General features: G+C 37.6%; 58 protein-coding genes, 1 tRNA gene and 2 pseudogenes (1 of these 61 running past the window's edge). 22 read left to right on the top strand and 39 right to left on the bottom strand.

The window, feature by feature from the left end:
• The 7 genes and pseudogenes from WYK_RS09910 to WYK_RS09880 all read left to right on the top strand — a co-directional run.
• Window positions 1-470, top strand: partial view of a DUF2157 domain-containing protein gene (locus tag WYK_RS09910; RefSeq protein ID WP_040374336.1) — the 3' end only. 583 nt of this gene lie to the left of the window's left edge; only the last 470 of its 1,053 coding nucleotides appear in the window; its start codon lies off the left edge, out of view; it ends in the stop codon at window positions 468-470.
• Complete coding sequence (locus tag WYK_RS23300) at window positions 467-1,003, top strand: GDYXXLXY domain-containing protein (RefSeq protein WP_051387420.1); 537 nt, start codon at window positions 467-469, stop codon at window positions 1,001-1,003. Before WYK_RS09910 ends, WYK_RS23300 begins: the two co-directional genes overlap by 4 nt.
• Before the next feature lie 289 nt (window positions 1,004-1,292).
• Window positions 1,293-2,333, top strand: a complete 1,041-nt coding sequence (locus tag WYK_RS09900) for an acyltransferase family protein (RefSeq protein ID WP_040374335.1) — start codon at window positions 1,293-1,295, stop codon at window positions 2,331-2,333.
• 146 nt (window positions 2,334-2,479) lie between these two features.
• Entirely contained in the window at window positions 2,480-3,169 is a 690-nt protein-coding gene (locus tag WYK_RS09895) for a response regulator transcription factor (protein WP_040374334.1), read from the top strand.
• Window positions 3,166-4,170, top strand: a complete 1,005-nt coding sequence (locus WYK_RS09890) for a sensor histidine kinase (protein ID WP_040374333.1) — start codon at window positions 3,166-3,168, stop codon at window positions 4,168-4,170. Before WYK_RS09895 ends, WYK_RS09890 begins: the two co-directional genes overlap by 4 nt.
• A gap of 100 nt (window positions 4,171-4,270) precedes the next feature.
• A complete protein-coding gene (locus WYK_RS09885) occupies window positions 4,271-5,032 on the top strand; it encodes an ABC transporter ATP-binding protein (protein WP_040374332.1) in 762 nt (253 codons plus the stop codon).
• Window positions 5,022-6,972 (top strand): annotated as a pseudogene (locus tag WYK_RS09880) (FtsX-like permease family protein). Before WYK_RS09885 ends, WYK_RS09880 begins: the two are co-directional and overlap by 11 nt.
• 38 nt (window positions 6,973-7,010) lie before the next feature.
• Here WYK_RS09880 and WYK_RS09875 read toward each other — a convergent pair.
• From WYK_RS09875 to fdhA, 3 genes are all read right to left on the bottom strand, one after another.
• Entirely contained in the window at window positions 7,011-7,952 is a 942-nt protein-coding gene (locus WYK_RS09875; protein ID WP_040374331.1) for a hypothetical protein, read from the bottom strand.
• Between the two features lie 80 nt (window positions 7,953-8,032).
• Entirely contained in the window at window positions 8,033-9,082 is a 1,050-nt protein-coding gene (locus WYK_RS09870; protein ID WP_040374330.1) for an NAD(P)/FAD-dependent oxidoreductase, read from the bottom strand.
• Window positions 9,083-9,387: 305 nt separating this feature from the next.
• Window positions 9,388-10,602, bottom strand: a complete 1,215-nt coding sequence (gene fdhA / locus WYK_RS09865; protein ID WP_040374329.1) for a formaldehyde dehydrogenase, glutathione-independent — start codon at window positions 10,600-10,602, stop codon at window positions 9,388-9,390.
• A gap of 229 nt (window positions 10,603-10,831) precedes the next feature.
• On the opposite strand from fdhA, the gene WYK_RS09860 reads away from it, so the two are divergent.
• The gene (locus WYK_RS09860) at window positions 10,832-12,601 is read left to right on the top strand and encodes a sigma-54-dependent Fis family transcriptional regulator (RefSeq protein WP_040374328.1); all 1,770 of its coding nucleotides are present in this window, start codon (window positions 10,832-10,834) and stop codon (window positions 12,599-12,601) included.
• A gap of 146 nt (window positions 12,602-12,747) precedes the next feature.
• Here the strand turns inward: WYK_RS09860 and WYK_RS09855 are convergent, their stop codons facing one another.
• From WYK_RS09855 to WYK_RS09825, 7 genes are all read right to left on the bottom strand, one after another.
• Complete coding sequence (locus WYK_RS09855) at window positions 12,748-13,635, bottom strand: ROK family protein (protein WP_040374327.1); 888 nt, start codon at window positions 13,633-13,635, stop codon at window positions 12,748-12,750.
• A gap of 91 nt (window positions 13,636-13,726) precedes the next feature.
• Window positions 13,727-15,166, bottom strand: coding sequence for a glycoside hydrolase family 1 protein (locus tag WYK_RS09850; RefSeq protein ID WP_040374326.1), 1,440 nt, complete (start codon window positions 15,164-15,166; stop codon window positions 13,727-13,729).
• Between the two features lie 34 nt (window positions 15,167-15,200).
• On the bottom strand, window positions 15,201-16,754 hold the full coding sequence (locus WYK_RS09845; RefSeq protein ID WP_040374325.1) for a response regulator transcription factor: 1,554 nt from the start codon (window positions 16,752-16,754) through the stop codon (window positions 15,201-15,203).
• Window positions 16,744-18,495 carry a cache domain-containing sensor histidine kinase gene (locus WYK_RS09840; RefSeq protein ID WP_051387419.1) on the bottom strand — a complete coding sequence of 584 codons (1,752 nt, stop codon included), beginning with the start codon at window positions 18,493-18,495 and terminating at the stop codon, window positions 16,744-16,746. The genes WYK_RS09845 and WYK_RS09840 overlap by 11 nt, the downstream gene beginning before the upstream one ends.
• A 45-nt stretch (window positions 18,496-18,540) precedes the next feature.
• Window positions 18,541-19,422, bottom strand: a complete 882-nt coding sequence (locus tag WYK_RS09835) for a carbohydrate ABC transporter permease (RefSeq protein WP_040374324.1) — start codon at window positions 19,420-19,422, stop codon at window positions 18,541-18,543.
• 15 nt (window positions 19,423-19,437) lie between these two features.
• Entirely contained in the window at window positions 19,438-20,313 is an 876-nt protein-coding gene (locus tag WYK_RS09830; RefSeq protein WP_040374323.1) for a carbohydrate ABC transporter permease, read from the bottom strand.
• Between the two features lie 56 nt (window positions 20,314-20,369).
• Entirely contained in the window at window positions 20,370-21,650 is a 1,281-nt protein-coding gene (locus WYK_RS09825) for an extracellular solute-binding protein (protein WP_235782479.1), read from the bottom strand.
• 354 nt (window positions 21,651-22,004) lie between these two features.
• Between WYK_RS09825 and WYK_RS23295 the strand changes: the two genes are divergently transcribed.
• A complete protein-coding gene (locus tag WYK_RS23295; RefSeq protein WP_051387418.1) occupies window positions 22,005-23,537 on the top strand; it encodes a S8 family serine peptidase in 1,533 nt (510 codons plus the stop codon).
• Window positions 23,538-23,593: 56 nt separating this feature from the next.
• Here WYK_RS23295 and WYK_RS09815 read toward each other — a convergent pair whose 3' ends face one another.
• Both WYK_RS09815 and WYK_RS26315 read right to left on the bottom strand, forming a co-directional pair.
• Window positions 23,594-24,109, bottom strand: coding sequence for a hypothetical protein (locus WYK_RS09815; protein ID WP_040374321.1), 516 nt, complete (start codon window positions 24,107-24,109; stop codon window positions 23,594-23,596).
• 230 nt (window positions 24,110-24,339) lie between these two features.
• Window positions 24,340-24,441 (bottom strand): annotated as a pseudogene (locus WYK_RS26315) (YjcZ family sporulation protein); the annotation flags it as partial.
• Between the two features lie 464 nt (window positions 24,442-24,905).
• On the opposite strand from WYK_RS26315, the gene WYK_RS09810 reads away from it, so the two are divergent.
• Complete coding sequence (locus WYK_RS09810) at window positions 24,906-25,862, top strand: L-lactate dehydrogenase (RefSeq protein WP_040374320.1); 957 nt, start codon at window positions 24,906-24,908, stop codon at window positions 25,860-25,862.
• A 52-nt stretch (window positions 25,863-25,914) separates the two neighbouring features.
• On the opposite strand, the gene WYK_RS09805 is transcribed toward WYK_RS09810, so the two are convergent.
• Window positions 25,915-27,015: a CaiB/BaiF CoA transferase family protein gene (locus WYK_RS09805; protein WP_235782478.1), complete on the bottom strand. Its 1,101-nt coding sequence runs from the start codon at window positions 27,013-27,015 to the stop codon at window positions 25,915-25,917.
• 317 nt (window positions 27,016-27,332) lie between these two features.
• On the opposite strand from WYK_RS09805, the gene WYK_RS09800 reads away from it, so the two are divergent.
• On the top strand, window positions 27,333-27,716 hold the full coding sequence (locus WYK_RS09800) for an SET domain-containing protein (protein WP_040374319.1): 384 nt from the start codon (window positions 27,333-27,335) through the stop codon (window positions 27,714-27,716).
• Window positions 27,717-27,796: 80 nt separating this feature from the next.
• Here the strand turns inward: WYK_RS09800 and WYK_RS09795 are convergent, their stop codons facing one another.
• The 5 genes from WYK_RS09795 to WYK_RS09780 form a co-directional block, all read right to left on the bottom strand.
• Window positions 27,797-28,237: a peptidylprolyl isomerase gene (locus tag WYK_RS09795; RefSeq protein WP_040374318.1), complete on the bottom strand. Its 441-nt coding sequence runs from the start codon at window positions 28,235-28,237 to the stop codon at window positions 27,797-27,799.
• A gap of 106 nt (window positions 28,238-28,343) precedes the next feature.
• Complete coding sequence (locus tag WYK_RS09790; RefSeq protein WP_040374317.1) at window positions 28,344-28,607, bottom strand: DUF1292 domain-containing protein; 264 nt, start codon at window positions 28,605-28,607, stop codon at window positions 28,344-28,346.
• A 275-nt stretch (window positions 28,608-28,882) separates the two neighbouring features.
• A tRNA-Lys gene (locus WYK_RS09785) sits at window positions 28,883-28,955 on the bottom strand.
• Window positions 28,956-29,249: 294 nt separating this feature from the next.
• A complete protein-coding gene (locus WYK_RS23935; protein WP_081704844.1) occupies window positions 29,250-29,402 on the bottom strand; it encodes a YpzG family protein in 153 nt (50 codons plus the stop codon).
• 154 nt (window positions 29,403-29,556) lie between these two features.
• Window positions 29,557-29,943, bottom strand: a complete 387-nt coding sequence (locus WYK_RS09780) for a nucleotide excision repair endonuclease (RefSeq protein ID WP_040374316.1) — start codon at window positions 29,941-29,943, stop codon at window positions 29,557-29,559.
• Window positions 29,944-30,121: 178 nt separating this feature from the next.
• Here WYK_RS09780 and WYK_RS09775 point away from each other — a divergent pair, with 178 nt between their 5' ends.
• A complete protein-coding gene (locus WYK_RS09775; RefSeq protein WP_040374315.1) occupies window positions 30,122-30,424 on the top strand; it encodes a type II toxin-antitoxin system HicB family antitoxin in 303 nt (100 codons plus the stop codon).
• 50 nt (window positions 30,425-30,474) lie between these two features.
• Here WYK_RS09775 and WYK_RS09770 read toward each other — a convergent pair whose 3' ends face one another.
• On the bottom strand, window positions 30,475-31,371 hold the full coding sequence (locus WYK_RS09770; RefSeq protein ID WP_040374314.1) for a sensor domain-containing diguanylate cyclase: 897 nt from the start codon (window positions 31,369-31,371) through the stop codon (window positions 30,475-30,477).
• 142 nt (window positions 31,372-31,513) lie between these two features.
• Between WYK_RS09770 and WYK_RS09765 the strand changes: the two genes are divergently transcribed.
• The 4 genes from WYK_RS09765 to WYK_RS09755 all read left to right on the top strand — a co-directional run bounded on the left by WYK_RS09765 (window position 31,514) and on the right by WYK_RS09755 (window position 34,638).
• Window positions 31,514-31,846, top strand: coding sequence for a phage holin family protein (locus WYK_RS09765; protein WP_040374313.1), 333 nt, complete (start codon window positions 31,514-31,516; stop codon window positions 31,844-31,846).
• Window positions 31,847-31,888: 42 nt separating this feature from the next.
• Window positions 31,889-32,044, top strand: a complete 156-nt coding sequence (locus tag WYK_RS25270; protein ID WP_201647605.1) for a hypothetical protein — start codon at window positions 31,889-31,891, stop codon at window positions 32,042-32,044.
• 12 nt (window positions 32,045-32,056) lie between these two features.
• Entirely contained in the window at window positions 32,057-33,058 is a 1,002-nt protein-coding gene (locus tag WYK_RS25265; RefSeq protein ID WP_268870055.1) for an endonuclease, read from the top strand.
• Window positions 33,059-33,267: 209 nt separating this feature from the next.
• Window positions 33,268-34,638 carry an amino acid permease gene (locus WYK_RS09755; RefSeq protein WP_040374312.1) on the top strand — a complete coding sequence of 457 codons (1,371 nt, stop codon included), beginning with the start codon at window positions 33,268-33,270 and terminating at the stop codon, window positions 34,636-34,638.
• A 36-nt stretch (window positions 34,639-34,674) separates the two neighbouring features.
• Here the strand turns inward: WYK_RS09755 and WYK_RS09750 are convergent, their stop codons facing one another.
• A complete protein-coding gene (locus WYK_RS09750) occupies window positions 34,675-35,565 on the bottom strand; it encodes a DUF4349 domain-containing protein (protein ID WP_040374311.1) in 891 nt (296 codons plus the stop codon).
• 123 nt (window positions 35,566-35,688) lie between these two features.
• Between WYK_RS09750 and WYK_RS09745 the strand changes: the two genes are divergently transcribed.
• A complete protein-coding gene (locus WYK_RS09745) occupies window positions 35,689-36,189 on the top strand; it encodes a TspO/MBR family protein (protein ID WP_235782477.1) in 501 nt (166 codons plus the stop codon).
• 41 nt (window positions 36,190-36,230) lie between these two features.
• On the opposite strand, the gene WYK_RS09740 is transcribed toward WYK_RS09745, so the two are convergent.
• From WYK_RS09740 to WYK_RS09720, 5 genes are all read right to left on the bottom strand, one after another.
• A complete protein-coding gene (locus WYK_RS09740; RefSeq protein ID WP_268870054.1) occupies window positions 36,231-38,540 on the bottom strand; it encodes a bifunctional 2',3'-cyclic-nucleotide 2'-phosphodiesterase/3'-nucleotidase in 2,310 nt (769 codons plus the stop codon).
• Between the two features lie 78 nt (window positions 38,541-38,618).
• Window positions 38,619-39,086 carry a DinB family protein gene (locus WYK_RS09735; RefSeq protein WP_040374309.1) on the bottom strand — a complete coding sequence of 156 codons (468 nt, stop codon included), beginning with the start codon at window positions 39,084-39,086 and terminating at the stop codon, window positions 38,619-38,621.
• Between the two features lie 60 nt (window positions 39,087-39,146).
• Window positions 39,147-40,265 carry a DNA polymerase III subunit beta gene (gene dnaN / locus WYK_RS09730; RefSeq protein WP_040374308.1) on the bottom strand — a complete coding sequence of 373 codons (1,119 nt, stop codon included), beginning with the start codon at window positions 40,263-40,265 and terminating at the stop codon, window positions 39,147-39,149.
• A gap of 85 nt (window positions 40,266-40,350) precedes the next feature.
• The gene (locus tag WYK_RS09725) at window positions 40,351-40,701 is read right to left on the bottom strand and encodes a cupin domain-containing protein (RefSeq protein ID WP_040374342.1); all 351 of its coding nucleotides are present in this window, start codon (window positions 40,699-40,701) and stop codon (window positions 40,351-40,353) included.
• Window positions 40,702-40,761: 60 nt separating this feature from the next.
• On the bottom strand, window positions 40,762-41,847 hold the full coding sequence (locus WYK_RS09720; RefSeq protein ID WP_040374307.1) for a CotH kinase family protein: 1,086 nt from the start codon (window positions 41,845-41,847) through the stop codon (window positions 40,762-40,764).
• Window positions 41,848-42,011: 164 nt separating this feature from the next.
• Here WYK_RS09720 and WYK_RS24540 point away from each other — a divergent pair, with 164 nt between their 5' ends.
• Together WYK_RS24540 and WYK_RS09715 are read left to right on the top strand one after the other, a co-directional pair.
• The gene (locus WYK_RS24540) at window positions 42,012-42,374 is read left to right on the top strand and encodes a hypothetical protein (RefSeq protein ID WP_152526449.1); all 363 of its coding nucleotides are present in this window, start codon (window positions 42,012-42,014) and stop codon (window positions 42,372-42,374) included.
• 172 nt (window positions 42,375-42,546) lie between these two features.
• Window positions 42,547-43,083 carry a histidine phosphatase family protein gene (locus WYK_RS09715; RefSeq protein ID WP_040374306.1) on the top strand — a complete coding sequence of 179 codons (537 nt, stop codon included), beginning with the start codon at window positions 42,547-42,549 and terminating at the stop codon, window positions 43,081-43,083.
• 35 nt (window positions 43,084-43,118) lie between these two features.
• Here WYK_RS09715 and WYK_RS09710 read toward each other — a convergent pair whose 3' ends face one another.
• From WYK_RS09710 to WYK_RS23930, 5 genes are all read right to left on the bottom strand, one after another.
• The gene (locus WYK_RS09710; RefSeq protein WP_040374305.1) at window positions 43,119-43,829 is read right to left on the bottom strand and encodes a class I SAM-dependent methyltransferase; all 711 of its coding nucleotides are present in this window, start codon (window positions 43,827-43,829) and stop codon (window positions 43,119-43,121) included.
• On the bottom strand, window positions 43,826-44,062 hold the full coding sequence (locus WYK_RS23290; RefSeq protein WP_051387417.1) for an ATP-binding protein: 237 nt from the start codon (window positions 44,060-44,062) through the stop codon (window positions 43,826-43,828). Before WYK_RS23290 ends, WYK_RS09710 begins: the two co-directional genes overlap by 4 nt.
• A gap of 22 nt (window positions 44,063-44,084) precedes the next feature.
• A complete protein-coding gene (locus WYK_RS09705; RefSeq protein WP_051387416.1) occupies window positions 44,085-44,906 on the bottom strand; it encodes an ArsR/SmtB family transcription factor in 822 nt (273 codons plus the stop codon).
• Window positions 44,907-45,026: 120 nt separating this feature from the next.
• Window positions 45,027-45,854: a GNAT family N-acetyltransferase gene (locus WYK_RS09700; RefSeq protein ID WP_040374304.1), complete on the bottom strand. Its 828-nt coding sequence runs from the start codon at window positions 45,852-45,854 to the stop codon at window positions 45,027-45,029.
• 105 nt (window positions 45,855-45,959) lie between these two features.
• On the bottom strand, window positions 45,960-46,112 hold the full coding sequence (locus tag WYK_RS23930; RefSeq protein WP_081704842.1) for a YvrJ family protein: 153 nt from the start codon (window positions 46,110-46,112) through the stop codon (window positions 45,960-45,962).
• Window positions 46,113-46,270: 158 nt separating this feature from the next.
• Here WYK_RS23930 and WYK_RS09695 point away from each other — a divergent pair, with 158 nt between their 5' ends.
• Window positions 46,271-46,900 (top strand): sigma factor-like helix-turn-helix DNA-binding protein, encoded by a 630-nt coding sequence (locus WYK_RS09695; RefSeq protein WP_040374303.1) that lies wholly within the window; start codon window positions 46,271-46,273, stop codon window positions 46,898-46,900.
• Window positions 46,893-47,117, top strand: coding sequence for a hypothetical protein (locus WYK_RS09690; RefSeq protein ID WP_040374302.1), 225 nt, complete (start codon window positions 46,893-46,895; stop codon window positions 47,115-47,117). The genes WYK_RS09695 and WYK_RS09690 overlap by 8 nt, the downstream gene beginning before the upstream one ends.
• 55 nt (window positions 47,118-47,172) lie before the next feature.
• Here WYK_RS09690 and WYK_RS09685 read toward each other — a convergent pair whose 3' ends face one another.
• From WYK_RS09685 to WYK_RS09670, 4 genes are all read right to left on the bottom strand, one after another.
• On the bottom strand, window positions 47,173-48,120 hold the full coding sequence (locus WYK_RS09685; protein WP_040374301.1) for an alpha/beta hydrolase: 948 nt from the start codon (window positions 48,118-48,120) through the stop codon (window positions 47,173-47,175).
• Between the two features lie 97 nt (window positions 48,121-48,217).
• Window positions 48,218-50,593: a penicillin acylase family protein gene (locus WYK_RS09680; RefSeq protein ID WP_040374300.1), complete on the bottom strand. Its 2,376-nt coding sequence runs from the start codon at window positions 50,591-50,593 to the stop codon at window positions 48,218-48,220.
• A gap of 159 nt (window positions 50,594-50,752) precedes the next feature.
• A complete protein-coding gene (locus tag WYK_RS09675; protein ID WP_040374299.1) occupies window positions 50,753-51,586 on the bottom strand; it encodes an STAS domain-containing protein in 834 nt (277 codons plus the stop codon).
• Between the two features lie 187 nt (window positions 51,587-51,773).
• Window positions 51,774-52,637, bottom strand: coding sequence for an STAS domain-containing protein (locus WYK_RS09670; RefSeq protein WP_040374298.1), 864 nt, complete (start codon window positions 52,635-52,637; stop codon window positions 51,774-51,776).
• A gap of 188 nt (window positions 52,638-52,825) precedes the next feature.
• On the opposite strand from WYK_RS09670, the gene WYK_RS26020 reads away from it, so the two are divergent.
• The gene (locus WYK_RS26020) at window positions 52,826-52,960 is read left to right on the top strand and encodes a hypothetical protein (RefSeq protein WP_268870053.1); all 135 of its coding nucleotides are present in this window, start codon (window positions 52,826-52,828) and stop codon (window positions 52,958-52,960) included.
• A gap of 46 nt (window positions 52,961-53,006) precedes the next feature.
• On the opposite strand, the gene WYK_RS09665 is transcribed toward WYK_RS26020, so the two are convergent.
• The 5 genes from WYK_RS09665 to katA form a co-directional block, all read right to left on the bottom strand.
• The gene (locus WYK_RS09665) at window positions 53,007-54,260 is read right to left on the bottom strand and encodes a methyl-accepting chemotaxis protein (RefSeq protein ID WP_040374297.1); all 1,254 of its coding nucleotides are present in this window, start codon (window positions 54,258-54,260) and stop codon (window positions 53,007-53,009) included.
• A gap of 161 nt (window positions 54,261-54,421) precedes the next feature.
• Window positions 54,422-54,724 (bottom strand): hypothetical protein, encoded by a 303-nt coding sequence (locus WYK_RS09660; RefSeq protein ID WP_040374296.1) that lies wholly within the window; start codon window positions 54,722-54,724, stop codon window positions 54,422-54,424.
• A 134-nt stretch (window positions 54,725-54,858) separates the two neighbouring features.
• Window positions 54,859-55,110 (bottom strand): GlsB/YeaQ/YmgE family stress response membrane protein, encoded by a 252-nt coding sequence (locus WYK_RS09655; RefSeq protein WP_152526447.1) that lies wholly within the window; start codon window positions 55,108-55,110, stop codon window positions 54,859-54,861.
• A gap of 194 nt (window positions 55,111-55,304) precedes the next feature.
• Window positions 55,305-55,634 (bottom strand): hypothetical protein, encoded by a 330-nt coding sequence (locus WYK_RS09650; RefSeq protein ID WP_051387414.1) that lies wholly within the window; start codon window positions 55,632-55,634, stop codon window positions 55,305-55,307.
• A gap of 531 nt (window positions 55,635-56,165) precedes the next feature.
• Window positions 56,166-57,626: a catalase KatA gene (gene katA / locus WYK_RS09645; RefSeq protein WP_040374294.1), complete on the bottom strand. Its 1,461-nt coding sequence runs from the start codon at window positions 57,624-57,626 to the stop codon at window positions 56,166-56,168.
• Window positions 57,627-57,671: the final 45 nt, after the last annotated feature.

Here is a 57,671-nt window from a genome sequence, read left to right as displayed (position 1 = left end):
GATTTTCCTACCCTGTTACCCTTACCTTTTTCATCAATGCCTTATCCATAAACACCTTTGTGTTATTCCTTCTAGAATTTGTTCCAAAATTGTCACCTGACCATTCTGCTACTATCATCTCAGGCATATTGTTTATCATGGGTATTTTTCTCATATACATCCCGCTTCCATTAAGAGCAGAAAGAGTGACTCGTATTCAAGGACATATACTCCATGGTATCACGGCTATTATCTTAACCTTTGACTTTGGTCTCTGGTTTTCTCTCTTCTACTTCATCTTTCTTCTTTACCTCATTCAAAAAGGCAGTTTAACAAGTATTGTGATCATTTGTGCATTGATCTTCAGATATTATCTAAATTCTTTAGAATTCCTGCCCACATCCTTCACCTTTATTATTGGTGGAATCATTCTTTTAGGCTTTGGCTTCTTTTTTGAAAAGCAGCGAAAAAAAAGGGGAGGAAACTATTGAAAAATAATCGTTTTCTTCGACCGCTTATTGTCTTTTCTATACCCGTTTTGATTCTCGTACTTCTAGCCGCCCCTCATGTATGGACGACAGTTACTGGTAATGAGATCCACTTAAAGACCGTTCCAGTCGACCCAACAGATCTATTTCGTGGAAGCTATGTGGATTTACACTATGAAATAGAATCGGTGGATAGCAGTTTGCTCGATGACTCTGCCCGTTCATTACTAATAAACAAGAACAGGGGAGATTACAAAAACGTATATGTTCAGCTGCAGCAAAACAACACCGGCCTTTATGAAGCCGCTTTAGTAACGCTAGAAAAGCCTCACAAAGGAACCTATCTTAAAGGACGTTTACACATACCCTACGATACAACAAATTCATCTCTCCAAATTAAATACGGCTTAGATAATTTTTATGCGGCTTCGGACAAAGCAAAAGAGATGGAAGCAGCGGCGGCTGGTCATGCACCAGTAGCTATGGTAAAAGTTAAAAATGGAAATGCAGTATTAATGACAATTTCTTTTAAATAAAAAGGATTTACTTTTTCGGCTGTCAAGAACTCCTAGACAGTCTTTTTTTCATGATTTTTATACAATAACTATTTTCACTGACAATGATTCCTTAAAGCTCCATAATATTTAGCAGATTCTGCTAGATTCAGACACATCCCCCCCTGTTCTGCCAGACTCTAAACAACATTAGTACTATCATAATCTCTTTTCAGTATGTTTTAATTATTATTGTCTTCCCTTAGAATATCTGTTATTTTAATATATGAATATTTTAAAAAAACACAACAGGAAAGGTCAACTATATCCCGTGATTAAAGAATGGAACCTCCTAAGAGTAATTGCCTGTTTATGTATCGTTTTTTTACACAGTACTACTTTAAATTCAAGACATGCAGGCCATCCGGAAATTGACTATTACGATGTGTTTCGGGCCATAATATGTTTCGCCACACCGACCTTCATCGTCTTATCCGAAATAATCTTGGCTAACCGCTATCCAGATAGATTACCAAATCAATTTTGGCAAAAACGATTAAAGTTTATTTTCCTGCCCTTCGTATCCTTTGCCATTATCGATGCTTTGAATGCTAAATACTTTAACCCTAACGTCTTTCTTGAACTTAAAATCTTCAATAATATTGTAATGGGTACCTTTATAGGGTATTTCATTTTCATTATTTTTCAATTTTATGTTCTACATTATCTAGTTGTACGTTTTAAGCCATCAATGAAGTGGTTACTTCCGGTCAGTCTTCTCACAATGGCTGTTCATTTAAGTTTTATGAAAATGAATATTCCTTTTGTACATGAACATCAAGCGCTTCTAAAATTACCATTCACCGCATGGTTCGGCTACTTTACAATTGCTTATATCATTGGAAAACACTATAAGAAACTACAGCAGGAGTTATTGACCTATAGATGGTTGACACTCATTCTGGCTGCTTTATCTGTACTCTATTTCTATTTTTCATTTGAATCAGGAAATGCACGAATCAATTCATTAAGATTGGATTTATTCCCCGTTGTCTTGTCATTTTCCGCAGTCATTTTGGCCTGGGGACAGCTCATTCCTAATTTCCGTATCATTCAATTCATTAGTAACTATTCTTTTGGAATTTACCTGCTGCACTGGCAAGTACTAAGACACCTCGCTCCCTATACGGTTACATGGTTCAACCATACCAGCACCCGAGTTCTCGCCTTATTTCTCATGGGACTAGTTATAAGTGTAACCATAATTAAATTGATTTCTTTATTACCATTTGGTTCAATGATTGTTGGAAACATAAAAAAATTATCTCCAAAATTAAAACAAACACGTGACACTGCACAAGTTGTTGCATAAAGTATGTACGACCTATACAAAAGAGGACTTCGGTACAATGACCGAGGTCCTCTTTTTTCTAAATTGATGATTCTCATAATTCACACATAGAACAGAAGAAGGTTTTAGGCTATACTTTAGGAAAGCAGTAAACGGTGGTGAATAGTTTGTTTAAACTTTTATTAATTGAAGATGATACAACTCTTTTTAATGAGATTGAAGAACGATTAACGCAATGGTCCTATGAAGTGTTTGGTATACATAATTTTAATAAAGTTCTTCAGGAATTTACCGAGTATAAGCCTGACCTTGTCATTATTGATATTCAGCTGCCCAAGTTCGATGGATTTCATTGGTGTCGGATGATTCGCGCTCATTCCAATGTTCCAATTATCTTTTTATCTTCACGAGATCACCCCACCGATATTGTCATGTCAATGCAGCTGGGGGCAGATGATTTTATCCAGAAACCTTTTCATTTTGATGTGCTTATTGCCAAGATTCAAGCCATTCTTCGTCGTGTTTATAACTACAATACAGATAAAATAGAACTCAAGACGTGGTGCGGTGCTGCCGTGGATTACGAAAGTAATATCGTCACTCTGGGAACGAATTCAATCGAGTTGACGAAAAATGAAATGTTTATCTTAAAAAAATTAATTGATCAAAAAAATAAAATTGTTAGTCGAGATGAATTGATGAACAGTTTATGGGACGATAAACGCTTTGTCAGTGATAACACCCTGACAGTTAATGTTAATCGGTTACGAAAAAAACTAGATGAGATTGACTTAGGCCGTTTTATTGAAACAAAAGTTGGACAAGGTTATATAGCGGTTGAAGAGGCAGAAGGATGATAAGGAAATACTTGCTGGAAAGAGCCAGCTGGATTCTCTTTTTCCTATTTCTCCAGCTTTCTACCCTCTTTGTTACTTATCTTGATTCAGCCATTCCATTAACAGCTGTTCTCTATATTGTTGTTTTAACCACACTTATGTTTTGTCTCTTTCTATATATCCGTTATAAAAAAGAAACACGATTTTATAAAAGCTTGGCAGAACGAGAAGATAATCTAGATCTCACAAATATCCCTGAGCCCGGGAGTCCCTTTGAAAAAATCATCGAAGAAAGTATTAACAATCAATCCGAATTACTGAAAGAATTAGTGACAAAAAGTCAAATAAGTCTAGAACAAGAGAAAGATGACCTGCTGACTTGGATTCATGAAGTGAAGACTCCGTTAACGGCTATGCGTTTAATGATTGACCGCTTAGAAAAAGGATCACTCAAAACTCATTTAACGTATGAATGGCTCCGCATCCACCTTTTGCTGGACCAACAGCTTCATAATAGAAGGATATTGTTTATTGAAAATGATTTGCATATTGATCGACTTAGCTTGGAAACGATTATATTTGACGAGATAAAAATGCTTCAATCATGGTGTATTCAAAAAGGAATTGGTTTTGATCTTAACTTAGCTACAACTGAAGTGCTTAGTGATGCGAAATGGCTGGCTTTTATCATTAGACAGCTTTTAACCAACTCTATTAAATACAGTGACGCTTCTGACATTGTACTGACAAGCTTTCAGCAAGATGGTCATGCTGTACTTGAGGTAAAGGATTATGGGCGTGGAATTAATCCAAAAGATTTACCACGTATTTTTGAAAAAGGCTTTACCTCAACTACAAATCATCGGGATACTGCTGCAACAGGAATGGGCCTGTATCTAACCCATAAAGCAGCAAAGTCCCTCTTAATTCGGATTGATGTTCAATCAACACTTGAAGAGGGTACATCCTTTACTCTTACTTTTCCCCAAAAAAATGAATTTGTGAATATCTTAAGCATGTGACAGAATTGTCACATGCTTTTCCATTTTGTTCGGACAATCGAAGGAAAAGAATTCCCAACCCTTTTATACTTAGGACATAGAAAAAAAGGAGTGAGCGTAGATGACTATTTTAGATGCAAAGAAAATCCATAAAAGCTTTGGAAACAAATTCAATAAACAAGAAGTGTTAAAGGGAATAGACCTTAGTATACAAAAAGGGGAATTCGTTAGTATTATGGGGGCTTCCGGTTCAGGAAAAACAACTTTGCTCAATGTCCTTTCCTCCATTGATAAAATCAGCTCAGGAACGATTATGATTGAAGGAAAAGAAATGACGAGTATGAAAGAAAAGAAATTAGCGGAGTTTCGTAAGAATCATCTTGGTTTTATTTTTCAAGAATACAACCTATTAGACACATTGACCGTCAAAGAGAATATTCTTTTACCCTTATCCATCACCAAGACGCCAAAGAAGGAAGCTAATCAGCTCTTTGATGCTCTTGCCAAGGAATTAGGAATCCTTGAGTTAAGTAATAAATACCCAAGTGAAATATCCGGCGGTCAAAAACAGCGGACCTCTGCGGCACGCGCCTTTATTCACAAGCCTAGTATTATCTTCGCGGATGAACCCACTGGTGCATTAGATTCTAAATCCGCAACAGATTTGTTAAATAAAATGAGTGAGTTAAATCAAAAAAGAAAAGCTACCATCCTTATGGTCACTCACGACCCTGTCGCAGCTAGTTACTGCAGCCGAGTCATTTTTATTAAGGATGGACAAATTTATACCCAGTTAATGAAAGGGGAAGAAACTAGACAGACATTCTTTAAAGATATCTTAAAAACCCAGGGCGTACTTGGAGGGGTGCAAAATGAGCATTAATCACCTCATTTTTCGAAATCTGAAAAAAACCTAAAAACTATACGCTCTATGTCTTTGCGCTAATCTTTAGTACCTCTCTTTACTTCGCCTTTGTTACACTGCAATTTGACCCTTCCATGGATGAGGCAAAAGGCACAATCAAAGGCAGCGCTGCCATCAGGGTTGCATCTTATTTACTTGTCACGATTGTTTCCATATTTCTTTTATATGCGAACACCATCTTTATCAAACGGCGAAGTAAAGAAATCGGCTTATTTCAATTAATCGGAATGACAAAGGGGAAAATCTTCCGGATCCTTAGCATAGAGAATTTTATTCTTTATTCCGGTTCTGTTATCCTTGGAATTTTTGGAGGATTAGTCGGTTCTAAATTAATTCTGATGATTTTATTCAAAGTCACAGGCGTTCAATCGATTGCAGCCCTTCAATTTTCATCTCAAGCAGTTAGTCAAACATTGGTCGTTTTTGGGGTTATCTATCTGTTGATTATGCTCATGAATTACAGATTTATTAAAAGACAAAGTATTTTATCGTTATTTAACGTAAAAGCAAAAACAGAAGAAAAGGTGAAGAAGGTTTCCTTTGTTGAAATAACAATTGGGATAGTCGGCATCCTCTTCATTATTTCTGGTTATTATGTGTCATCTCAATTATTTACAAGTGACTTCTCCACGGCGTCTGAATTTTTTATGGCTATGAGTTTTATATTGGGATCTGTTATTATCGGTACTTACCTATTTTATAAAGGATCTGTCAGCTTTATCTTTAATATTGTTCGAAAAAATAAAAACGGATATTTATCCATTAATGAAGTGCTTTCCCTTTCTTCAATCATGTTCCGAATGAAATCAAATAGTTTATTGTTAACTATAATCACGACTGTGTCTGCTCTTGCCATTGGGCTTTTATCATTAACCTATATCTCTTATTACTCGGCTGAAAAAGTGGCTGTATCTAATGTACCTTCAGATTTCTCCCTTGATAATGTCCAGAATGCTGACATGGTAAAAGAGACATTCACAATAAACCATATTGATTTTACAGCTCATGAAATTTAAGTCATCAATGCATCTGTCAATATAAAAGGGATATTGGATTCCAATGCTGGACCATTAGCATTGGACATTAACCCAACTAGATTAACCATGCCAATAGTTAGCGATCGAGCTATTAAAGGAGTAGATGTGACTGAGAATGAAGTCCTATTCAGCGGTTACAGCAGTATGCTTCAAGAGCTGATGCAATTTAAAGATTCCGGAATGATAGAACTTAAAGGTCAGACTGAAGTCATTCCACAGACCTATCTTGGTTTAAGAGATAAAACCCTTCTTTCCTCTAGTTTTACGAACTTTAATGTCCCTGTGGTTATTATTGTTGACCAAACGGTATACGAACGTTTGAAAAAAGATAGTGATCCTGAGGATCAACCACCTTCCAATACCTATATTGGGATTGATATTAACGATAAAGAAAAACTTGAAGAAGCAAATCAATTATTCTCTAAACTTCCGATTGAAGATCCAACCTACTCTTCTCAACTACAAGTGAAGAATGACCAAAAAATGAGTTTGGGTCTAATCATGTTCATCGTCGGATTCTTAGGATTAACTTTCTTAATTACCTCTGGATGTATCCTTTACTTTAAACAGATGGACGAAAGCCAAGAAGAAATGGGCAATTACACGATTCTGAGAAAGCTAGGATTTACCCAAGGTGATTTAATTAGAGGTATCCAGTTTAAACAACTCTTTAACTTCGGGATTCCGCTTATCGTCGGTTTGCTTCATAGTTACTTCGCCGTACAATCAGGATGGTTTTTATTCGGTACAGAGGTGTGGACACCTATGATTATTGTTATGGTCCTATACACAGGGTTATACTCCATATTCGGCATCCTCTCTGTTCTTCATTATAAAAAGGTAATCAAAGATTCTCTCTAAATCAAAAAAGCTCCAAGCCTAAATGGCTCTGGAGCTTTTTAATTACTTTTATAATAAGAGCCCGTTTTTTTCTTTCTTCGTAAAAGAATAAGAGTAAAGAATAGCAGCCCGATTATAATAAACATCAAATAATAAATAATCATAGTATCAGTTGTCAGGACTTGATAGATATCCAAAGGTTCTATTTTCTGCAGAGAGACCTCATAGGGGTTTTCTTCTGTATACGAAATCGCTATAGAATGACTATATCGATTATAGGTATGGCTCGTCACTCTCTTTGTTAAATAAAGTGCCTCATTATTATGGTTGTGAAACTTTAGCGTTAAATAGTATGAATTACTTCCTTTATGATTAATAATTTTATACTTGTCAGTTATAAACGCTCTAGTCTCTACTTTATTTTCTGCTGTATAGTTTTCATAAGACTTCTCTAACATGTTTCCAAAATGAAAAACACCATAAAGAAGAGGAATGGTAACAGCACTCCATATAAGGATAGTTAACGGTAGTTTAAGAAACTTCGAATCCAGCGCATGCTCAAAAAATCTACTTACAGCCTTGATCTTATTTAACCAAAATAGGAGAAAGCCTACTGGATAAATGGCTGCTAAACTGAATACTAAATAAAAGGAATAAGATTCTTCATCAAGATCCTCTTTTGTCCTAAATTTCCCATTAAGGTTAAACCCTTCAATGGAATCATTAATTGTCAATTTATTAAAAACATCCTTTGAGACACTAGCGAATTCCTCATTGCTTAATGTTAAAACGGATTGATTAATGATAGCTGGTTTAAGCAGCGCATAATAATTAATCCCGCCAAAAAGATCTTGAACGACTGTCTTACCATAGACCTTTGCCGTCATATGCTGATTATCCTGGTCTTTCATCTCTATAAATTCTTTTCCATTTTCATACATAGCTTGAAGGACAAAAACAAAGATGACAATACCGAGAAGATAGCTTCCAACCCGTTTCATATTCCACACCCCTCCGAAGAGAAACCTAATATATGGTAGTTAAATCATACTACAGAAGGGGTGTTCAGCCAAGGTGGCTGCTATTGCATCATTTGCTTCACTAATTCTTTATTCCGCTTCTTAAAGACTTCATTATGTGAAGAAACCATTCCTGCTTTAGTAGCGTCAGGCTGAATATATTGTTTTGCCTTATTTACAGCATTTGCGGCATCTTGAAAAGCACCTGCTATTAAATGTACTTTTCCTTCATGCATTAAAATATCACCAGCAGCATAAAGTCCATCAATCGAGGATTCACTAGTCGAGTTTCCTTTAATGTAATAATTATCTACACGGGTAATGCCTAGATCACTATTTTCAAGTAAGGTTGAATCATGCTCGTATCCATGATTAATAATGACTTCATCAATTGGTAAATATGAGACCTCACCTGTTTGATGATTCGTAAGCTCAACATGTTCGATTACTTCGTGGTTGGGACTTGCGATTAGTTTGGTAATAGACGTTTGGAATAGGCAGCTCGCAGAACTGTTCATTAATTTTGTTGCCTGTGCTTCATGACCTGCCAGAGCTTCTTTTCTATAGGTTACATACACTTTTTTAGCTATAGATTCTAATTCATTTGCCCAGTCAATTGCTGCATTTCCTCCACCAGAAATAATTACCGTTTTATCTTTAAATTGTTTTAAAGATTTCACCGTATAATTCAGGTTGGTAATCTCAAATCTCTCTGCCCCTTCGATTTCGAGCTTTTGAGGATTTAAGATTCCTCCGCCAATGGCCATAATGACCGTTTTCGAAAAATGCACTTGACCAGAAGCACTATGTAAAAGAAAGATTCCTTCTTCATCTTGTTCAATATTTATTATTTTTTCATTCAAAACCACTTCAGGATTAAAGGTCAACCCCTGTTCGATAAGCTGCTCAATCAGCTTGGCTCCAGGCATTGGTGTCAGCCCGCCTACATCCCAAATCATTTTCTCAGGATAGACATGGATTTTACCGCCTAAGTGAGGCTGATACTCAATAAGTTTTGTTTTCATCTCTCTAAGTCCACTATAAAAAGTCGAGTAAAGACCAGCCGGCCCTCCTCCGATCACGGTTACATCAAATAAATCGTGCTGTTTCATCCAGATTCACCCCTTAGTGAATTGTTACACCTGATTATCATTCTCAATTAAGCCTACTACGTTTTGATTATTTTTACAATAAAAAAACGAATTAACTAATAAAATATACCCATCTAAAATTAGTTAAAAATGCTCAAAGTAATTTTCTATTGATGCTGTACTGTGATTGGCTGTGATTCCGTATTTTTCCTCATCACTGGTAGATTACAGAACAAAAAAACCATGAGAATTTTTATCTTCTCACGATTTTTTATTTTTAAAACATTAAGAGATTCAACAGCAAAGCAACAGCCTTGAATCCAATATCATTTTACAAGCCCATGAGGGTCAATAACATACTTTCTTGCGGCACCTTGATCAAATTCTTGATAGCCCCTTGGAGCATCATCAATGGAAATAACTGTTGCATTCACTGCCTTTGCTATCTGTGCTCTTCCACTTAAAATAGCTGCCATCAAGTCCCGATGATACTTCATTACTGGTGTTTGTCCTGTGACAAATGTATGTGCCTTCGCCCAACCCAATCCTAGACGTACCTTCAACGTACCAATTTTCGCATCCTCATCAATGCCTCCTGGATCACCTGTTACATAAAGACCTGGAATACCCAGACGTCCGCCAGCACGTGTCACTTCCATGATTGAATTTAATACGGTCGCAGGTGCTTCTCCAGCATTCGAACCATGTCCAGATGCTTCGAAACCTACACAATCTACTGCGCAATCTACTTCTGGAACACCTAACAGTTGATCAATCTGTTCACCTAAATCTGGATGTTCACGAAGATTCACCGTTTCACATCCAAAGCTTCTAGCTTGCGCAAGTCGTTCACCGTTTAAGTCACCAACAATGACAACTGCAGCACCTAGTAACTGGGCGGAATGTGCGGCAGCTAATCCAACTGGGCCTGCACCAGCAATATAAACAGTTGACCCTGGCTTAACACCTGCACTTACGGCTCCATGATAGCCTGTAGGAAATATGTCAGATAGCATGGTTAAGTCTGTTATTTTTTCCATTGCTTGTTCCTTATCTGGGAATTTCAATAATTGAAAATCAGCATAAGGCACCATAACATATTCAGACTGTCCTCCTACCCATCCACCCATATCTACATAACCATAAGCTGAACCAGGACGGTCAGGATTAACATTTTCACAGATATGCGTGTCACGCTCCTTACAACTTCGGCAGCGTCCACATGCAATATTAAATGGGACAGATACCAGATCCCCTTTCTTAATGAATTCTACGTCACTTCCAACCTCAATCACTTCACCTGTAATTTCATGGCCGAGGACAAGGCCCGATGGAGCAGTTGTTCTCCCCCTCACCATATGTTGATCGCTGCCACAAATATTTGTTGTCACAACCTTCAAGACAACACCATGGTTGCATTTACGACCAACATTTAATGGATTAACTCCAGGACCATCTCTTAAAACTAAATCTGGATAACCAATATCAATTACCTCTACCTTACCTGGCTCCATGTACGCTACTGCTCTGTTACCTGCCATCTTAAAATCCCCCCTATTAATATAGTTCATACAACCTATTAATATGCAATTTCTATGCCAGTTATAAATCCCTAACCGATTGGTGGTAACAAAAAAGGTATTGCTCAAAATATGAACACTATTTGTCCTATTTCCGCACAATTAATATTTACATTATTTGAAAAAATCAGATATATATTATAATATTTATTTATACAGGTTTTTATAGCAGTAAATGAGGAGGGGTTAGATGTCATCCGTCAATCTTTCGGATCAAACAGAGTTAATCGACCAATCTTGGAAGCGCTGTCAAAACTTTGGGCTTTTATCCACTGGTCCTATTAATAATCTCTTATTAACGGGCAAGGATTTACAAGTGGTTTTAAAAGAGAATGAATTTTTGATAAAACAGACCGCCTCAATCTTAGAAAAACTCTACCCTGTCAATCATTCAAATGGGCATGTGACGGTTATTGTTGACCGCAACGGGACGATTATTCATAAAGTAGGGAAATTAGATATTGGCGATTCCCCTGACTACATGTCCATTGGGTCTAATTGGTCTGAAGAAATAAAGGGAACCAATGCAATAGGATTAGCGATATATGAAAAAAAGCCCATCTTTACCCACGCAGAACACCACTTCTTTGTTAAAAACCACTACCTTACATGTGCAGCAAGTCCCATCTATTCACCCACTGGAGAATTTATTGGTGCCATTAATATCAGTGCCAAAAAAGAGTTATATAACCCATTTATGATTTCATTAGTGAGCATTGCAGCTGAAGCAATACAGAACCGTCTTTTATTGACACATACAAATCATGAAAGCCTATTAGCGATAAAGGAAATTGAACTCACCGCAAATTTATGCACATTTCCACTTCTTTCACTGGATCATGAAAAAAAAATCATTCGAGCAAACCAAACTGCACGCCTCCTTTTTGGTGAAAATTGTATTGGGAATGAGTTTCATAATAAGCATGGTTATTCTGTCGATGTAATATCCGATCAAACTAATAAAACAGTTAGATCAGTAGTCTCTTTACATAAAACCAATAAAATGAAGCCTCAAGGTATTGCTCTTTATACAATTTCTGATATTATCGGTTCCTGTAAAAAAATAGAAAACGTAAAAAAAATCATTCAGAAAGCTGCCTTATCTACCTATCCCGTTATTATTTATGGTGAGAGTGGAACAGGTAAGGAATTAATTGCGCAATCACTGCATACAGCTGGTCCACGTTCCACAAAGCCCTTTATAGCAGTGAATTGTAGTGCTATTCCTGAAAGTTTAATCGAAAGTGAGCTATTTGGATACGAAGGAGGGGCTTTTACCGGTGCTAATCGGGAAGGGGTACCTGGGAAATTCGAGGCTGCACATGGTGGAACAATATTCCTTGATGAAATTGGTGATATGTCACTAAAGGCTCAATCTGCTTTACTGCGCGTTTTACAAGATAAAGTAGTGACTCGAATAGGCGCCTTATCAGGCAAATCTATCGATGTTAGAGTGCTTACGGCAACTAACAAAAATTTATTTGAGGAAGTTCATGCAGGACGGTTTAGAGAGGATTTATATTACCGTTTGAAAGGGCTGTTTATAACTCTTCCTCCTCTTCGCCAAAGAAGTGACATAATAGAGCTTACAGAACATTTACTATCAAGATTAGATAATCCATCCATTCGTTTATCTGAAGAAGCAAAGCAATTACTCCATTCTTACCATTGGCCTGGGAACATAAGGGAGCTCAATAGCGTACTAATGCAAGCATCTTTTTATACAGAAAATAATGAGATACAGGGATCCGATTTACAATTTGAACATGGATATGAACAAGAATCAAATAGTTTGGTCGTTGAACAACTAAAGCATAATTCACTTATTAACACAGAAATAGCTGCCATCGAACAAGTCCTACAGTCGGTTGAATGGAACATCAGCAAAGCAGCAACTATCTTAAAAATAAGCCGGAATACCCTATATAATAAGATTAATAAATATAGTTTGGTTAAATAGTACTCTCTTTTAACTAAGGTCATAAGTGAATAATAGGATTTCTCCACAACTGTGTATTCTTCGATATGGGTCCACTTCAAAATAAACAAAATCCGCTGTTCCAATAAAAACAGACAAATCCGCTAAGAATTTGTCTCTTTTCTGATTCAACGAATATTCTCAACCATAAATCCATACACAGCGCCGACCAAATTTGCGTTCTGACGGAAGTGACAGGCTGCTATCCGAGGTTTAATTCTGGCATCAGGTATACCGGTTAAAATGTCATTAAGTTTGTCATCAATCATTGTAATGAGTTCTTCTCGGGCACTAATTCCGCCGCCTATGAGAATAATTTCAGGGTCATACACATATTGCAGATTATAAATCCCTAGTGCCAGCAGATGATAAAATTCTTCTAGCGCTTGAATACAGTCTTGGTCGCCGGCTTCAGCCATGGTAAAGATTTGTTCACCTGTTAGAGAATCAGGCGCTGCTTTCTTTACTTCGGCTACACTTCTAATGAGAGCTGCCGTAGAAGCTCTTCGGCTCCAGGTGTCATTCCTGCCATTTTTACTGCTATCCAAAAGCATATAACCAAATTCACCACCATGGAGCTGAGAGCCTTTATGAAGTTTACCCTCCTTCATTATTGATCCACCGATTCCCGTACCAATAACGATAACCATAATGTCTTTTTTTCCTTGTGCTGCACCTTTCCAAATCTCCGCATACGCTGCGCAGTTGGCATCATTTTCGAGAAAAATTGGTTTTTTGATTTTTTCTTCTAACAATTCTTTAATATTTGGTCCATGAAGATATGGCAAAGCACTGGAGCCATAAATAATTCCATCATCTCCTACCGCTCCTGGAGAACTGACAGCTATTCCATCAGATTGTGGGTATTTTTGAGCTAAGTCGTCAATCAGGTCAAGGCATGCTGAAAGCTCTTTTGGCGCTGCTTCCCTGCCAGACTCCAAGATTACTGCATGTTCATTGACTAACCCATACTTAATAAACGTTCCTCCTATATCAATTGCTAAGAAAGTTTTCATGTATGCTCCCCATTTTCCGCTGATTTTGATAGATACGCTTCAAAATCTTCAAGTTATTTTCTATTAGTTTAGCGAAGAGAAGAGCCCATGGTTATTTAAATACATCTTCATCCTCAGCCAAAAAAGATTTGTTTTCAATAATCTCTTTGTACCAGTAAGCTGATTTTTTTAAGTTTCGATTTCGATTGTTTTCTAAATCAATTTCCACTAATCCATAACGATTTTTAAACGCATTCATTGGAGATACATTATCGGAAAAAGCCCATAGCATGTATCCCGTACAGTTGGCTCCTTCTTCGACCGCCTTAATCAGCCACTTAAGATGTTCTGCAATAAAATCGATTCGATAATCATCCTGTATGATTCCTTCTTCATTCTTAAACAGATGCTCATTTTCGACTCCCATGCCGTTTTCAGCAATGAACCATTCGATATTCCCATATTCATTTTTCATACGCATAGCCATATCAAACATGATTTTCGGATAGATTTCCCATCCTCGGTACGGATTCATTTTTTTACCTGGCAAATCGAATTTGGCATAGTAGTACTCTGGATGAAACGGCATAGCTTCGTTCCATGCCGTTGTACGGGCTTGAATGCGATGCGGATAATATAAGTTCAGCCCGACATACTCCACAGTATTGTCTTGAATAATCTGTAACTCTTCTTTTGAATATTCAAACGTTATATCATGTTTCGACATTAAGTCGAATAATTCCTGCGGATACTCCCCTTTTATTGATGGATCAAGAAATATTCGGTTGAAAAACAAGTCATACATCCTTGCTGCTTCCTGATCATGTGGTGCTGATGAGCGGGCATAAGTCACTTCCGGATTTAAAATAACCCCAATCTTTGCTCCATATTTTTCTTTAAGGCCCATTTCTTTAAACAGCTGGACAGCCTTTGCTGTTGCCAGCACTTTATGATGATTCCACTGCATCCATTTCTTTGTGTTCTGTTCATAAGGATAACGAAGTGCATCTAAATAGACTCGAGTTTGAATCACGATTGGTTCATTAAATGTAAACCAGTGCTTCACTCGGTCACCATACCGTTCAAAAACTTTTTTGGCATATGTACTAAACAACTCAACAACATGCTTCGAACCCCAGCCTCCATACTTTTCGAATAACGCTGCAGGCAGCTCGTAGTGCTCAAGACAAATCATTGGCTCTACACCATTTCTAAGAAGCTCATTAATCATGTCATCTATGTATGCTGCATATTCCTCGTCAACTACTCCCTCTTCATAATCCGTTAGAAAGCGTGACCAGTTGATGGACGTCCTAAAATGGGTTAAACCTATTTCCTTCATATATCCGATATCTTCCTTATACCGATTCTTAAAGTCAGTTGCTACTGCTGGACCATAACCTTTATGCCATACATTTTTATCGTTTTTATACCACATGTCTAAAAAAGAATCTTGATAGTCCTTCTTACCTGACCATCCTTCTGTCTGCCACGCTGAAACAGCAGCCCCTAAGATAAAGTCATCTGGTACGTTTATCGTTTTTGTTTGCATAATACCGCTCCTTCTTGGTTAAATAAATTGCTTTTTAAAACTGTTTACTTGAAACTAACTTACGATATTGTGTTGGTGTTAGACTAGTTAACTTTTTAAAGACTTCAACAAAATATTTATATTCTTGATAACCAACCTTGTCGGCTATTTCATTCACCCTCAATAGTGTCTCTTCTAATAGTATCTTTGCATTGCCAATTCGCAACTGGTTGATATATTCGTTAAAACTTCTTCCTGTTCCTTGCTTAAATAATGTACTGAAGTAGTTTGGAGAAATTTGAATATGTTCTGCAACCTCTTGAGCTGTAATTAATGAAGTATAATGTGTTTGAATATACTGTTCAGCTCTGTTTATCAGCCAATCACTGTTGTTGGATTGTTTAAAACCAAAATAACTGTACATCTTTGTTAAATTTTTGGTGAACAGTCTTTTTAATGAAACATTCGAGTTATACAGGCTTTCATCTATTTGTTCCTTTAATTGTTCATCCATCGCCTTGAATTTTCTATTAAACAGTTTTTCATAACGACTGAGGATATTCAGTAAAATATCAGTATACACCTGAATGGTTTGTTTCAAATCAGCTTGGTTTTCTGAAAGATAATAAAATATTTCGTCAATTTTACCTTCAATATTCTCATTCCCCTGATCTATGGCAGTCATTATTTGCTTGATCGATTGGCTGGAATCTATTCTTTTAACCGGTTGTTCTGCATTTTTCACGGTGATTACGTTTCCTTCACTTAACGGGAGATAACGAATACTCTCAATTAATTGTTCGTATGCTTTTCTTAAATGACTAATTTTCACTCCCCCATGGCTTAAAACGAAGAAGAGAGCTGGATGAAAGCTGAAATTTTGAAGAAACGAACGGAAATGGTCTAAAGAAATGGGATCTTTTTGGATAAGACAGGTTAGAAAAATGTTTTTGTTAGTATAAATTGATACAGCTTCATAACTGGTGGTTTTTAAACATAGTTCCATGGATTGTTTCCAAATTTCCTTATATAAAACCACTTCCTCCTTACTCATCTCTTCTATAGCAAGAATAGACGTATCGATTAGCGATAGAAAAGGAAAGATCACAATTTCCTCTGTCCCTATTTCACCTGAATGGTCCGTCTTCTCAAAACGCGTATCGAGAATCTGTTGGTAAATTGCATTTTCAAGTCTTGTTCTTTGTGAACTGATTTCTGAATTTCTCCGTACCTTTATTTTTTCTGTTGTTTTGGTAATCACTTGCAAAAGCTCATCTACCACGACAGGCTTCAAAAGATAATCCTGAACTCCTGATTGAAGCGCCTGTTTCGCATATGAAAACTCATCATACCCACTAATCATAATAATTGAGATATGGGGATGATTATCTTTAATCCACTCTGCTAGTTCAAGTCCATCTACAACAGGCATTTGGACATCCGTAATAAGGATATCAATATTTTGTAATTCTGTTATTTTTTCCATTGCTTCTGATCCATCGTAAGCTGAACCTGCTATTTTAATCCCATAATCCTTCCACGGTATGGTTAACGTAAGCCCTCGGCAAATAATCGGTTCATCATCGACAATAAGTAAATTATAGGTCATTCACATCACCCAGATTCTTTTCATGATCTACGATAACCTTTGGTATCTTAAGTCGTATCCATGTTCCTATTTCGCTGTCCAGCCTTTCCATCCCAAATCCTCGGCCAAATAGAAGGTTAAGCCGTTCAGTTAAATTCTTTAGTGCAAATCCTGTTTCATTTTCGGTTAGGTTCCTTGGAAAACCATCACCATTATCAATGACATCTACCCAGATTTCATCATCGTTTTGGTAGCAGCGTATTTGAATCTTTCCTTGTCCACGAAGATTTTTAAATCCATGCTGGATACTATTTTCTACCAATGGCTGTAAAAGCTGCTTGATTATATAAAAGCCTTTAACATTATCATCATAATAAATAGAGTAATGCAGTCTCCGTCCCATCCTGCTTTTCTGAAGCTCAAGATAATTCTGCACAAACATTAATTCCTCTTCAATTTGAACCCACATTTTGCCCATACTTAAATTCATTCGAAAATTTTTAGATAACCGTTCAATAAGCTGTCCCGTCTCCATCGCATTCTCAAGACGAGCAGTCCAGCGTATCATATCAAGGGTATTATAGAGAAAATGCGGATCAATCTGACTTTGTAAGGCTTTTAATTCCGATTCCTTTTGTTTAATCTTTAACTTGTATTCACGATTAATATATTGTTGGATTGAAATGGCTAAATGATTAAAGCGCATTCCTAATATTCCGATTTCATCCTGAGAACTAACTTGTACTCTAGCATTAAAATTTTGGCTTTCTAACAGTCTGGTCTGCTGAGTAAGCTCTGTTATTCTCTTAATATTCGAAAAATAAAACCCAATAAAAGCGATAATTCCAAGCATAATTAACACAATAAAGCTGAGTAGGAAAAGGCTGCGAATACTGTATAATCCGTCTGCTACCTTAGACTGATTCACCACTACCGCTGCATACCAATCTGTCCCCTCAATCTTCTTTTTAACGCCTAAGTAGGTTACACCGTCTTCATTATAATGAATAACTCTTTTCCTTGTCTCATTGGAAAACTGGACAATTTCTCGGTTAGGATACGGTTTACCAACAAGAGATGGATTTTCATGTAAAATGACATCCCCTGTGTTAGATATAACAAAATAAGTACCTGGCTGTGCATTAAACTTTTTTTCAATCATTTTAAACAGTTTAGTTGAGTCAAGTCGAATGGTCACCATCCCAATTGGCTCATTAATTTGATTGATATCGTTAATAACTCGTTTAAGACTGCTTACGTTCTTCACCCTCGACCAGCTGGTCGAAACTGAATAGGAGTTACTCCAATGTATAGCTCCTTTTTTAGCTGCTGCCTCTTCCTCTAACCATTTCTCGGTTCCCAGGATTGTGTTGCCAAATTCCAGTGTATCACCATCTTTCGCTTTCAGAGTAATCGAATCAATATAATCAAAACTCATTAATTGAAAGGTAAAATAGCCCTTAATTCCTTTAACAATTTGTGAATAATCCGCATGTTTTCGTTCTTCTGCTGACATAGTGAAGAACGACCGGAAATTATCATCGTAAATCATGAATGAAGATATATTTTCAATACTATAAATAATTGATTGCAAAGTCTGCTCATTGACTTCAATTCTGTCCATAGTATTATCTTCTACTTGCTGTTTAAAGGTATTTGTCGTTTGAAAATAGATTATGCAGCCAAATAACAAGGTAGGCAGTGTAATTAAAACAATAAAAACGGTGGCAAATTGTTTTTTTAATCCCCAGTTTTTAAACAAGCCATCAACCCTTATCTCTTTCTCTTTCTCTATCTTTATCTTATTTTATCCTTTTACAGCCCCTGCTGTCATTCCTTTCACAATTTCCTTTTCTAACAATAGATAAAAAATTAAAATTGGCAGCAGAGACATTGTCAAACCAGCCATCTGAGCCCCGTAATTAACGGTAAATTGTCCAGCAAAACTTGCAAGCCCCAGCGGGAGCGTCTGAAGAGCTGGATCATTAATTAAGACGAGTGCAAATGAGAATTCATTCCAATTATAGATAAAGTTTAATATTACAACTGTTGCAACGGCTGGACGAGACATAGGCAAGATAATGGACCAAAAAATCCTAAAGATTCCCGCACCGTCCATAACAGCTGACTCCTCAATATCCTTTGGAAACTGCTTCATAAAACTAGTCAGGATAAATATTGTCAACGGCAAATGAAAGGCTATATACGGAAACAGTAAGGTGATTGGACTGTTTAATAATCCGAGATCTCTAAGCAAAATAAACATAGGAACAAGGGTTGAATGAATGGGAATCAACATTCCAAATATGAAAAATGAATAAATACCTTTATTCATTTTAAACGTAAATCGAGAGAGAAAATAGGAAGCCAATGCCCCAATGAACACGGTAATGAGAGTTGCAACAATACAAATAAAAATACTATTTTTAAAAAGAATACCTAGATTAGCAGTATTCCATGCACTTATATAATTATCAATCACAAAATCTTTAGGAAAACCAAATTGATTAACGGTAAATTCTTTTTCTGATTTGAAGGAGTTAATTACCATCCAAAGGATGGGGTAAACATTTATGATGGCAAAAATACTGAGTGCAGCATAAATGGTTGATTTCTTCACCCATTTTTTTCGAATCGTTTTGTTTGATTGCCTACTAGGTTTTGGATCAGGCTTTAATATTATTTCCATGTTAAGCTCCTCTCTTTATATCATTTTTTTACCCATAGACTTCGTTACAATAAAAATTAACAGCAGACTAAAAAAGAAAATAACAACGGATACTGCACTTCCGTACCCATATTGTAGTTTGTTAAAGGTTTCATTGAACATATACAAAGCCATGACCTCAGTCGAATGGGCAGGGCCTCCATGAGTCATTACATAAATTAAATCAAATGTCCTTAGACTGCCTGATATACAAAGTATCACTGCAACAATAATCGTATCCCAGATCATAGGTATCGTAATTTTCCATGTTGTCACCCATTCCGAGGCTCCGTCGATTTTCGCCGCCTCAAGTACTTCTTCTGGAATGTTTTGCAAAGCCGCTAAAAAGATAATTAAATAGAGACCAACAAATTGCCAAATCACTGTAATACAAACAGCAATCATTGACCAGCTCGTATCACCAAGCCAGTTTTGTGTGAGACTCTCAAGTCCAACCGTTCTAAGTAATTCATTGATCAACCCATTTTTCGTATTATAAATCAGGCTCCAGGTTAATGAGATGACGACTGTTGAAAGAACAACTGGAAGAAAACCAATCGTTCGAAAAAACTTGGCGCCCTTTAATTTCCTGTTAAGCAGCAGGGCAATGACTAACGCAATGGGTATTTGACCAAGCACAGATGCAATGACCACAAACAAATTGTTTTTTGCTGACTTCCAAAATAACGGATCTTGAAACAGCATTTTGAAATTACTGAGTCCAACAAACTTCATCTCTGAAAATCCATTCCATTCCATCAATGAATAATAAAAGGATTGTAGGATTGGTACAATTGCAAATATTGTATATAACAATAGAGCAGGAAGAAGTCCAATGATTATGGCAAACTTTGATTTTTTGGCAAGGTGCATAATTCCCCTCCTATACATACAGGCTGCCGATTTTACCGGCAACCTGTGTAGTTCTTTTATTTATTTTTTTCGTACGCCTTCTGCATTTCTTCTGCCAGTTCTTTGGGTGTTTTTTCACCGAGAGTAATGGATTGGAGTCCGTTATTAATGACATCTGTTAACTCTGGAGTTAATGATGCATCATATACAGGAGCAATTCCCCCACCCTGAGCAAATTCGTTGGCCGATTTTAATATTCCCGGCACACTATCATCCATTTCTACTTGAACGGGGACAATAATATTGGCTTTCATCAATTTTTGATATAATTCATCATTGTAGAAATACTCGAGAAAAGTAAAGGCCGCCTCTTGTTTTTCCTTACTCAAGCTGCTATTTAATGCGATTCCGCCTCCAGCTGCTCCAGTCATTTTTCCAAGTTCTCCTTCTCCTCCAAAGTCAGGAAAAGGTGCCAACCCAATATTATCTGCATCTTCCACATCATTTAGAATCGGACCAATCGCCCAAGACCCGGCAACATGCATAGCTGTATTCCCGCTTATGAACATCGTTCTTGCTTGCGCTTCATCAATTGTATTTAAATCTTCATTAAATGCATTCAGCTTGGTTAACTCATCAATAACAGTCAGCGCTTTCACAAATCGCTCATCCGTAAAAGATTGTTTACCATTGAGGGTATCAGCTAAATACTCACTGCCGGTAATTCGGTCAGCAATCATCGAAATATAAACAGATTGCAAGGGCCAGATGGCTTTATTCCCGAGAGCAATCGGTGTAATATCCTTATCTGTTAAACTTGCAATCAACTTTTTCCAGTCTTCATATGTTGTCGGGAAGGTGTCGTATCCCGCTTCAGCTAAAAGCTCTTTATTGTAAAAAATCAAACTAGTTTCACTTATGTTAGCGGGAATTGCATATTGTTCTCCATCCACTGCATAATCCTTTAAGATTCCTTCAGGGATTTTATCTTTCCATTTATCCATAATTGGATTTAGTGACAATAATGCATCTCCTTCTACTAAAGGAGTAATTCTTGTGCCTGGCCAAACCCTGAACATATCCGGCAGTTGTTTGCCAGCAGCCTGTGTCCTCAACTTTGTTTCATATTGATCATGCGGAATACTTTCAATTTTAACCTCAATATCTTTATTTTCTTTATTGAAGTTAGCAATAATGTCTCTATAAACTGTATTTTCCGGCCGCTCTTCCGTCCAATCATTCCAGACTGTCAATTCAATCTCACTGCTTCCTGAAGTTTTCTCATCACTACTACAGGCAGCTAACCCAAAGAGCAAAAACACACCTAAAACCATCATCCCAACTTTCTTCACATGCATTCCCTCCTTTTATTAAGCGCTTACAATTTTATTTTACCTATCTTACTCATTTTTAACTATCCGGTAAAACTATTAAAATATCCGATAATTTACAATGAAAGCTTTTCTCGCATTCTATTTTTTTACGCGTTAAAGTGAAATTTTTTTATGCCTGATTTATTTACTTTGTTATAAAAAAAACTTCCCTAAAATCAGTTGAATTTTGGTACAATATTCTTGATATAAATACCAAATATTGGTTTTAATTTTCTCCTTACTCCCCTTCACTCACCATGTTCTCATCTCCTGTTCGCTCTTTTTTACACTTAAAACCCGTTTATTATTAAAAGGCTGTATCAGCCATGGAGGAAAAATATGAAACAGCTATTAGCTATGGTTATTGTTTTTGTTTTTGTCTTGGCGGGTGCAGAGGCTGTTACTGCTGCTGGTAAACGGTATGTGGTGATAACTGGAACTGTTCAGCAAACGATTGAGAGTAAGGAAAGTGCCTTAAAGCTTGCTAAAAAAAGCGGGGGCCAAGTTTATGAGGATAAGATCATTCAGATTGCTGGACAACAGGTTGGGTGGGGAGTCACGACCATTAAGGCAAAAAAAGCTTGGAATCTAAATTATAACGGTAAGGGTGTAAAGATTGGCATCATTGATACAGGTGTGGATACGACTCATAAGGATTTAAGAATTGCTGGTGGTAAATCATTTATTGAAGGTATAACTAGTTATCGTGATAATAATGGTCATGGCACACATGTTGCTGGAATAATTGGTGCATTGGACAACAAGTTCGGCATGATTGGGGTAGCACCTAAATCAGAACTCTATGCGTTAAAAGCATTAAACAAGGATGGCACTGGTTATGTTTCAGATGTCATCGACGCCATAAATTGGTGCATCGATAATAAGATGGACATTATTAACTTAAGCATGGGAATTAATGAGGATATTTTCTATCTTAAGGAAGCTGTAGACAGAGCAGCTGCTGCTGGGATTGTTGTTGTCGCCGCCGCAGGCAATGAAGGGAAGATTAATGTAAGTTACCCTGCCCGTTACCCAAGCGTAATAGGTACCGGAGCATTAAAAACCAGCACTTCCTTAGCCACTTTCTCAAATAGAGGAAGTGGAATAACGGTCACTGCTCCAGGCTATAAAATCTATAGCACGTTACCCGGTGGATTTGGTACATATAGCGGGACATCTATGGCTGCCCCATTTGTTACAGGTACACTCGCGCTTTATAAACAAGCTACCGGATTATCCGGTAAAAAGCTTGCAGCAAAATTAACTGCCTCTTCAATTGACTTGGGTACTAAAGGGAAAGACAGCACGTTTGGCTACGGCCGCATTCAGGCTCCAACTAAAAAACTGTCTCAATCACCTCCAAGCGATGAAGTGAATGGAAGAAAAGCTGTTGAATCAGCAGAGAGTTATGTTCCAAAACTTAGAAACTTATATAACGTGAAGAAGGAAGGAATGTATTATTATTTCCCAGAACCAAATTCGCCGACCCAAGAAAAAGCCTATAAAGAATACACACATGCAGCTTCGATAGTAAAGAAAGTGAAAAACAGGAAAGTAAGAGCAGAGTTAACGAAGAAACTAATTGAAGTAAATAATCATTTCAGGAGGATTAATACCTATAAACAAGCTTTCGATTATGCGCAAAAACTTGAGTATTACCAAGCATTAGTTGAAGATGATTGGCGCAATGCGGCGATAACAAATGAAACCATTCGAAATTTTGCTGTCCTTAAAGAACTCCTAAACAAAAAAGAACCATTCGCCGAAGCCTATGGTCCTAGTAATCGAACTGCATTTTACGAGTGGTATTATAAACCAGCTGAAGACTTGTATACCTTAATCCATGATGACTTAATGAAGGAAAGCTATTAAAATATAAGCAACAAAAAAGAACGTGCCCAGTGCACGTTCTTTTGAATAGACATTTGTTAGTCCAGGTCGTCTTGTTTCTTCACAAACAAATCATCGGTTACTTTTTCCTCAAGTTGATTCTTCAAAGCCAGACCTGCAGCCTTTCCATCACTTGGTGATCCATCTGCAAAGTACATTGGGAAAAGAGAGAAGAACATAACATAAAATGAGAAATAAATAAACTGATACCATACTACGGAGCCCTCGATAATATCCTGATAAATCAAGCTATATACAAGCAGCATGCTAATTAGATTAAATAAAGATCCACCTATATAAATCATCATGTTTGTGAAGCGATTATCATGCTTTAAATTTTTAAATTCACACGATCCATTCCAAAAGTAATACTTTCTAACTTCAATAGTCAAAAACGAGAAAAGTTTCTTTCCACATCCAATATAGATTTTCTTTTCTGTACCTCCGAAAATTGAAACAAAGAAAATATGACCGCTTAAGTGAATAAGCGTAATGAAAGGCATAATTAGAAAAAAGGACAACAAGAATTTCACAATATCCGCTAGTCCAAACATGGATATCACCCTCCTTACTAGTGCTATAAAGTGTCCTTAAATGAAGGATGATACTCTGATACCCCTAATCGTCCTGCTATAACTAGTAATTATTATCAGTTCTAACGAATTAATGTATATAAGAAAAAGCCGATCTAATGAAAGATCGACCTTTTTAAAATTAATTAGCAGCATCCACCGTAGCCGCCGCCGTAACCGCCGCCATAGCCTCCGCCACCGCCATAACCTCCGCCGCCTACAAAGCTAGCTCCTACAATAATGAGCAGGATAAACAAAACGACGATAAAAGCAAAACCTCCACCAAATCCAACACCTTCATGGCCACCTGACATATTGGTACATCTCCTTTTTTTGAAGGAGTACTTACATGGGTAATAGCAGTCTATGCACAGTTTAGGCAAGTGACACTCATTTAAGAAACTTATTTTTTCATCTATCAAAAACCTTGTTCATAAACTGTTCAAGAATTTGTTGATTATTATTCATTGTTTTTATATTTTATCCAGCCAAGCGTAAATGCCTTAAAAACCCTTATCCAAGCAGGTATTACACCCTAGTATAAGGGATAATATTGAATTTTTTGATAATAATAACAGAGATTTACATGTTTTTTTAAAGGTGCTTAAGAGTTAGGTGATTTTGTTCTTCACAACTTAGACAAATTGTAGACAAAAATTGGATTTTCTTTCTTTTCTTTATATTGCTTTTTTGTGTCATAAGGTGCAAAATAAAGACATATTAAAGATTGTGAAATAATTCACATATATCACGAATAACTGAATGGAGGAATTTTCGTATGAAACAAAGAAATGTTAATCGCGTTGCTCTTATAGGTGCTGGATCTGTCGGTAGTAGTTATGCATTCGCCCTCTTAAATCAATCTATTACTGAAGAATTAGTCATTATTGATTTAAATGAAAATAAAGCAATGGGTGATGCCATGGATTTAAATCATGGAAAAGTATTTGCCCCAAATCCAACAAAAACTTGGTATGGCACCTATTCAGATTGTAAAGATGCAGATATTGTCTGTATTTGTGCAGGAGCTAACCAAAAACCAGGGGAAACGCGTTTAGACCTTGTTGAAAAAAATCTAAGAATTTTCAAAGGAATTGTGGAAGAAATTATGGCGAGTGGTTTTGACGGGATTTTCTTAATAGCTACAAATCCAGTCGACATCTTAACATATGCTACTTGGAAGTTCAGCGGTCTGCCAAAAGAACGTATAATCGGCAGTGGTACGATCCTAGATACGGGCCGTTTCCGTTTCTTGCTCGGAGAATATTTCGATATTGCTCCTGCTAACGTTCATGCTTATATTATTGGGGAACATGGTGACACAGAACTACCCGTTTGGAGCCATGCCGATATCGGGGGTATTTCAATTACCGAATTGATTAAGAGAAATCCAGAGTATACGATGAAAGATTTGGATGAGCTATTTATAAATGTGCGCGATGCAGCCTATCAAATTATTGAGAAAAAAGGCGCAACCTTTTATGGGATTGCCATGGGTCTGGCCCGAATTACAAAGGCCATTTTAAATAATGAAAACAGTGTTCTCACCGTTAGTACTTATCTCGATGGAGAATATGGAACAGAAGATGTATATATGGGGGTTCCAGCTGTAGTCAATCGTAATGGAATAAGAGAAATTGTTGAATTAACGCTAAATGAACAAGAACGCCAACAATTTAAACATAGTGCGAATGTATTAAAGGAAATCTTGGCTCCAAATTTCAAAGAACAATAAAAAGAAAAATAAGGAGAAAAAAATACCTAGGTGTTTTTTCTCCTTTTTTACATTAGTTAGTAAATATTTCTTGATTACTAGTTCCTGCTTTGGGACCAACATGTTTGTATTCCGGTTTAAAAACAGAGGTTTTAATTGGACAAGCAATCTGCCTTTGGGTGTTTCCGTTTCCATCGGGAACATCCACAATCATACCGCGTTCCTTAAGTTGTGGATGTTCAACTGCTTCAGTAAATGTCAGCACTGGCTCTACACAGGCCTCATATTCAGCAAATATTTCTTGCCATTCCGCAAAGGTTTTATCCAAAAATGCCTCCTTTACCGCTTGTTTAAATGCTCGACTGCTTTCATCATCATTTTGCATACTAATCCCGGCTAAATCTTCCCTGCCGATGGCCTTACATAAAGCCTTACGGAATGGAGGTTCTAGACTTCCGACAGAGAAATAACGCCCATCTTTTGTTTGATAATAATCATAAAAGGACCCGCCGTTTAATAGCAATTCTTCTGGTTTAAGCTCCAAACCTTTTTGTAAATTCAGAGGGGCTGAAAGTGCATTTAATGAGAAACTACAATCGGTCATACTAATATCAATCGATTGTCCTTCTCCAGTACGTTCTCGGTAAATGACTGCAGATAAAATCCCAATGACCGCGTGCAGTGAACCACCAGCAAGATCGGCAATTTGTGTTCCATTTTTGGCAGGTCCATCTTCTTTTGTCCCAGAATAACTTGATAAACCTGCAATAGATAAATAATTAATATCATGTCCTGGACGATATTTGTATGGACCTGTCTGGCCAAATCCCGTCAGTGAGCAGTAAATCAGCTGAGGATTCACTTTTTTTAATTCTTCGTACCCCAAGCCTAAACGTTCCATTACACCTGGACGGAATTGTTCAAGCACAATATCATATTCTTTCACAATATTTTTAACTGCCTCTATCGACGCCTCTTGTTTCAAGTCAAGAGTGATTGATCTCTTTGAGCGGTTAAGGTATTGATCCATAGATTGGGTTCCCCCGTCTGTTGGTCTTTCCACTCTCAGAACATCTGCTCCTAAATCAGCCAGCATTAAAGTTGCAAAGGGACCGGGTAAAAGGGTTGAAAAATCAAGTACTTTTAAATTTGATAATAAGATCAACTGCTGCACACCATCCTTTTCCTTCTTAACTGCATATAGGCTTTTTAGGGTAAAAGCCCCGCTTCCTTTATTAATACTCTATTTTTCAGAGAAACCCTTTATTTACTTGTAAACGCCTTCATTTTGTTTATACAGTCAAAGGAATTCTGGTAAATTACGGTTTATAACGCTAGTGTCTATACTTCTGCCTATGCAATAACTTACATATATTGTTATTTTAAAGAGCGTTTTTTGAACGAATACTGAAAAAAGTTGCTTTCATTGTTGTCAACTGCGACAATTAAAGGGAACGATCAATAAAGTAAAAGAATGCGTAGGTGACTATTATGATTGAAATTAAAACTTCTACACTTAGCGACGGAGAATTTAATAGAGGGGTTTTTGCACAACGTGATATAAAAAAAGGTGAAATCCTGCACGAGGCACCCGTTATTGCTTATCCAAATGCTGAACATGAACACATCGAAAAAACACTGCTTGCAGATTATGCATTCGAATATGGTATAAACCATACAGCGATCCTTTTAGGATATGGTATGCTGTTTAATCACTCATACACACCTAATGCCACGTATGACATTAATTTTGATAATCATACTTTTGATTTCAGAGCATACACAGATATTAAAGCTGGTGAAGAGATAACGATTAACTATAACGGCGAAGTGGATGACAATGAACCGCTTTGGTTTAATAAAGACAAAGAATAGTATGCAGTGGAGCCCTTCAAGGGTTCCATTTTTGTTTGAATAATAAAAAAGAGAGAGCATCTCTGCTCTCTCACGTTTCATTATTCAGCGTCAAAAACAACGACTTTTTCCATTTTGTCGCCTTGTTTCATGTTTTTAGCTGTTTCAAGACCAGAAGTAACCTGACCGAAGACAGTATGAACACCATTAAGATGCGGCTGCGGTTCGTGAACGATAAAGAATTGACTTGAGCCTGTATCTTTACCCGCATGAGCCATAGAAAGGCTTCCCGCAAGATGTTTATGCGGATTTCCTGCTGTTTCACATTTAATTGTAGTACCGCTTCCACCTGCACCTGTACCTGTTGGGTCTCCACCTTGGCTTACAAAGCCAGGGATAATCCGGTGAAAGACAACACCGTTATAGAAGCCTGTGTTAGCTAAATTTTCAAAGTTAGCTACCGTGTTTGGTGCTTCATTCGGGAATAGATCAAACTCAATCTTCTCACCATTCTCCATTTGTATGTATCCTTTTTTCGCCATTAAAAAACATCTCCTTTTTAATCAGTAAACTCTATTATAGATAGAAAGGGCAGAAAGTGCTATTCTTTCGTATTTCTCTATCTTCTTTCCCCCTGATAAAAAGGGATTAGCCCATAACACTCTTTTCGAATGCAGCAGAAACTTTTTCAAATTCCTCATCTGTTTCAATATCTGTTAACTGACCATCTTCTTCTACTTTGAAAAAGAAAATATCAATGTCTTCCTCAGTTTCACGTTCAATATCATCAACGATTCCTGCAGCGATGTACTCAACGCCTTCAACATCTAACTTTCCAAGTGCCTCAATTTCTTGTTCTACATCATTTTCATCAATTAATGTAAAGATATCGCCTATTTCAATTCTTTCCATATCTCATTCTCCTCTTTTTAGTTAATATAATACCTTATCTTTCCATTATTCAAACAATTTCATACGACTTAAAAGCAGATTAATAAAAAAATAACTGCCAAACACACGGTACCCACTTTTTAATAAATCATACGAACGTGAAGGAATCTTTGAACTTCTTTAAAGTGTACCTCATCATCATACCAACACAAGCAAATATTGCAAGAGTCAAGTCATACCTGCCACTACTAAAAGAAACGAGATCCCTAATTGGAATCTCGTCTACATTCATATGATGGGACATGCAGGAGTCGAACCTGCGACCTGATGATTAAGAGTCAACTGCTCTACCAACTAAGCTAATGTCCCTTGCTACAAGCAATAAGTCTATACCTCTTAAAAAGAATTTTCAATAGATAAGCTTACAATTTGGAAAACTTTTGTACTATTTTCTAAAAATATCTTACTGAAAATTACCCTATACCCAGATAAGTTCTCCCCTAGTTCGTTATCAATGGGAGCGGTGCTTGCATTCCACGCTTATTTCAAACCAAAGAGTCGTTTAATCAATGGCATCTGTAAAAATCAGAAAGGCTGTCGAGGAGTTACTCGACAGCCGAGAAGACTCCTAGGGAGCCTCCTCTTTCCTTCCAGCAGCATCCTTTACCATCTATGAGCCTTAGCATTACTTCTAAGGATCATGGTTTGCTGTGATTCTTGGGTGTGCCCATTCACTTGAGATTTAGAACGCTTAGGTCTTGTCCAATTATGGTGAAACTGCTGCGAATGTGGATCTAACTGTTCACGGTAGCTCATTCCATATCACCTCATTGTTAGAATCGGATACGCTGGAACGATATTCAAAAAGAATATCAAATATAGTATTCGATAGCAGCTAAGATAACATACTTGATTTTCACAAAAAAATAAGCTGAATGCAGATGCAGTCAGCTCTTTCTTCGATGTGAGATTACTCTTTATTAAGATTATAAAACACTTTATCAACATTGTACTTTGCTCTACGCATATTGATAATATAGGTTTCGTAAATTTCACGTTCCATCGGATCTTCAACCACAAGGATTTCAATCTTAGTCACGTCTTTTCGGTGAAGTTTGATTGGTGATACATTATCCTCAAAGTGTTTCTTAACGCGTTGTCTTAGTTTTCTTGCTTTACCAACGAAAAGAAGCTCATCTTCATCATTATAAAACATGATAATGCCGCCCTTATCCCTTGGAATTAAATGGAAATCAATGAAACCAAAAATTGATGGAATGACTGCTTCGTCACCTTCAATGACTTGTGTTCGCTGAGTAATCGTTATATCTGATGCTGGGATGTCAATTTTTATCATTTTAGTTCACTTCCTCTGTATGGGTAAAGGTAAATGTTATCATAGTTGATGGATTAAGTGCAAGCACCCCGCGGTTCACTAAGTTCACACAAACCTTAAATGATGGGGTCCATCTATGTTATTTAGGGAAACTTTTGCTACAATATAGAAAGATGTTAACCATTCAGGAGGAAAAACAATGACTACATACGCAGCAGTTTACTATTATGAAGCAAGACCAAATAAAGAAGAAGACTATACAGTTCATGTCTTTTTTCCCGATTTACAAGCAGCTGGACTACCAGCAATCACGATGGGAGACAATCGGGATGATGCCAAAGAAGCAGCTGAGGATTTTCTAGCTATTTCTTTGGATATGGCCGCTGACGAAGAAAAGACGCTTCCTGAACCTACCCCCATCGAAAAGATTGTGTTAGCAGACTTTATTGAGAGTGAAGAAATTAAAGCCTTTCGAATTGAATTAGATTACGTGTCTGTATAAACGCGTTCTATTAACAACAACCTTCCCTCATCAGCCTATTGATGGGGGATTTACCCTTCACTTAGTTGGTTCTTTCCTTTGCTTTTTGACTCATATAATAATTGATCTGCCCTAGTAACTAATTTTTCATAAGGAGTTTTTTTGGTATCTGTCATGCCTGCTGAAAGCTTAATGTCTGCATGATGACATTTTTTCATAATTTCATCGATAAACGGTTTTGATTGATCCGTATTTTTATTATAAAAAACAATACTGAATTCATCTCCACCTATTCGAAAACCATACGCATCCCAAGGGATTGTTTCATGAATAATACTACTGAAGGTTCTAATTAACTGATCACCTGTCTCATGACCTAATTGATCATTAATCTGTTTTAAGGAATCTAAATCCATGATGGCAATCGAATGATCCCCATCCTGCTTAGGAAGATCATCGTATACTTTATCCCAGAATCTTCTATTGTATAAGCCTGTCATGGGATCTTTCGCATTTATGATTTGCAAATCAATCGCATATGCTAGAAAAGAAGCAAGTTTCTCTAAGATACTAATCGTTTTATCGTCAAACATATTAGGTTGTTCATCAAACACACAGAATGTCCCAAATACAGTGCCATCACCTAAAAGGATAGGCACTCCTGCATATGAACATAGATTAAGCCTTTTCACCTTTTCCCTTCTGTCGTCTTGGACAGCATTCTCTATATCAGATACTACGGTTGGTTTCTTATTTTTATAAACCTGATGGCAATACGTTTTTTCAATAGGTACCATCATTCCTTCTGTGAATACATCATGATTCATTACCTTCAGTGATTGAAACGTACGTTCATTAATATAACTGATTAGAAAAGGCTTCTCACCTATTACGAGGTTGGCAACATCTAATAGTTCGCCCATTACCTTAGAGAACGTTCGCTCATCTGTTATCGGTGGCACAAGCATGATCTAAACCCCCTTGTCATCCTAGAACCATTATATCATTCTCTTTTTCTATATAAAGGGAATGCCTATAGGAGAATGGTTTCGAAATAAATTCAGTTGTGATACTTTAGAAATAACAATAGAGTAGATTGGAGGAAAGATCATGAACATTATTTTTCGCTTTTTAATAAGCGGTTTCATTCTTCTCATCATTGATTGGCTGCTTGACTCGATATCTATTGCCTCATATGGAACTGCTTTACTTGCTGTTTTCATACTTAGCATTGTGAATTTACTCGTAAAACCCTTGCTCCATCTTATTTCTTTGCCCATCACGATTTTAACATTTGGATTGTTTTCCTTTGTGATTAACGCACTTACCTTCTATATAACGGCTTCCTTTATTGATGGGTTTGTCATATCCTCATTTTGGGGTGCACTTATTGGTTCAATCTTGTTAGGATTTACGCAAGGCCTGCTTACAAAAAAAGAGTAACACACATTTACTTATCTGTTTTCAGAAAAAGGAAGGGTTAACTTGTCATACTTCAAGGGTATTCTTATAGCATTAGCCGTCGTAATAGGTGGTATTACATCTTATTACGGGTTTTCAGCTGACGAAGAAACACCAATAGAAAGCACGAATCTGAACGAACCTTATTCCGTGTCACGTGCCAATACAACTCAAAATTAAACTACACAAACCATTACAGGGTATATTGTTGGTCAACCGGTATCAGAGTCTGCTGTCGTAACGAATCATTATCCTAATAATTATGCATTAGCACTGGCTGACACTGATAATGAAACCAATCCAGCTAATATGATTTACGTTCAGGTTCCGCCTGACAGCAGAGCCGAATTTGGGCTGAAATCGAATCCAAACTTAAAAGGTTCTCGTATTATGGTTACGGGAACGCTCACTGCTTATTTTTCCCACACTGGTTTGACGAATGCAGCTGCTATGAAGAAACGAATAACTTCTCCTCCTATTCAAGAAAATGACCCAGTACTTACCCCCTATTATAAGGACGCTTTTGGAAAAACCGGTAAGGACTTAAAAAGCTCACTTCATAACATCATTGATGACCATAACATGCTGACCTACTCAGAAGTTTGGCAGGCACTCAAGTTTACGGATCAAGACCCGCATAATCAAGACCATGTTATCCTATTTTATTCAGGTAAATCAGTTGAGAAAAGGGCGAATGGTGCCGAAGACACTAATTGGAACAGAGAACATATTTGGGCCAAGTCTCATGGGAATTTTGGAACGTCTAATGGACCAGGAACCGATCTTCACCACCTGCGTCCAACCGATGTTTCGATTAATAAGTCCCGAGGCAATCTTGACTTTGATATGGGTGGTTCCCCGAATCCTGAAGCCCCAGATAACTATTTCGATTATGATTCATGGGAGCCAAGGGACTCCGTAAAGGGGGACGTTGCAAGAATGCTGTTTTATATGGCTGTTCGTTATGAAGGAGATAACGGGGAAGTAGATTTAGAACTAAATAACAAAGTCCGGAATGGTTCTGCACCCTTTATGGGCAGACTGTCTGTACTTCTTGCTTGGAACAAAGCCGATCCTGTTGATGAATTTGAAAGAGAACGGAACGAACGAATCCATTCCCGCTATCAACATAACCGGAATCCTTTCATAGACCATCCCGAATGGGCTGAAGCAATCTGGGAATACAAGAAATAGATTAGTCCCTTTGATAACCCTACTTCCATTCATTACCCATCATAATTATGGAAGTACAGTTACTTAAAGGTGCTCGCTTTACAAACGATATTTTACAGGCTATCATTACTTATATTAATTTCGAATATTGTAAAAAATGGAGACATGTAATCCAGGTATTAATAACTCTATTACATCCATGATACTACGGAAGAAAAGGTGAAGAACACATGCAGAATACTAAAGAAGATCCTCAACTACAAAGGGGGCTTGAAGAACGGCATATTACACTAATGTCGCTCGGTGCTGCCATAGGCGTTGGCCTGTTTCTCGGATCCGCTTCTGCAATTAAGCTTGCTGGACCAGGAATTATCGTTTCTTATGCCCTTGGCGGATTTATCATTTATTTGGTCATGAGAGCATTAGGAGAAATGGCCATAAAAAATCCCGTAGCAGGTTCTTTCAGTCGATATGCACGAGATTACATAGGTCCATTTGCGGGTTATATCACAGGATGGAATTATTGGTTTTTATGGATTGTTACCTGTATGGCAGAGATTACAGCTGTAGGTATCTATATGCAGTTTTGGTTTCCAGATACAGCACAATGGGCTTGGGCTCTTGCTGCCTTACTTATTATGACAACCGTTAATTTTCTTTCTGTCAAAGCATATGGAGAATTAGAATACTGGTTCGCCTTAATTAAGATTATTACCATCGTCTTAATGATTATCGTAGGCTTCGGTATGATCTTCTTTGGTCTTGGTAATGGTGGAGACGCAATTGGATTTGCTAATCTCTTTGAACATGGTGGTTTCTTACCTAATGGTGTTTCAGGTATTATTATGTCTTTCCAAATGGTTATGTTTGCTTATTTGGGAATTGAAATGCTTGGAGTGACTGCAGGAGAAGTAAAAAATCCTGAAAAAAACTTAAAACGAGCAATTAATACCGTCTTTTATCGTATTATGATTTTTTACGTTCTCTCTCTAACTGTTATCCTATCGATTTATCCATGGGATGCTATAACGGGACAAAATAGTCCATTTGTTTTAACCTTTGAAAAAATAGGGATTCCAGGTGCTGCTGGCATTGTTCAATTCGTTGTTTTAACTGCTGCACTATCGTCATGCAACAGCGGGATCTTCAGCACTGCTAGAATGTTGTTCAATTTAGCCCAGCAAGGAGAGTCACCGAAACAATTTCAGCGTACCACTAAGTCTGGTGTACCAGGTACAGCGATCATTGTCTCAGCAGTCGTTCTGTTGTTCGGTGTTTATTTAAATTATATCGTTTCAGATAAAGTGTTTGGCTATGTCACTAGTGTTGCAACTTTTGGAGCCCTTTGGACATGGGGCACGATTCTCATCACACAGTTGAAATCGCGTAAGGTTATGAGTAGACAAGAATTGAACAAGCTGCAATTCAAAATGCCGCTATTTCCCTTGACCTCTTACTTAGCACTTGCATTCTTACTGTTCGTAACAGTTGTACTAGCTTTTTCTCCTGTCACACGGGTTGCCTTAATTGTAGGTCCGCTCTGGCTTGGATTTTTGACTATTGTTTATTATGCGACCGGCCTTCACAAACGTAATCAGTAAAGAAAAACCCGCTTCAGCAGAGAAGCGGGTTTTTCTCTACTGATTTTTTCGTTTTCTCCTATTCCAGAAAACCAGCCATGTAATTCCGCCTAGAATAACAAGTATGGGTAGATTACCAATAATAAAAACGATTAGCCACGATCCTGCTGCAAGGATATAGTTTGTACTTTCAGCAAATTGTTTTTTTGTTTTATCCCATGTATCTAAATTTTTATTGCTTACTTCTGGAACTATTACGCCATTTTGAATGAGCTGTAATGATACCGTAGCATATGCGGTTTGATTCTCGAGGTATTTCATTTTACCCGTTACTACTTCTATTTCTCCTTGAACCTGAGCAAGATCGGCCGAGATTTTTAATAAATCTTCAGTCTTTTTAGCTTGTTTCATGAATTCAAGTAATCTTGCTTCCACGACGCGTTTTGACTTCTGTGTCGATTCTAAGTCAACATATTGTTCCGTAACATCCTGTCCCGTAACCGTTCTGCTCAAAACCTTTGCTGCTTCACCTTCTGTATCATGTAAAAACTCTTGAAAATATTTTTCAGGGATTCGGACGATAGTCGATCCACTCATTTCTTCTTCCATTTCTTCCTCATGAGATAGTGTAGATTCAACAATATATCCTCCATACTGTTCTACCTTTTTTTCTATCCATCTACTTGTTTTCTCTAGACTTTTTATTTTTAAGTATAATTCAGCCTGGTGAATGACCATCCGTTCAGATTCGATGTTTTCTCCCTCTTCGGTGGACTTATCTTCAGTCTCCGAACCAGTGTCTGCTTCATTGTTGGAAAGTGTATCACTTTTAGAAATTTTGTTCTCAGCCGAATCCTTCGACCCCTTTGCAGGGTCACTACTACAGCCCAGCAAGAGTATAGAAAGGCTCATAAGGATTGTTAATAAAAATATGGACTTTTTCAGCATAGTTCGTCCCTCCTACCTTGTTACATGTAAGACGCCTTAAAAGGTAGGAAGGTTACAAAATGACAGATAAAATGTTTACGTTTCATTTAGAAGGTAAAAATATAATATTACATTAAGAAAGTGGTGTTGGATTTGACTATTCTAACTGTAAATGGCGAAACAGATATTCGCAGACTAGCCAAAAATATTTTGATTCCAATTGTTGGAGGTTCGTTAGTCGGAATGTTGGCTACAAGAAAGGCGAAAGAAAAGTACCGAAAGCTAGATAAACCCTCATTCGCTCCTCCTTCATGGGTATTTCCTGTCGCATGGACTGGTCTGTATACCGCAATGGGACTAGCTCGATACCGAGTCTCCTTAAAGGAAGAACAAGAATTTCTCCCTGAATCTGCTCCCCTATACAATGTACAGCTTGGGTTAAACTTCCTCTGGTCCTTCCTGTTTTTTAGATGGGGACTACGCGGTACAGCATTTATTGAAATGGCGATTATGCTCTCGCTGATTACCATTACTTCCTATGAATACTATCAACGAGACAAAACAGCCGGTGCCCTAATGATTCCGTATATTGGCTGGGTTACTTATGCACTTGGCTTAAATTATTCTATTTGGCAAAAAAACTAAAAAATTTCCCGGTCTTAAGACCGGGAAATTTTCGGATTACCTTATTCAGCTGTTAAATTGAATTTATAGATTCCAAATCCTTTTTCATTTAACTTATTAGTGTAAGAGATTTTACTATTTTCCGTTAAATATGCTGCTCCATTTGGAGACGAAGTAAAACTTACATTTACTTGGCTGTTTATTGGCGCTATCGACCAGTTATTATCGGCCGTTGGATTAATTTCTTTTACTTCTGTAATATAATCCATCAAAATTTGGCGATTTTCATCAGCCGAATCCACGATGTATTCACTGTTTTTAATAGGGAAGTTTCCGCCCCCTGAGGCACGGTAATTATTCGTAATCACAATAAAATCTTGATTAAGATCTAATGCTTTTCCATCATAGGTTAAATTCGTAATCCGGTTAGCGTCAGACACCTTCAAACCTTTTTCATCATAACGAGCCGGTTTAGTCACGTCAATTTGATAAGAAACTCCATCTATAACATCGAAGTTATAAACAGCGAACTTATCATTCAGCAGAGTTTGTTCTTCTGTTTGACTCGGGTCAATTTTATTAAATTTACCCGCTGACATCTCCAGCCATTCCTTTACTGACTCTCCTTTAATCTTTATTGCTTTGAGTGTATTATCATATAAATAAAGATCTCCAGCACTGCGAATGGTAAGATCGCCTTTCTTAATTTCGGTAAATTCTTCTACTCCGTTGCGTCCTGCCTTAAATGGTGCCCCGACTGATAGAATCGGTAAATTACTATATTCAGGACGGGTCGTTTTAATATATTTCTCCACGTACCATTTTTGAGCACTTGTTACGACCTGAACGGAAGGGTCATCCTGAACAAGAGCAAAATAGCTGTGGATGGGTGCAGTCGTTGTACCGATTGGTGTATTCACATAGGCAACTGTTGCTTTATGATCAGCTGTAACTGCCTTTACGATAGCAGGATCTTCAGCTGCTTTATAACCAGTTGCCTTGTCATTAATTACTCGTGTAGACGATTGTGAATTAACGACTTTCCATTTTCCCTTAACAACTTGCAAGTTAAGATCAATTAAACCAAGATTACTGCCCCCGTATCCTGCTTGGACCGCTGGTACACCATTAATGGTTCCCTTTGCATTATCAACGCCAGGAAGAACCTTTCCTTCACTGTCTTTAAATAAGGCATCTAATGACTTTTCATCTACTGCTGGAAATACCTTATGTGTATGTGAGAAAGTAATGGCATCAATTTGCTTGACCTTACTAAGTTGATAAATGACATCTTCGGTTGCAGAGCTATCACCATTAAAACCTGAATGGGTAAGAGCAATGACTACATCTGCACCCTTTTTCTTCATTTCAGGAATGTATTTGTTTGCTGTTTCAACGATTGCCTTGGTCACAACCTTACCATCAAGTTTTGCTTTATCCCAATCCATGATTTGCGGCGGAACAAATCCAATATATCCGACCTTAACCGTTTTACGAGCTCCGCTTTCATCATAAACCGTTTTATTCACTATTTTATATGGCGTGTACATATTTTTATCATTGTTAGGATTGTTGTCTTTATCCTTCACATATACATTCGCATTTACATATGGAAAATTCGCATCATTAATGGCTTCCTTTAGATAATCAAGGCCATAATTAAATTCATGGTTTCCAAAGGTTGCCATATCATAACCAAGCTGATTCATAGCCTTATAAACAGGATGAACTTCCCCTTTTTTCAATGGCTCAACAGTTGCTTTGTATGTACCAAGCGGGGTTCCTTGGATTAGATCGCCATTATCCACCAAGACACTATTTTTCACTTCTTTTCTAGCTTCTTTTATTAGGGTAGCTGTCTTTGCGAAACCAACAGTATCCGAGACAGCATCTTTATAGTAATCATATCCTAAAAGATTAGTATGTACATCCGTTGTTTCCATAATACGAAGTGTCACTGGAGCATTATTAACCGGCTTGGCTAGACTGCTTCCAAAGTTAGTAAAGTTTCCATTATACTTGCTGACAACGGACACTTTCACCCAATATTCAGGATTTGAAGCGTTAAATGAAACGGTAAACTTCTCTGCTTTTTTAATATCCGTTTCCACTGCTGTTTGGGTAATGGGGGTTGTCCCATTGATGAGTTGAAATACAACCGTTTCCATCCCTTTATTCCCTTTTCCAGGCGTAACCGTAACTGAAGCTTTAATCCCTTTCTTATAATCAACACTAGGTGCCGATATAGTGAAGGGATCTTTCGATTTTACTGTCTTCGCTTCCGTATTTGCTGGAAACGTAAATTGTGCTGTTGTCAGACCAATAGCTAAAGAAGTTAGAAAAAATTTTTTCCTATTGCTTATAAATGACATGTTGCACACTCCCCTAATAATTTGAAATACAAGAATACTATACCATAAAAAATTTACTTTCAATTAGAATTTTTTACTTTATTCATTGGCAAGACCTCTATCAATAAAATTCGCAGAAACCGGTTTCATTCCTATTTCTCTTGCCCATACGGACAGCTGGCCAATATGATGAATCTCATGAACGATAATATGACGTATGATTTCTCCTTTTGTAAAGGATTGATTAAGCCATGATGCATAAACCATCTGATTTTCTCTATCCTGTAACCATTCGCTAAGATATGCTTTATTTTCCTTCTGGAGTTTGTTCGAAAGATCCTCTATCTCATCAATCGTTTTATAAGAAGTTAAATCGATTTCAACGTCCGGTTTTCCCATAAGTGCCCGGATCCAGCTGTACTCAACATCAATTATGTGAAGAATCGTTAATCGAAAACTCCCCATGCCCCCAGTCCGTTCCTTAGCCAGCTCTGATGCAGATATGCCGCGGCACCACTGAAGCCACTCCTCTCGAACCTGCCAATTGTACTGGAATAACGTTAGCATAGAATCATTCCCTTTCTATCTGATTCAAATTAACTAGATTGAAATATATTCCTCCAACGTTTAAGCCCGTACTGGAGAAATTAAATGCAGTAAGGAATCATCTCCGGAAGGTGTAACAAGAATGGAGCGCATTGTTCCTCCAAATCGAAGAATTGTTTCTGTAGTCTGTATTGTCTTTAACGCTTCAGACATAAACACTCCATCGAAGGTGATCTTTAAATCAAGCTCATTCTTAATGCTGTGCATCAATTGTCTTTCAGAGATTTCTCCCAACTCTGCAGAGGCTGATACTAATAACAGTTCTGTTTCGGAATTTATGATTAATTGGATAGTGTGATTCCTGTTGGAAGCAACAAAACTTGCCCGCTCAATTCCTTCTAAGAAGCTTTTAGTAGATACGCTGATTTCTGTCTGATGTACTTTAGGAATCAGCATACTGATATCAGGATAGTTTCCCTCTACCAATCGTAAATACATAGTGATATTTTCCATTTGAAAAATCATATAGTTATCTGTGAGAAAGAGAGAAATATCCGATTCAGCATGATCGAGTATTCTTATTAATGCGTTGATCCCTTTGTTTGGAAGGATGATTGAGCACCTTATATCTTGGTTAGCTATTTGCAGCAGTTTACTGGCTAATCTATGTGAATTCGTTGCCGCACACCTAATCTTCCCCTCGCTGATACTCATGTTTATACCGCACAGTACCGGCTTTGTTCCATTTTTAGCTGCTGCAAAAGCCGTTTGTTTAAACAGGGCGCTGATTTCACTTTTATTGAGTGTAATAGCTTGAGCAGCTTCCATCTTGGGCAGCTCTGGATAGTCATCTGGATTTAGTCCATTTATGCGAAGCTTGATTTCACCAGATGTTATCCCTATCTGGCAATGACTAAGTCCTTTTACGTTGATTGTTTCAGGTAATTTTTTTATTATGTCTAGAAAGAGTTTAGCAGGAACCAACACAGAGCCCTCTTCAATCAATAATAGATCATTGGAACACAAAGGGATTACTTGTTTCATTATAATATCCGAATTACTCCCTACCAAAGTCAGATTTCCGCTTGAAACAACGAGCAGCATTCCTGACAAGACCGGAGAGAGCGTTTGCTTAGTTGTCATTCCACTTATACCCGTTGCTGCTTTAATGAATAAATCTCGTTTTATGACGAATTCCATAGCATCCCCCTAAATGATAAAGATTATTCTGACTATTTATAGTATATAGGAACAAATGTTCTAAATATAGCTATTTTTTACTAATTCATTTCTTTTTCATAAATACAGCCGGTTCTAATAGTTCGGCTTCTATGACAATGGCCATCATTCCCTTTTCACTGATTGTTTCATGTCCTTCGCCTTTCTCCCAGAATACCGCATCACCAATTGAAACCTCAGTTTCCCCTCCGTTACCACGTACACATCCTTCCCCCTGCACAACAAGAAGTAATTGCGGTACAACCGCTTTATGAAAACCAATGATTCCACCCTCTGCCAAATGCATGCAGTTCATGCGTACTTCACCATTTGTATTGATTACTTTCGTCATAATACATGTAGAATCAAAATGATTAATTACTTGACCATCCTTTTTACCAAAAGTAAATATCTCCAACATTGTCCCCTCCAATCAACTACCAAACATATCCAATATAAATCAAATACATAATTCAATCTAGTCTAGTTGGTCTAAATTTTGGTAAAGATAGTTTGCTCGATTGACGATAAATTGTGATATGACTTCTGGTTCTTTATCAAAAGAGGAGATGTTGTTCATTAAATATGGGTCACTAAGGACATACGGTCGAATCATTTGAAAGGTCTCATCGATACGAGGCATTAAATATTCAAGAGTAAACTGGCTTTTTAACACTTCAAAGAGAAACGTCTGATATTGTTTCCGGTAGGTATCTACATCCAAAATCCGAGCTGTTAAGGTGTTAAATCCTTGAATGCGTACATAATCCGGCGGCATAATTCTTCCATCAACGTCCCTTCCCCAAGTGGCATCAAAATCCCAGGGGATGATTTCGAACTGAAGCGTTTCTGCATTTAAATACAAGGCATAATTATGAACAAATCCATCAAAATTTTGCGTAAGAACGATTCCAGTAAGCCACTTAAGGTAATTCTCAACATTGAGATATTTGCTGATTTCCTTTTCAAATGCTGCCCGGGGAATCGTATTTATCCGAATAATAAATTCCTGCAGATAGTGTTCATCCTGAGTAACTCCACACTTCGTTTCGTAACCATGTATGAGCGAGTCCTTAACCCCTTGATCCAAGTCACTAATGAGCGAGAAATTAGCATCATCATTTACTGCATAGAAAACAGCTCCTTTTGACAGTCCTCTATTGGCGAGAAAAAATTCATCTACAGATTCAAGTTCTAAATATATTCCTTGATTTTTTCCATTTAATTTAAGTGAAATATAGCGTGAGCGAGGTGACAGGATGCCCAGTTCCGCAAAGAAATCCAATGACAATTTATTTCGTAGAAGAGAAGAGTCATTGTACTCCGCATTAATATGAACTTCCTTGGCTTGACAGTAGGTACTCGGTCTGCGGAAGACTACATGGTACGATTTTTTTTTGAAATCACGTATATGAGAGCCCCGGTATGAAAGTAGAATCTCCAGTTTCAGCTTGTTTATCATTAATACGGCCGGCACTAGATCATCACACCAAATATCCTTATGAAGTTTCTTAAGATTTTTCGGATGAATATCAAATTTATATTCAATTACCTTGTCACCCATTTGAAAACTCCCTTACTGCTTTTCTTTATTCGTATGAGGGAATTTTACAAATACAACTACCGATATATTATTATTTTTTGAACCTCAGCTTTTGCCTTATTCATTATTAAGACAGGCTGCGTATAGTAGTATGTGGCAATTTTAAAAAAATGGAGGTTATTTTTTTGGCAAACTCATCGAATAACGATATTCAAAGGGCACTAAGGGAGGCTCTTACATCAGGTCTAGGGGACTTCCTGCTTCAAGAACCTGCATCATCCCAGAATGGGTCAGGGAACACAAATAATTCAAGAACAAGAGGATCTAACAATAAACAGTCTCGAAGCGGAAAGTCTGGAAACAAACAGTCCAAGGGCAAACAAAACAACAATGAAAGCCGCCAATCGCGAAGCGCTCGAACTGGCTCTAGTTCATCTAGTGCGAATAGCATCTTAAATCTGTTCCGCCAAAGACTAATACAGAAGCTAGGTGGAGAAAATCCGGGGCGCTCAGGCAGGGCTGGTTCACGTAAAGCTCGCCGCTCCTGATTATTAATCGAAATACTTTTTAGAATATTGGTGAGATTCAGAGATGATATGCCTTATATCATCTCTATTCTGTTTGCCCACCTGTAAAACACACTTAATCTTGGCGATGAGAACGTAAAATCGGTATGATAAAAGAAGAGGCAAAGATTGTTTAAATGATAGGAGATAGAAAATGAAGATAGGCTTAGTTAGACATTTTAAAGTAGCAAAGCCCTTACCTAGGGGAATATACATAACACCAGACAATCTGAATCAATGGTTTTTAGACTATGATTTGGCGGATATTGAATATGGTTCTACAGAACTTGGTGAAATTATCTGGTCTCAATGCTATGTTAGTGATATGCCTAGAGCCATAAAAACCGCCGAATATATTTATACTAGAAATGACATCATTCAGACGGACAAGCTGCGTGAACTGCCAGCACCAAAGTATAAAGGAAAGTTTGGACTTCCTTTTATATTTTGGGCTGTGCGAATTCGATTAGCGCCTATTTTTAATAGAGAAACACGAGCAGCTGTTGCAGATGCCAAGAAACGAATTGGGGCAACACTTGACGCTATCCATGAACAAGGCAGTGAAAATGTTCTGATTGTCAGTCATGCAGCTTTGATGGTATATATGCGTAAGGAACTATTAAAACGAGGCTTTACCGGCCCTTCATTTTCGACACCCAACAATGGTGAACTCTATATTTTTGAAAAGTAAGAAACTAGCTTTCTATTATTCATAAAAGAAATTGTTCATTCCTTTTTTTGAAACAAAGCAGTCCATAGTCCACTTACGCCAAATACAGGTTCGGTGTCAGGAACTTGGATCATTCTTCTCATTTGTATGATCTTAAAATTTTTAAAGATGTTTTTTAGTTTTTCTTCAGTAAAACCTAGTCCGCCATGAAGGCTTCTTTCACGATAAACTTCTATGTCTGATAACTCGGATCCGCCTAAATCCCCTCCTTCGACAAAACAGGTAAGGGCGTAAAATCCCTTTGGTTTTAATACTTTATTTAAAAGTTCTAAATAACTGATTCGTCTGTGAGGGGCAATATGGTGAAGACATCCTGAATCATATACAACGTCATAAAACTTGTTCTTCAACTCCAGTTGAAACATATTTCCCTGCAAAAAATTCACCGCTGCTTCGTTCTCAGCAGCCTGTTCTCGTGCCCAAACGATAGCTTCCTGTGAAGAATCTAATGCATCGACAGTAAACCCATTCTTTGCTAGATAAATAGCATTTCTTCCAGGACCACAACCTAAATCTAGTATATTACCCTTAGGAACCATTTGGTGCTCAAGATAGTGTACAAGGTTTTCATCTGGTTTATTCACAAAGAAAGGCACATTCCTTTCCCTATTGCTGTAAAAGGTATCCCAATTAAAACTTCGGTTATCTTGGAGCATCGTATCCAGCATGGTAAATACATCTTCAACTGTTGTCAACATTTTACTCAATTCCCCATCTCCTTTAGCACAATTTCACAGTTTGGTAACATAAACTGTAAATTCTCAAGGTATTTTTCAACTGAGAGAACATTGAATCCACAAGTAAATAACTCCTTATTTGGGGTAAATGTTATCGAAGTTCCTGATTCTGATCCGAGTGATACAGCTTCAGTCAGTGTACTTGCAGGAACCCCATTTTTATACGTTTGTTTATATAGTTTGCCGCTGCGTTGAATGACCACATGCATTTCACTTGATAGTGCATTAATGACACCAATTCGTCGCTTCCTTCTTCCCGCCGGAAGCGACGAATTGAGTATAGGTATCCTTTAAGTTCGTCAGCACGGATTGAACGTGTGTAATGGTATCTTCATTAAGTATTGTTACCGGAATCCCCCTGCCATTATCGGACACGGTAACACTTCCATTTTCATTGAACGTGATGGTAATTTTATTCCCATAGCCCTCCTTTATCTCTTGAAGCGAGTATTCAAGCAGAGCTAGCAGCAATTGATTTGCATCGTAGCCATCACTTTCCTTGCCGCCAATATATAAATCAGGGTTTTCTCTGATTTCCGTCATCATAACAAACCTGGCAACATCCAATAAACCATTAGTACCAGTTAAGATCATCATTAGCGGTATCGCCCTTTTCGAGGGAATATTATATAAACCTCCTCGTTCTTTTTGCTCTACTAAATTCGCCCCAATCAATGCCTTTAAATGATGATAGAGCTGCCCTGTTGTGCTCATTCCTAGTGTTTCAAGCAGATCATTTCCCGTACAGGGTTGAATAAGCAAGCACTTTAAAATATCCAATCTTTGCTTATGTCCAAGTGCAGCAAGAATTTTGGCACTATCCTCACTGGATGACTGAATCATACTTGATATGCTGTGTTCTTTTGATTCAACCCTCACTTTTTGGCCATCTGCGTTCCATTCACCTGATGCCCTAACATGTCCGTTTATATATAAACCTGTTTGAACGTTTACTTCCGTCAAACTATCCATGCTGTGTACCCTTTTTTGTAAGGTATCTACTCTCGCTTTTAATTGATCCATTTCTTTTTCTAAATTTCTGGTCACTAAAATCCCCCTTTTTACGTTTTTACGTAATAACATAATTTTACCATTAATTATCTTAAATTACTTTAATTTACATAAAAAAAGACATCCACTTTAGGATGTCTTTAATCTAATGATGCTTTAGCTTTTGACCTGATATTGATAATAGTCTTGTTGTCCAATTACCTTAAATCCGCACTCTTCGTAGAGCCTAAGTGCATGAGCATTTGTGGCTTCGACCTCTAGATAAATAGCATTCCCTCTTGTTTCTTCCTCAAGGACCACTTGCTTCAGTGTTCTTCTGCCAAAGCCGCGGCCCTGATACTCTGGAAAAATAGCAAACCCGTAAATCCAGGTTTCAGTCGACTTACGATCAACTCTAATTTTACCAATCGTTTTTCTATGTTCCTCATCCTCAATCATAAATACCTGTTCTGGTTCATCAGCTCTCATACGCTTATGAAACGAGCGTGCATCCTCTTCCGAAAACCCAAAACATTGTATATCCAATTGGATTTCTAGCTCTGCATCTTCATGCGTAGAAGGACGCAGCTTCACTCCCTCATAATTGAACAGTTCTGTTTTGCCCCACTTCATCTGGTATTCAGCAACAGCAAACTGACAGGAAATACTTTGTAAAAATCCTTTTGCACTTGCTGATTTAGCCGGGGCATTTAATAAGATCGTCTTATATTTTCTTTCTAAGCAATCCATAATTCCTGCATCAATAAGTTTTGTAAATATTCCACGTCTGCGATAATCCGGATGAACCATCCCGCATATTTCTGCTTTATCTCCAAAATCATAGACTGCAGCAAAGCCTATAAGCCGATTCATTTCATAAAAGAAATAATCGGAATCCTTCCTTTTTCGACTTCTCAGCGTATCCCAATTTAACTTCAGCTTAAAACCTTCTGTCTCGCAGATTTGCTGCAGCTCTTCTACTTCTTTCAACTGAACTTCATTCAATTTCTCCAACTCCCAAAGTTCTTTATAAAAATATAATATCAAATTTCTACTTATTTTCATGTATAAAATTACTAGTACCCAGTGATTCTACATCCCTCTTTATTCTTATTTATCACGATTAACCGTATCTAACAGTACATTCACCGCTCGTGTCAGCTCTTCTATTTGTTTCTCAAACTTTAGTAGTAAGTAAAAGGATACGACCGTTGGAAATCCAAAATTATTCAGAATAGCAACCCAATTTGACCCATCTTCCATGTTTATCCTCTCCCTTTTCGATTTACTACCCAAAGTGAAATTTTATCAAAAAAGTCAATTTAGCCCGAACGAATCATAGAAATAAGAACAAATGTTCGTTTATAATTGATTTATACTCTTGAAATTTCACTTTATAGAATAAAGGAGGGCGAGAACCTATGAATAAGACAACGATACTTTTTCTATCGAATACGTTCGAATGCCTAATTGTGAAGCATCAGAATTTTTTTGAACAACCGATAATTAAGTTGTTTTTACAACAACCTGCAAATCGCGCTAGTTTTCTTGCAGCGCTGGAAAACCCTACATCTCCTTACGTTAGTGAGCTCAATGATAAATTTGAGTTTTTTTATTATCGAACACGCATACAGAAATACCTGTGTTCACTCATTCATTTTTATTCAATTGATTACGATAAACGAGAACGAAAGCACAGAGAGCGTTACCTTTCTATTCTTGACAAGCCCGCCTCTGAATTTGAAAATGGCAGAAGCCTTTTAGAGTTACTTGATTATGATATGGATATGGACAACTGGAATTATTCAATCGAGCTATCCTCAATCTTAAGTGATGAAGATTTAATTATCGCCATTCGAAAATTAACGCATAAGCAAGGAGTTGTTTTAAGCCTATACTTTATTAACGGTTATACGAATAAAGAAATTGCCGCTTATTTTAAAGAAACACCACAAAATATCTCGAATATACGTAAACAAGCGATTCATAAAATCAGACAGAATTATCGAAAGAGAACATTAAACAGAAAGGAGGATAAGTATTGTGGCTGAAAAAATCACAAAAAGCGAGCTGCTAGAACTACTCAACACTCTTGAACCAAAAATCAAGAAATCATTATGGAATACCCGGTTTCAAGATCAAGAAGATTTAGAACAGGATATAAAGGTGAAAATTCTAGAGTCCTACGAAAAAATTGCTGATATTAAGGTCCCTAATTTCGAACAATTTCTTGGAGACTATCTATCTAATGAGAAAAAGAAGTCATGAATTTCTCTTCCCAAAACACAACAGCAGCCCTCCTTATCGGAGTGCTGCCACTTTTTTACTTAACTTCCCCGATGGTAAAGTCCACCTTAACATTCGAAAGAAAGTCTGCTATGCGCTTAATTGTTGATTCAATGCGATAGGTAAACATCGGTATTAAGAAATATCCATGAATTAAGCCGGCTTCACATTTATATTCAACCTGAATGCCTGCTTCGACCAGCCTTTTCGCATATGTTAGTCCATCATCCCTAAGTACATCGTATTCTGCCGTAAAAATAAGGGCAGGAGGCAGGCCTCTTAGGTTTTCAGTTAACAGCGGCGCTGCCAGATTGTTCTGCAAATCATCTCGAGATTCGGCATAGTGACCTGCAAACCAAGTCATTAATTCCTCGGTAAGAATAAATCCTTTACTATACTTTTGATAAGACTCTGTCGTAAAATCAAAATCTAAGCTCGGGTAGAGTAATACTTGGGCCATAATATTCGGCCCCTTTCGATCTCTGGCTAAAATGCTCACAGCAGCCGCTAAATTCCCCCCTGCACTATCACCGCCGACAATCACTTTCTTACTATCACCCCTTAATAAACCTGCATTGGCTTCCACCCATTTTAAAGCCGTATAGCAATCTTCTAAAGGGATAGGAAATTTAAATTCTGGTGACAGCCGGTAATTCACAGAAACGACAACTGCTTTTAGGTGATCCGCCAGCATTCTACAGGTAAAGTCCGCACTTTCCAAATCACCAATGACCCATCCGCCGCCATGATAGTAAACGAAAAGAGGGAATGGCCCATGTCCTTGCGGTGTATAAGTCCTTACAGTAATTCGACCATCCTCTACTGGAATTTCATATTCTTCAGTCCTCCCAGTACCTGCTGAAATCGATTCTTCTACTGGCAATTGTGAAAGTAAATCCCTGACAGTTTGTGGATTCAGTGTATGAAGCGGCGGAATTCCGGACATCATTTCAAGATAAAGCTTGGCCTGTGCATCTAGTACCATCTTCCTCATCTCCTCTGAATTATTAACCTGCTATAAAATCTATGTATTTTCACGTGGAAAATAACTAGATTCCCTCTGTCAACCTGCCGCTGTAGAATCAATCCTCACCTGCCGGAGTCAGCGTCAGCACTTTACCGTTTACCTTTTCTAATTGGGTAACATGATACGTTCCCTTTGCCCAGCTAGTCATTTGATCATGATACCACTTACTCTTCACATTGCCTGATTGCCCTGGTCCCACGAGATGGTAAGCTTGCTTCATATTCTCTATATCAATGACAAATCGCCAGGATCCGCCATGATTCACTATTCCATCAGACTTAAAGGCTGCTGCTTGAACGGTCACATTACTCCCACCGACAGGAATGCTGCCTTCCTTATTAAATAAATAATTTAGCGGCGATACACTTGATAATGGATGTGAAAAGGAAAGCTGATGATAATCTCCCCATTGCCAATCCGCAGGATCACTTCCCTGCATCTCCTTAATGTTAGTCACCGTCTTCTGAAAAGATTCTGACAGCACCTTTTCCAGACCGCCATTGTCTTTCATCCAAGGTCCTTCATTCCCTCCCAGCGCTCTGCGCAGTAATTCATCTACCGCTTGTCGTTTGCCCTGAAATAAAGCTAGCGTTTCTTCAGGGATCTGTTTCACAAACAATACTTCAGCTATATTTTGCATCCACAGATTAAAAACGAGGGGCGCTGCCTGATCCTCACTATCAATAAAGTCCCATTTATCCAGGATATCCAGCACTTGCTGGTCTTCTTTTTTGACTGAACCATTCAGTACCTGGACAAGCTGCGGGGCAAATTCTTTTCCCTGCAGATTTTTTTTATCCATTTGGAGATTCTGCATATCCTTAGCTGTCAGCTTATTATTTGTTTGCAGTACTTCCTGAATTCTCATTTGCCGGTAGGGCTGCGCCCAATCATTACTAATATGATACGGATATTCATCAGATATGACTTTATTGTTAGCCGTCGAAATGAATCCTTCCGCAGGGTTTACTACTTTGGGCAGCTCATCAAAAGGAATAAACCCTGTCCATTCATACTCATCTGTCCAGCCTGGAACAGGGAGTAAGCTGTCACCCTTCTTCCGAATGGGGATGCTGCCATTTGCCTTATACGCAATGGTGCCATCCGAAGACGCAAAAACAAAATTCTGTGCCGGAGTTTCAAATTTAAGAAGAGCCTGCTCAAATTCAGCCCAGTTCCCCGCTTTATTCATATTCAATATGGCCTCAAGTTCGGCTGATGGATCGAGTGCAGTCCAGCGCAAAGCCAAAACAGTATCCTTTCCGCTTTTACCTGCAAACTCTGAAATAACCGGTCCATGGCGAGTCACCATTACTTCATAATCAATTGTCTTCCCGTCCTTAACTTTAATTGGTTCCTTAATGATTTCCGCAGCTTCCCACTTATCTTGATAGGAAAATTCAGCAGCATTTGCAGGATTTCTTTTTTCAATATAAAGATCTTGGACATCAGGCCCTGTATTGGTTACGCCCCAGGCAATGGTTTCATTATGACCCAAAATAATACCAGGAACTCCAGCAAATATGACACCGCTTACATTTACGTTTGGGTTTTCTAAATGCATCTGGTACCACACAGACGGTGTGGCAAGACCCAAATGGGGATCATCAGCTAGCAGCGGTTTACCTGATTTTGTTTTGCTTCCACTTACAACCCAATTGTTACTACCATTATATTCATGAGGAATCACGGCATTTGCAAAGCTCTTATCAATATCGAGTGACTCTTTCCCAATTATGTACGGAGATCCTTTTGGGTAATCCGGAAATAAATCATATGCTTTATCTTCAGGAAAATTCTCTAGTAAATACTGCCTAAATGCCTGTGACTCCCAGTTTCCGCCGAGATCAAAAGCCATATATTTACCAATCGTTAATGAATCAACAGGTGTCCATGGCTCAGGCTCATAACTAAGAAGGGTAAATTCAATCGGCCATTTCCCATTTTCCCTAACTTGTTCCATATATAGATTAACACCTTCAGCAAAGTAATCCAGTGTGGCTTTACCGCTGTCTGTATATTGATCATATGATGCCTCTGCTGCTCTTCTTAACCCCAAAGTCAAAAAGAATTTGTCATTATTAAGTACTTTATCACCGATCACTTCACTTAGCTGCCCAGATGCCTGACGCCGGCTTAAATCCATCTGGAACAACCGATCCTGAGCTTGTATATATCCCTGAGCTAGATATAGATCATGTTCATTATTTGCCTTAATATGCGGTACACCTGAAGCATCTCTTGTAACCGTTACCCGCTCTGTCAATCCAGGAAGCGAAATTTCTCCTTCAGTCTGCGGCAATAATCGATTGAGGTATATCGTACCGGCTAACCAAACAGCCAACAGCAAGAAAACGAGAATGGCTCCAATCCATAAAGCTCGTTTTTTCCACTTGCGCTTCGGCTTAATCTGAGGTAAAACTGCCTCCATTTCCTCACCCCTCCCTATTATGTTATTCATCCAGCTTTTTTTGCGCTCCCCTTACTATTCGACTGCAGCACCTTACATCCCTACTCTATTTTTATAAAAAACAAAAAAACACAGATACAAAGCCCAAGTTACGAGACAACTTGAGTTTTGCCTGTGTCTTTATACATTACATACCTTTAACGCTGATAACACATCGGGATAAGTTACTAAATCTTCAAGCCCCTCATTTAAATGACGGGCGTCTTCTTTTAAAGTCTCTGTCAATCCCGACAAAAGATAGGAGATACTAACTGCTTTTAAAGAAGAACACAACTGATAAATTCGTTCAGCATCTGACTTTTCCATGACATCGAAATTAGATAAATCAATAATTAACGTATGAATTTCTTTTTTCCTGCAAGATATAAGTGTCTCACGAAGAAATACTGCCGAATATTTTTGATCTTTTTTGGGATAAAGAGAGACCAGACCTAGTCCTTCTTTAAGTAAGATAGCTTGTGGAGGTGTATCTTCATTCATACTTGCCTCATCTTTTACACGATCCCGATTCGCTTGTTTATAATACTGAATAAATGATTCGATAATTTCTTCAAAAGCAATGTAAACCAAATCACTCCAAAGTAAAATTTCCTTATGAGCCACTTTCTTATCATTCAGCTGGACAAATTCTCCAATAGCTTCCCAAAAAATCATTCTGATTCTGCGCAGCTCCACAATTACTTGATGAATAGCGGCTTTCTTTGCATGCAGTTTACCTGCCACCTGCTTAATCCAGGTATCAAGTGAAGAGAAAAACAATCCTTGTTCGACGAGAAAAACCTTACTGAGATGGATAATAAATAATTGATTTTGATAGGTTATTTTACTCAGCTGCACTGAATCATCAATTGAAAATAGGGAAGCCCACTCATCATCAAATGATTTGACCCACGTAGTTGATATTTCAGCAGAGTGATCTAATAAAAATGTATATAATTCCTTATTGTTATGCATATCTGATCATCCTTAAAGTGTGTAACATTATCATGAAAATAGTCAGGTTAGGAAGCGTCAAAGCAGCAGCAGGAGACTCCTGCTGCTGCTTTGACTTCTCAAAAAGACAATACTTCCATAGTTATAGTACCCTTACCTAAACATCTTAAACACTCTTTTAATAGTAACAAAAATTAAAAACTTGTCATTAGCTGATTGGCCCTATTTTCAACCCTTTATTTCTCAATAACTCATTTATAGCCTGCCGGAAGGAGGAATATATAATAACCTTGTTAAAAAGACCTTTACCATTTATTTCTCTAATGACAAAAGGCGAAAACCCAACGAAGATTGTTTTTGTTCCTATTGAAGACAAAGAATGAACCAGTTCCTCTAGAGAGGGAAATAAGTTTGAATCCTGTTCTGATATACCTGTAAAGTCTATAATCACCCTATCTACCACTAAAACCTTGCATTCATTGACTACTTTTTTCTGCAAATCCTTCATTCGGTCTTCATTCAACTCGCCGCTCAGGGGAACATGAATAACTCCATCCATCACAGTTTGAATAATAGGCGTTGATAATGTTTTTATCACAGATTGTTGATTCTTTATATGCTGTAGAGATTTAGCAGTTATATCTGTGGTTTCCTTGTAATGATTAACGAAACCCAAACTAATACTTCGAAGGGAAATATCTAATAGTGCATCGATAGTGGACATTGCGTTTAAGAGGATGTTTATAGAGTATTTCTGATTACTTACTTCTTCTTCAATAAAGCTCCAAAAGAGATGGCGGCTGTTCATCGTATTCTCTATTGCGAGATTAATAGCAGCCCCGCTTTCTACCATCACTTTTCCAAGATTCAAACTAGCTGTACTCATCTTTTTTTCTGCCTGTTCTTTTCCATAAATAAGAGCTTCTCCTTGTATTTGTACAAGATCCGCACGCCATTCTCTTACCATTATGCCGCCAAAGGAGAAGTGATCATTTTGAAGAAGATCGATATGCTCAGCAAATATATATTTATTTTTAATTAGCTTTTCTCCTAATCGCTTTAATTCTTCCATGTTTGCCTCCACCGCCGTTAACTAATTTATTCTAGTTAATACGTACTTTCTCATATATTGTTAATAGCCTAATTATCCATTTTAAAACCTCTATCTTCTATTCCATTTTTTCTGGATGTTTGCATACTTCCCAGTTGGGTAATATATAAAAACTGAGTATTGTACAATCATCTTTGGGAGGGATATTTATGTCCAACAAAAATAACGATAATGAAACAGAAAATATGATGGACCTGATTCGCTTAATCAATGCTAAAAACCATGGCAGAAGGATTAAGAAAATCATGAAAGAAAATAAGGCTGAAGATAAGAAAACCAATTAGAAATAAAGAGCTCTCACCTAAGTCCCAGGTGAGAGCTCTTTTTCGTTTATACTTTGAAGGTGTGTGTCATTTCTTGCATTTCTCTTGCTAACTTAGCTAACGTATCAGCAAATGTACTTATTTCTTGGATAGAAATTGCTTGTTCCTCAGTAGCTGCTAACACACTTTGAGTGGAGGCAGCCGACTCTGCAGCAGCATTAGTGATCATATCCATAGATTTTACAGCACTATTTGTTCCAGAGGTCATCTGTTCAATTGCAGCAGAAACTTGGGCTACTTGTTCAAATACGGAATTAACCGATTCCTGAATCTGTGTAAAAGATTCACCTGCCCCTGACATCACATTGATTCCGTCGCTGACCTCTGCATTAACGGATTCCATGGTATCAACCACCTGACGTGTTTCAGTCTGTATATGAGAGATAATTCCGGTAATTTGCTGTGTAGCACGTCCTGATTGTTCTGCTAATTTTCGTACTTCATTCGCAACAACTGCAAATCCTTTTCCTTGTTCTCCTGCTCTCGCTGCTTCTATCGCTGCATTTAAGGCCAATAGATTGGTTTGCGCCGATATCCCGGTAATTACTTCGACAATCTTTCCTATTTCTTTCGATCGTTCACCTAATCCCCTAACAACTCTTGCTAACTCATTGACATTTGAATAGATGGATTCCATCTGCCTTCCTGCGGATTCAATCGAATTGGTTCCGGCATCAGCTTTTTCCATCGATTTATTTATACTTGAAACTACGGTCACCGCGTTTGTAGAAACTTGAGCAAGACTTTCAGACATTTGATGAATCACATCGGATGTTTCACTTACACCTCTCACTTGATTATCTGCTCCGCGGGAAATCCCTTCAATAACTGTTGAAATATGTTCTGTGGCCTGATTTGTTTGTGCGGTTCCTTGAGCTAAATTAATCGAAAAGTCAGTCATATTCTTCGATGACTCTTGAACCTTATTTAATACATTAGACCATGAATCGACCGCATAGTTTACACTTATCGCCACAGATGCAAGAAAACCAAGATTCTCCGGTTCTAAGCGATCTCTCATATCTCCATCTGCCAGTTTTTTAAAAAACGTATTAATCTTTTCTATTGGTTTGATAAACCGTCCATGATTTATAAACGCTGAAATCACTCCGACAACCCCGCCCATTAACGTAATACATATAAGGTTGATAACAAAACTTTTCCCCTCTATTCCGTTCATGAGACAAACAAAAAATCCAATCGTGAATGTTGCTGGAATGACAATAATACTCGTTCGTAAAATATACTGGAAAAGCTGCATAGACCCAATCTCCTTACAATTATTTTAAAAGCGCTTACAAAACTAAGGAAATACTCTTTCTTTCAACCTAGCATAACTATTATACTATAAACACATCTAATTATTTGGATTTTTTTACCTTATACTTACTGACAGAAAAAAAGCTGACCGCGAATGCGAAGTCAGCCGATTAGTTCTACTTTACCCTCTGTATAGATAATATAAAATACAATCAGTATAAATACACCACTTATCAGAAAACCCGCCCAAGCGAATTTTTTTTCGTTTCTGATCAAGTCTTTTCTTTTAAATATTCCGAACAAACACAGCAAGAAGGCTGGGTAGGTGCAAATTAAAAATAGCAAAGCAAGCAAACCATAAACAAAAATATTCGCTGAAATACCTGCCATGATCATAGTAATTAACATACCACCAGAAATTAACGCTCCTATACTTAGATAAAACCCTACTACACTTTTATTCATACATCTACACCTCAAGTTATCCGTTAGCGGAAAAAAGTCTACACGTTAGCTATCATACCACTTACCGCTGCCTCATCGAAAAAATCATATAAAAAACCCGTAAATTAATATTTACGGGTTTGAACATACAGTGGTTATCTCCATCTTGTATTTCGCATAATTAATGAAACAATAAAAACCACTATGATTGCCCCAAGAAGTGCAGGAATAATGTAAAATCCGCCTGTAGCAGGCCCGATTGAACCTAGAATAGCCGTACCAAGCCATGCTCCTATAAACCCAGCAACAATATTCCCAATGACTCCACCAGGCATATCACGTCCAATTATTAAACTCCCCAGCCAGCCAATAATCCCACCCACAATCAACATCCAAAGAAGTTCCAAGCCTCATCCACCCCCCTTCCTTTGAAATATATTAGGGGATTAGACAAGTTAGAATACCTAGAAGGAAAATAATAAAAATAAACACCTAACCTTGTAGAGTAGATTGTATTATACATAAATTCATTAAATTTACATATAATCAAAAAAATAAACCTACAGCTAAGAAGTCTTATGACTGTAGGTTTATGATTTAATTATTTTTTTCTTCTAATATCCGTAATTTGCTTTCCATCATATTCAATATAGACCGTTTCATGATTTCGGAAATCTAGATAGCGGTCACAATCTATTTCGAGGATTTTATCATTGCTGAACTTCATTGCGCAGCTCGATCCTTGATCATTTTTTGTTACATCAATAACTTCATTTGTTTCGATTCCAATAGCAGTACCAGCTTCTCCCTGCGGATAATATTTTTCTACTATCTCTACTTGTTCTGCTACAATTCCTGGACGCATAAATACAAATAATAAAATCAGTAATACAATTAATAATCCTATTAAAACAGCTGCTTTACTTTTCAATTTCTTTAATACCCTCTTCTCTATGCAATCTATGATCATCTCTTTCTATTTATCCTCTTTTCTACAAGTTATTCAGAAAAAAGATAAATATGAAAGCCTCTTTTATTAGCAATGCTCTCACCGAAAAAAATCCCTAGACTTTACTAAGTTTAAAAGGTTATCAGCATGGTTTGCAATATATATATACTAGGAAAATCTTAGTCAGTAAGTTAATAAGAACCATTACATAAATCACTGCAAATAAAATACACTGTCAAACCCAGCTAAATGTTTGAACAGGACGGAACTTACAGCAACTATCCCCGTATTAGAGCAAGCCAACATCGTTTCATTTAAACAGATTTCACATAAATAGCCCTATCTTCACGACTTTTAAAACTATGTATTGGGAAAAGATATTGAGGCAGATACTTTATCTGCAGGAAGGGATTTGGGGATTGTTTTGCGATCCTGATTAACAGTAAAAAAACAGGTATCCGTTTCCGAAACGGATACCTGTATCTATAGAGAATAAAATGAGCAGTTTTGTTATTATTTTTGAACAACTGCTGCTGGTACTTCTAATCCAAGACCTTCTGCAATACGAGTTCCATATTCAGCATCAGCTTTGTAGAAGTGGCCAATTTGACGAAGCTTAATTTCATCTAGTGTAACAGGTTTCATTGCACCCACGATATTAGCGACAAGACGAGTACGCTCATCTTCGCTTAATAGACGGTATAGATCTCCTGCTTGTGTATAATGATCATGTTCATCATACGCAACACTATCAGCTACTCCTGAAACAGCAAATGGAGCTATTTTGTTTTCTGGAGTTTCAGTCGGTCCTCCGAAACTATTTGGCTCATAATATACTGACTTACCGCCGTTAGCATCATGACGCATAGCGCCATCACGGAAGTTGTTAGCAGCTTCCACTTTCGGACGGTTAATTGGAAGTGTATTATGATTAGCACCAACACGGTAACGTGCAGCATCAGCATAAGCAAATAGACGACCTTGAAGCATTTTATCTGGAGATGGCTCAATACCAGGTACAAGCGTACCAGGTGAGAATGTTGCTTGCTCAACTTCAGCAAAATAGTTCTCAGGGTTTCTATTTAACGTCATACGGCCAACTTCGATTAACGGGTAATCTTTTTGAGACCATACTTTTGTTACATCAAATGGATCAAAACGGTATGTATTTGCATCTTCTTCAGGCATGATTTGAACACATAGCTTCCAAGAAGGGAAATCACCTTTTTCAATCGCATTGAATAAATCTTCAGTGTGGTAATCAGGATTTTCACCTGCAAGCTGTGCTGCAAGATCAACATCAAGGTTTTTAACACCTTGTTCAGTTTTAAAGTGATATTTCACCCAAACTGCTTGTCCTTCAGCATTAACCCACTTGAACGTATGGCTTCCGAAACCATGAGTGTGACGCCATGTAGCAGGAATACCACGGTCTGACATCAGGATTGAAACTTGATGCAGCGATTCTGGAGAATGTGACCAGAAATCCCATACTGCTGTAGGGTTCTTAAGATGTGTTTGTGGATCTCTTTTTTGTGTATGGATGAAATCAGGGAATTTAATTGCATCACGAATAAAGAATACAGGCGTATTGTTACCTACGATATCGTAGTTGCCTTCTTCGGTATAAAATTTAACAGCAAATCCACGTGGATCACGAAGCGTATCAGCAGAACCAAGTTCACCAGCAACTGTAGAGAAGCGGATAAACATATCTGTTTTTGTACCTGTTCCATTAAATAATTTAGCTTTAGTATATTGTGACATATCATTTGTCACTTCGAAGAAACCATGTGCTCCGCCGCCTTTAGCATGTACAACACGCTCAGGTACACGTTCACGGTTAAAATGTGCAAGTTTTTCTAAAAGATATACGTCTTGAATCAATGTAGGGCCGCGATGTCCGGCAGTAATTGAATTTTGGTTGTCACCAACAGGTGCACCCCAGCTAGTCGTAAGTTTACGATCTGTCATAAAAAGAATCACCCCATATAATTATTAATCACATTTATAATACTA

It is taken from the genome of Peribacillus psychrosaccharolyticus ATCC 23296 (genome assembly GCF_000305495.1).
Classification (GTDB): Bacteria; Bacillota; Bacilli; order Bacillales; family DSM-1321; genus Peribacillus; species Peribacillus psychrosaccharolyticus.
The sequence above is the reverse complement of the archived record's forward strand: the minus strand, read 5'-3'. Positions and strand labels throughout refer to the sequence as shown.

Bases quoted from the DNA above. Each gene is read 5' to 3' on its own strand.
- WYK_RS09890 (WP_040374333.1), top strand. From the start codon at position 3,166: ATGATAAGGAAATACTTGCTGGAAAGAGCCAGCTGGATTCTCTTTTTC.
- WYK_RS09885 (WP_040374332.1), top strand. From the start codon at position 4,271: ATGACTATTTTAGATGCAAAGAAAATCCATAAAAGCTTTGGAAACAAA.
- WYK_RS09875 (WP_040374331.1), bottom strand. From the start codon at position 7,952: ATGAAACGGGTTGGAAGCTATCTTCTCGGTATTGTCATCTTTGTTTTT.
- WYK_RS09870 (WP_040374330.1), bottom strand. From the start codon at position 9,082: ATGAAACAGCACGATTTATTTGATGTAACCGTGATCGGAGGAGGGCCG.
- fdhA (WP_040374329.1), bottom strand. From the start codon at position 10,602: ATGGCAGGTAACAGAGCAGTAGCGTACATGGAGCCAGGTAAGGTAGAG.
- WYK_RS09860 (WP_040374328.1), top strand. From the start codon at position 10,832: ATGTCATCCGTCAATCTTTCGGATCAAACAGAGTTAATCGACCAATCT.
- WYK_RS09855 (WP_040374327.1), bottom strand. From the start codon at position 13,635: ATGAAAACTTTCTTAGCAATTGATATAGGAGGAACGTTTATTAAGTAT.
- WYK_RS09850 (WP_040374326.1), bottom strand. From the start codon at position 15,166: ATGCAAACAAAAACGATAAACGTACCAGATGACTTTATCTTAGGGGCT.
- WYK_RS09845 (WP_040374325.1), bottom strand. From the start codon at position 16,754: ATGACCTATAATTTACTTATTGTCGATGATGAACCGATTATTTGCCGA.
- WYK_RS09835 (WP_040374324.1), bottom strand. From the start codon at position 19,422: ATGGAAATAATATTAAAGCCTGATCCAAAACCTAGTAGGCAATCAAAC.
- WYK_RS09830 (WP_040374323.1), bottom strand. From the start codon at position 20,313: ATGCACCTTGCCAAAAAATCAAAGTTTGCCATAATCATTGGACTTCTT.
- WYK_RS09825 (WP_235782479.1), bottom strand. From the start codon at position 21,650: ATGCATGTGAAGAAAGTTGGGATGATGGTTTTAGGTGTGTTTTTGCTC.
- WYK_RS23295 (WP_051387418.1), top strand. From the start codon at position 22,005: ATGAAACAGCTATTAGCTATGGTTATTGTTTTTGTTTTTGTCTTGGCG.
- WYK_RS09815 (WP_040374321.1), bottom strand. From the start codon at position 24,109: ATGTTTGGACTAGCGGATATTGTGAAATTCTTGTTGTCCTTTTTTCTA.
- WYK_RS09810 (WP_040374320.1), top strand. From the start codon at position 24,906: ATGAAACAAAGAAATGTTAATCGCGTTGCTCTTATAGGTGCTGGATCT.
- WYK_RS09800 (WP_040374319.1), top strand. From the start codon at position 27,333: ATGATTGAAATTAAAACTTCTACACTTAGCGACGGAGAATTTAATAGA.
- WYK_RS09795 (WP_040374318.1), bottom strand. From the start codon at position 28,237: ATGGCGAAAAAAGGATACATACAAATGGAGAATGGTGAGAAGATTGAG.
- WYK_RS09790 (WP_040374317.1), bottom strand. From the start codon at position 28,607: ATGGAAAGAATTGAAATAGGCGATATCTTTACATTAATTGATGAAAAT.
- WYK_RS23935 (WP_081704844.1), bottom strand. From the start codon at position 29,402: ATGAGCTACCGTGAACAGTTAGATCCACATTCGCAGCAGTTTCACCAT.
- WYK_RS09780 (WP_040374316.1), bottom strand. From the start codon at position 29,943: ATGATAAAAATTGACATCCCAGCATCAGATATAACGATTACTCAGCGA.
- WYK_RS09775 (WP_040374315.1), top strand. From the start codon at position 30,122: ATGACTACATACGCAGCAGTTTACTATTATGAAGCAAGACCAAATAAA.
- WYK_RS09770 (WP_040374314.1), bottom strand. From the start codon at position 31,371: ATGCTTGTGCCACCGATAACAGATGAGCGAACGTTCTCTAAGGTAATG.
- WYK_RS09765 (WP_040374313.1), top strand. From the start codon at position 31,514: ATGAACATTATTTTTCGCTTTTTAATAAGCGGTTTCATTCTTCTCATC.
- WYK_RS09755 (WP_040374312.1), top strand. From the start codon at position 33,268: ATGCAGAATACTAAAGAAGATCCTCAACTACAAAGGGGGCTTGAAGAA.
- WYK_RS09750 (WP_040374311.1), bottom strand. From the start codon at position 35,565: ATGCTGAAAAAGTCCATATTTTTATTAACAATCCTTATGAGCCTTTCT.
- WYK_RS09740 (WP_268870054.1), bottom strand. From the start codon at position 38,540: ATGTCATTTATAAGCAATAGGAAAAAATTTTTTCTAACTTCTTTAGCT.
- WYK_RS09735 (WP_040374309.1), bottom strand. From the start codon at position 39,086: ATGCTAACGTTATTCCAGTACAATTGGCAGGTTCGAGAGGAGTGGCTT.
- dnaN (WP_040374308.1), bottom strand. From the start codon at position 40,265: ATGGAATTCGTCATAAAACGAGATTTATTCATTAAAGCAGCAACGGGT.
- WYK_RS09720 (WP_040374307.1), bottom strand. From the start codon at position 41,847: ATGGGTGACAAGGTAATTGAATATAAATTTGATATTCATCCGAAAAAT.
- WYK_RS09715 (WP_040374306.1), top strand. From the start codon at position 42,547: ATGAAGATAGGCTTAGTTAGACATTTTAAAGTAGCAAAGCCCTTACCT.
- WYK_RS23930 (WP_081704842.1), bottom strand. From the start codon at position 46,112: ATGGAAGATGGGTCAAATTGGGTTGCTATTCTGAATAATTTTGGATTT.
- WYK_RS09695 (WP_040374303.1), top strand. From the start codon at position 46,271: ATGAATAAGACAACGATACTTTTTCTATCGAATACGTTCGAATGCCTA.
- WYK_RS09685 (WP_040374301.1), bottom strand. From the start codon at position 48,120: ATGGTACTAGATGCACAGGCCAAGCTTTATCTTGAAATGATGTCCGGA.
- WYK_RS09680 (WP_040374300.1), bottom strand. From the start codon at position 50,593: ATGGAGGCAGTTTTACCTCAGATTAAGCCGAAGCGCAAGTGGAAAAAA.
- WYK_RS09675 (WP_040374299.1), bottom strand. From the start codon at position 51,586: ATGCATAACAATAAGGAATTATATACATTTTTATTAGATCACTCTGCT.
- WYK_RS09670 (WP_040374298.1), bottom strand. From the start codon at position 52,637: ATGGAAGAATTAAAGCGATTAGGAGAAAAGCTAATTAAAAATAAATAT.
- WYK_RS26020 (WP_268870053.1), top strand. From the start codon at position 52,826: ATGTCCAACAAAAATAACGATAATGAAACAGAAAATATGATGGACCTG.
- WYK_RS09665 (WP_040374297.1), bottom strand. From the start codon at position 54,260: ATGCAGCTTTTCCAGTATATTTTACGAACGAGTATTATTGTCATTCCA.
- WYK_RS09660 (WP_040374296.1), bottom strand. From the start codon at position 54,724: ATGAATAAAAGTGTAGTAGGGTTTTATCTAAGTATAGGAGCGTTAATT.
- katA (WP_040374294.1), bottom strand. From the start codon at position 57,626: ATGACAGATCGTAAACTTACGACTAGCTGGGGTGCACCTGTTGGTGAC.